Origin of the sequence: Streptomyces sp. NBC_01410, from assembly GCF_045040195.1 — a bacterium.
GTDB lineage: Bacteria > Actinomycetota > Actinomycetes > Streptomycetales > Streptomycetaceae > Streptomyces.
Genome location: NZ_CP109530.1, coordinates 6,590,199 through 6,646,632, shown reverse-complemented (window position 1 = coordinate 6,646,632; position 56,434 = coordinate 6,590,199). Strand labels below are relative to the sequence as shown.

At 70.5% G+C, this 56,434-nt stretch carries 53 protein-coding genes (1 of these 53 running past the window's edge); 27 read left to right on the top strand and 26 right to left on the bottom strand.

Annotated features, from left to right (window positions below):
- Positions 1-370: the 3' portion of a hypothetical protein gene (locus OG741_RS30485; protein ID WP_405603171.1), read on the top strand. Its footprint begins 74 nt before the window's first position; only the last 370 of its 444 coding nucleotides appear in the window; its start codon lies beyond the left edge, outside the window; its stop codon occupies positions 368-370.
- 1,307 nt (positions 371-1,677) lie between these two features.
- Here OG741_RS30485 and OG741_RS30480 read toward each other — a convergent pair.
- Positions 1,678-2,646: a LysR substrate-binding domain-containing protein gene (locus OG741_RS30480; RefSeq protein WP_266482305.1), complete on the bottom strand. Its 969-nt coding sequence runs from the start codon at positions 2,644-2,646 to the stop codon at positions 1,678-1,680.
- A gap of 455 nt (positions 2,647-3,101) precedes the next feature.
- Between OG741_RS30480 and OG741_RS30475 the strand changes: the two genes are divergently transcribed.
- The gene (locus tag OG741_RS30475; RefSeq protein WP_405603170.1) at positions 3,102-4,064 is read left to right on the top strand and encodes an asparaginase; all 963 of its coding nucleotides are present in this window, start codon (positions 3,102-3,104) and stop codon (positions 4,062-4,064) included.
- A 92-nt stretch (positions 4,065-4,156) separates the two neighbouring features.
- Complete coding sequence (locus OG741_RS30470) at positions 4,157-4,696, top strand: pyridoxamine 5'-phosphate oxidase family protein (protein WP_405603169.1); 540 nt, start codon at positions 4,157-4,159, stop codon at positions 4,694-4,696.
- A gap of 337 nt (positions 4,697-5,033) precedes the next feature.
- Here the strand turns inward: OG741_RS30470 and OG741_RS30465 are convergent, their stop codons facing one another.
- Positions 5,034-5,756: a 3'-5' exonuclease gene (locus tag OG741_RS30465; protein ID WP_405603168.1), complete on the bottom strand. Its 723-nt coding sequence runs from the start codon at positions 5,754-5,756 to the stop codon at positions 5,034-5,036.
- Between the two features lie 100 nt (positions 5,757-5,856).
- Positions 5,857-7,089: an SAV2148 family HEPN domain-containing protein gene (locus tag OG741_RS30460; RefSeq protein WP_405603166.1), complete on the bottom strand. Its 1,233-nt coding sequence runs from the start codon at positions 7,087-7,089 to the stop codon at positions 5,857-5,859.
- Between the two features lie 298 nt (positions 7,090-7,387).
- On the opposite strand from OG741_RS30460, the gene glgX reads away from it, so the two are divergent.
- Positions 7,388-9,508, top strand: a complete 2,121-nt coding sequence (glgX, locus tag OG741_RS30455; RefSeq protein ID WP_405603165.1) for a glycogen debranching protein GlgX — start codon at positions 7,388-7,390, stop codon at positions 9,506-9,508.
- An 85-nt stretch (positions 9,509-9,593) separates the two neighbouring features.
- On the top strand, positions 9,594-11,951 hold the full coding sequence (gene treY, locus OG741_RS30450; protein ID WP_405603164.1) for a malto-oligosyltrehalose synthase: 2,358 nt from the start codon (positions 9,594-9,596) through the stop codon (positions 11,949-11,951).
- Here treY and OG741_RS30445 read toward each other — a convergent pair.
- Both OG741_RS30445 and OG741_RS30440 read right to left on the bottom strand, forming a co-directional pair.
- On the bottom strand, positions 11,908-12,873 hold the full coding sequence (locus tag OG741_RS30445) for a cytochrome P450 (RefSeq protein WP_405603163.1): 966 nt from the start codon (positions 12,871-12,873) through the stop codon (positions 11,908-11,910). The genes treY and OG741_RS30445 overlap by 44 nt on opposite strands.
- Before the next feature lie 124 nt (positions 12,874-12,997).
- Positions 12,998-13,546: an FHA domain-containing protein gene (locus OG741_RS30440; RefSeq protein WP_405603162.1), complete on the bottom strand. Its 549-nt coding sequence runs from the start codon at positions 13,544-13,546 to the stop codon at positions 12,998-13,000.
- Positions 13,547-13,873: 327 nt separating this feature from the next.
- Here OG741_RS30440 and OG741_RS30435 point away from each other — a divergent pair, with 327 nt between their 5' ends.
- Positions 13,874-14,770, top strand: a complete 897-nt coding sequence (locus OG741_RS30435) for a GNAT family N-acetyltransferase (protein WP_405603161.1) — start codon at positions 13,874-13,876, stop codon at positions 14,768-14,770.
- A gap of 57 nt (positions 14,771-14,827) precedes the next feature.
- The gene (locus OG741_RS30430) at positions 14,828-16,054 is read left to right on the top strand and encodes an MFS transporter (RefSeq protein ID WP_405603159.1); all 1,227 of its coding nucleotides are present in this window, start codon (positions 14,828-14,830) and stop codon (positions 16,052-16,054) included.
- A 48-nt stretch (positions 16,055-16,102) separates the two neighbouring features.
- On the opposite strand, the gene OG741_RS30425 is transcribed toward OG741_RS30430, so the two are convergent.
- Positions 16,103-17,464 carry a GH1 family beta-glucosidase gene (locus OG741_RS30425; protein ID WP_405603157.1) on the bottom strand — a complete coding sequence of 454 codons (1,362 nt, stop codon included), beginning with the start codon at positions 17,462-17,464 and terminating at the stop codon, positions 16,103-16,105.
- A 101-nt stretch (positions 17,465-17,565) separates the two neighbouring features.
- Between OG741_RS30425 and treZ the strand changes: the two genes are divergently transcribed.
- Positions 17,566-19,311 carry a malto-oligosyltrehalose trehalohydrolase gene (treZ, locus tag OG741_RS30420; protein WP_405603156.1) on the top strand — a complete coding sequence of 582 codons (1,746 nt, stop codon included), beginning with the start codon at positions 17,566-17,568 and terminating at the stop codon, positions 19,309-19,311.
- Positions 19,312-19,497: 186 nt separating this feature from the next.
- Here treZ and OG741_RS30415 read toward each other — a convergent pair whose 3' ends face one another.
- The 3 genes from OG741_RS30415 to OG741_RS30405 all read right to left on the bottom strand — a co-directional run bounded on the left by OG741_RS30415 (position 19,498) and on the right by OG741_RS30405 (position 22,474).
- Positions 19,498-20,619: an aminopeptidase P family protein gene (locus OG741_RS30415; RefSeq protein ID WP_405603154.1), complete on the bottom strand. Its 1,122-nt coding sequence runs from the start codon at positions 20,617-20,619 to the stop codon at positions 19,498-19,500.
- A gap of 37 nt (positions 20,620-20,656) precedes the next feature.
- Positions 20,657-21,610 carry a hypothetical protein gene (locus tag OG741_RS30410; protein ID WP_405603153.1) on the bottom strand — a complete coding sequence of 318 codons (954 nt, stop codon included), beginning with the start codon at positions 21,608-21,610 and terminating at the stop codon, positions 20,657-20,659.
- 216 nt (positions 21,611-21,826) lie between these two features.
- Positions 21,827-22,474, bottom strand: a complete 648-nt coding sequence (locus tag OG741_RS30405; RefSeq protein ID WP_405603151.1) for a nucleoside/nucleotide kinase family protein — start codon at positions 22,472-22,474, stop codon at positions 21,827-21,829.
- A gap of 58 nt (positions 22,475-22,532) precedes the next feature.
- Between OG741_RS30405 and OG741_RS30400 the strand changes: the two genes are divergently transcribed.
- Together OG741_RS30400 and OG741_RS30395 are read left to right on the top strand one after the other, a co-directional pair.
- Positions 22,533-22,922, top strand: coding sequence for a VOC family protein (locus tag OG741_RS30400; RefSeq protein WP_405603150.1), 390 nt, complete (start codon positions 22,533-22,535; stop codon positions 22,920-22,922).
- A 292-nt stretch (positions 22,923-23,214) separates the two neighbouring features.
- Positions 23,215-24,462, top strand: a complete 1,248-nt coding sequence (locus OG741_RS30395) for an ABC transporter substrate-binding protein (protein WP_405603149.1) — start codon at positions 23,215-23,217, stop codon at positions 24,460-24,462.
- A 16-nt stretch (positions 24,463-24,478) separates the two neighbouring features.
- Here OG741_RS30395 and OG741_RS30390 read toward each other — a convergent pair whose 3' ends face one another.
- The 8 genes from OG741_RS30390 to OG741_RS30355 all read right to left on the bottom strand — a co-directional run bounded on the left by OG741_RS30390 (position 24,479) and on the right by OG741_RS30355 (position 31,459).
- Positions 24,479-25,231 carry an ABC transporter ATP-binding protein gene (locus OG741_RS30390; protein ID WP_405603148.1) on the bottom strand — a complete coding sequence of 251 codons (753 nt, stop codon included), beginning with the start codon at positions 25,229-25,231 and terminating at the stop codon, positions 24,479-24,481.
- A gap of 4 nt (positions 25,232-25,235) precedes the next feature.
- Entirely contained in the window at positions 25,236-26,114 is an 879-nt protein-coding gene (locus OG741_RS30385) for an ABC transporter ATP-binding protein (RefSeq protein WP_405603147.1), read from the bottom strand.
- Positions 26,104-27,096, bottom strand: a complete 993-nt coding sequence (locus OG741_RS30380; protein ID WP_405603146.1) for a branched-chain amino acid ABC transporter permease — start codon at positions 27,094-27,096, stop codon at positions 26,104-26,106. The genes OG741_RS30385 and OG741_RS30380 overlap by 11 nt, the downstream gene beginning before the upstream one ends.
- Before the next feature lie 13 nt (positions 27,097-27,109).
- Positions 27,110-28,093, bottom strand: coding sequence for a branched-chain amino acid ABC transporter permease (locus OG741_RS30375; protein ID WP_405603145.1), 984 nt, complete (start codon positions 28,091-28,093; stop codon positions 27,110-27,112).
- 153 nt (positions 28,094-28,246) lie between these two features.
- Positions 28,247-28,654 (bottom strand): peptide-methionine (R)-S-oxide reductase MsrB, encoded by a 408-nt coding sequence (msrB, locus tag OG741_RS30370; RefSeq protein WP_405603144.1) that lies wholly within the window; start codon positions 28,652-28,654, stop codon positions 28,247-28,249.
- A gap of 21 nt (positions 28,655-28,675) precedes the next feature.
- Positions 28,676-30,073, bottom strand: a complete 1,398-nt coding sequence (gene murC, locus OG741_RS30365) for a UDP-N-acetylmuramate--L-alanine ligase (protein ID WP_405603143.1) — start codon at positions 30,071-30,073, stop codon at positions 28,676-28,678.
- A 44-nt stretch (positions 30,074-30,117) separates the two neighbouring features.
- Complete coding sequence (locus tag OG741_RS30360) at positions 30,118-30,588, bottom strand: indole-3-glycerol phosphate synthase (RefSeq protein WP_405603141.1); 471 nt, start codon at positions 30,586-30,588, stop codon at positions 30,118-30,120.
- 106 nt (positions 30,589-30,694) lie between these two features.
- Positions 30,695-31,459, bottom strand: coding sequence for a pyrimidine reductase family protein (locus OG741_RS30355; RefSeq protein ID WP_405603139.1), 765 nt, complete (start codon positions 31,457-31,459; stop codon positions 30,695-30,697).
- Between the two features lie 37 nt (positions 31,460-31,496).
- Between OG741_RS30355 and zapE the strand changes: the two genes are divergently transcribed.
- The 3 genes from zapE (at position 31,497) to OG741_RS30340 (ending at position 34,237) form a co-directional block, all read left to right on the top strand.
- Entirely contained in the window at positions 31,497-32,567 is a 1,071-nt protein-coding gene (gene zapE / locus OG741_RS30350; RefSeq protein WP_405603138.1) for a cell division protein ZapE, read from the top strand.
- Between the two features lie 35 nt (positions 32,568-32,602).
- Positions 32,603-33,028, top strand: coding sequence for an OsmC family protein (locus OG741_RS30345; RefSeq protein WP_266482248.1), 426 nt, complete (start codon positions 32,603-32,605; stop codon positions 33,026-33,028).
- Positions 33,029-33,343: 315 nt separating this feature from the next.
- Positions 33,344-34,237, top strand: coding sequence for a PPK2 family polyphosphate kinase (locus OG741_RS30340; RefSeq protein ID WP_405605847.1), 894 nt, complete (start codon positions 33,344-33,346; stop codon positions 34,235-34,237).
- An 80-nt stretch (positions 34,238-34,317) separates the two neighbouring features.
- Here OG741_RS30340 and OG741_RS30335 read toward each other — a convergent pair whose 3' ends face one another.
- A complete protein-coding gene (locus OG741_RS30335) occupies positions 34,318-34,731 on the bottom strand; it encodes an organic hydroperoxide resistance protein (protein WP_266482246.1) in 414 nt (137 codons plus the stop codon).
- 97 nt (positions 34,732-34,828) lie between these two features.
- Between OG741_RS30335 and OG741_RS30330 the strand changes: the two genes are divergently transcribed.
- Complete coding sequence (locus OG741_RS30330) at positions 34,829-35,326, top strand: MarR family winged helix-turn-helix transcriptional regulator (protein WP_405603136.1); 498 nt, start codon at positions 34,829-34,831, stop codon at positions 35,324-35,326.
- 66 nt (positions 35,327-35,392) lie between these two features.
- On the opposite strand, the gene OG741_RS30325 is transcribed toward OG741_RS30330, so the two are convergent.
- Positions 35,393-36,637, bottom strand: coding sequence for a S1 family peptidase (locus tag OG741_RS30325; protein WP_405603135.1), 1,245 nt, complete (start codon positions 36,635-36,637; stop codon positions 35,393-35,395).
- A gap of 142 nt (positions 36,638-36,779) precedes the next feature.
- Complete coding sequence (locus OG741_RS30320) at positions 36,780-37,265, bottom strand: cupin domain-containing protein (protein WP_405603134.1); 486 nt, start codon at positions 37,263-37,265, stop codon at positions 36,780-36,782.
- Between the two features lie 114 nt (positions 37,266-37,379).
- Between OG741_RS30320 and OG741_RS30315 the strand changes: the two genes are divergently transcribed.
- Positions 37,380-37,892 (top strand): MarR family winged helix-turn-helix transcriptional regulator, encoded by a 513-nt coding sequence (locus tag OG741_RS30315; protein ID WP_405603133.1) that lies wholly within the window; start codon positions 37,380-37,382, stop codon positions 37,890-37,892.
- 127 nt (positions 37,893-38,019) lie between these two features.
- Positions 38,020-38,850 carry a polysaccharide deacetylase family protein gene (locus OG741_RS30310; protein WP_405603132.1) on the top strand — a complete coding sequence of 277 codons (831 nt, stop codon included), beginning with the start codon at positions 38,020-38,022 and terminating at the stop codon, positions 38,848-38,850.
- A gap of 15 nt (positions 38,851-38,865) precedes the next feature.
- Here the strand turns inward: OG741_RS30310 and OG741_RS30305 are convergent, their stop codons facing one another.
- Both OG741_RS30305 and OG741_RS30300 read right to left on the bottom strand, forming a co-directional pair.
- Positions 38,866-39,042 carry a hypothetical protein gene (locus tag OG741_RS30305; protein WP_405603131.1) on the bottom strand — a complete coding sequence of 59 codons (177 nt, stop codon included), beginning with the start codon at positions 39,040-39,042 and terminating at the stop codon, positions 38,866-38,868.
- Between the two features lie 282 nt (positions 39,043-39,324).
- Positions 39,325-39,999 (bottom strand): AIM24 family protein, encoded by a 675-nt coding sequence (locus OG741_RS30300; protein WP_405603129.1) that lies wholly within the window; start codon positions 39,997-39,999, stop codon positions 39,325-39,327.
- Positions 40,000-40,080: 81 nt separating this feature from the next.
- On the opposite strand from OG741_RS30300, the gene OG741_RS30295 reads away from it, so the two are divergent.
- The 7 genes from OG741_RS30295 to OG741_RS30265 all read left to right on the top strand — a co-directional run bounded on the left by OG741_RS30295 (position 40,081) and on the right by OG741_RS30265 (position 47,652).
- Complete coding sequence (locus OG741_RS30295; RefSeq protein ID WP_405603128.1) at positions 40,081-40,800, top strand: peptidyl-tRNA hydrolase; 720 nt, start codon at positions 40,081-40,083, stop codon at positions 40,798-40,800.
- Positions 40,801-40,907: 107 nt separating this feature from the next.
- Positions 40,908-41,669, top strand: a complete 762-nt coding sequence (locus OG741_RS30290; protein WP_405603127.1) for a DUF4142 domain-containing protein — start codon at positions 40,908-40,910, stop codon at positions 41,667-41,669.
- A 156-nt stretch (positions 41,670-41,825) separates the two neighbouring features.
- Positions 41,826-43,130 carry a DUF692 domain-containing protein gene (locus tag OG741_RS30285; RefSeq protein ID WP_405603126.1) on the top strand — a complete coding sequence of 435 codons (1,305 nt, stop codon included), beginning with the start codon at positions 41,826-41,828 and terminating at the stop codon, positions 43,128-43,130.
- 5 nt (positions 43,131-43,135) lie between these two features.
- On the top strand, positions 43,136-44,125 hold the full coding sequence (locus OG741_RS30280) for a TIGR04222 domain-containing membrane protein (RefSeq protein WP_405603125.1): 990 nt from the start codon (positions 43,136-43,138) through the stop codon (positions 44,123-44,125).
- A gap of 255 nt (positions 44,126-44,380) precedes the next feature.
- A complete protein-coding gene (locus OG741_RS30275) occupies positions 44,381-45,136 on the top strand; it encodes a DUF4142 domain-containing protein (protein WP_405603123.1) in 756 nt (251 codons plus the stop codon).
- Between the two features lie 64 nt (positions 45,137-45,200).
- Positions 45,201-45,962 carry a TIGR04222 domain-containing membrane protein gene (locus tag OG741_RS30270; protein WP_405603122.1) on the top strand — a complete coding sequence of 254 codons (762 nt, stop codon included), beginning with the start codon at positions 45,201-45,203 and terminating at the stop codon, positions 45,960-45,962.
- A gap of 88 nt (positions 45,963-46,050) precedes the next feature.
- Entirely contained in the window at positions 46,051-47,652 is a 1,602-nt protein-coding gene (locus OG741_RS30265) for an alpha/beta hydrolase (protein ID WP_405603121.1), read from the top strand.
- A gap of 33 nt (positions 47,653-47,685) precedes the next feature.
- Here OG741_RS30265 and hemQ read toward each other — a convergent pair whose 3' ends face one another.
- Together hemQ and hemG are read right to left on the bottom strand one after the other, a co-directional pair.
- Complete coding sequence (gene hemQ / locus OG741_RS30260) at positions 47,686-48,399, bottom strand: hydrogen peroxide-dependent heme synthase (RefSeq protein ID WP_405603120.1); 714 nt, start codon at positions 48,397-48,399, stop codon at positions 47,686-47,688.
- A gap of 4 nt (positions 48,400-48,403) precedes the next feature.
- Positions 48,404-49,843 (bottom strand): protoporphyrinogen oxidase, encoded by a 1,440-nt coding sequence (hemG, locus tag OG741_RS30255; protein WP_405603118.1) that lies wholly within the window; start codon positions 49,841-49,843, stop codon positions 48,404-48,406.
- A 127-nt stretch (positions 49,844-49,970) separates the two neighbouring features.
- Between hemG and OG741_RS30250 the strand changes: the two genes are divergently transcribed.
- On the top strand, positions 49,971-50,924 hold the full coding sequence (locus OG741_RS30250) for a DUF4349 domain-containing protein (RefSeq protein WP_405603116.1): 954 nt from the start codon (positions 49,971-49,973) through the stop codon (positions 50,922-50,924).
- Positions 50,925-50,951: 27 nt separating this feature from the next.
- Positions 50,952-52,331: an FAD-dependent oxidoreductase gene (locus OG741_RS30245; RefSeq protein WP_405603115.1), complete on the top strand. Its 1,380-nt coding sequence runs from the start codon at positions 50,952-50,954 to the stop codon at positions 52,329-52,331.
- Between the two features lie 21 nt (positions 52,332-52,352).
- Here OG741_RS30245 and OG741_RS30240 read toward each other — a convergent pair whose 3' ends face one another.
- Together OG741_RS30240 and hemE are read right to left on the bottom strand one after the other, a co-directional pair.
- Positions 52,353-53,480, bottom strand: a complete 1,128-nt coding sequence (locus tag OG741_RS30240; protein WP_405603114.1) for an acyltransferase family protein — start codon at positions 53,478-53,480, stop codon at positions 52,353-52,355.
- A 19-nt stretch (positions 53,481-53,499) separates the two neighbouring features.
- Complete coding sequence (gene hemE, locus OG741_RS30235) at positions 53,500-54,564, bottom strand: uroporphyrinogen decarboxylase (protein WP_405603113.1); 1,065 nt, start codon at positions 54,562-54,564, stop codon at positions 53,500-53,502.
- Between the two features lie 92 nt (positions 54,565-54,656).
- On the opposite strand from hemE, the gene OG741_RS30230 reads away from it, so the two are divergent.
- Together OG741_RS30230 and OG741_RS30225 are read left to right on the top strand one after the other, a co-directional pair.
- Positions 54,657-55,337, top strand: coding sequence for a DUF3000 domain-containing protein (locus tag OG741_RS30230; protein ID WP_405603112.1), 681 nt, complete (start codon positions 54,657-54,659; stop codon positions 55,335-55,337).
- A 363-nt stretch (positions 55,338-55,700) separates the two neighbouring features.
- The gene (locus tag OG741_RS30225; RefSeq protein ID WP_108153209.1) at positions 55,701-56,363 is read left to right on the top strand and encodes a response regulator transcription factor; all 663 of its coding nucleotides are present in this window, start codon (positions 55,701-55,703) and stop codon (positions 56,361-56,363) included.
- The last annotated feature ends 71 nt before the right edge of the window (positions 56,364-56,434 follow it).

Here is a 56,434-nt window from a genome sequence, read left to right as displayed (position 1 = left end):
CTCGAAGCGGCGCCGGATCGAAGAGATCGCCCACGCGCTCGGCTACCGGCTGCTCGCCGTCCACAACCTCGGCCTCGCCGGAATCCGGCTCGACTACGAACGCGACGACACCCCGCAAGCACGCCGCCGCAACGAGCTGACCATTGCCCGGCTGCGCGCGGGTGGTCCGCTGCTGCCGGCGATCGAGCCGCCTCCGCCCCCGCCACCAACTCCGCCGCCCCCGGCCCCATCACGGCTCCGGCCCCGGCAGCCCAGCCGTCCTCCGTCGGCGCCCCCGCCACCACCCCCCACGGCGGCTCCACCCCGACCCCGGCTTCCACCCCCGCCACCATGCCCGCCGCCCCCGCCGCGCATCACCCCAACCTCCTAAGGGCGTTCGCCCGTGCCCGGAGGGTCTGCGCTGCGGGTCTGGTAGGTCACCAGTCCCCACTGTCCATCCACGTCAAGTGCCAGTCCGTGGTCAGCGAAGTGGGGCAACAGCCGTTGGATCCGGGCCCTGAGTGCCCGCAGTGTCAGCGGAAGGCTGGGAGTTCCCAGGAGCAGTCTCAGATAGTGACAGCAGACGGGCGCTTGGGCCTGGGCGATCACGTGAAACAGCAGTCGCTGGCTTGCGGTGCGCTGGGGGTACGCAGGGGGCGGCGGTACTGGCGGGCAGCGTCTCAGGTCGGCACGGATGCGCCAGGCCAGTTCAGCAGCCGGTGCCTGCCGGTCGAGAACATTGACTGCCCCGGCAGAGAACGCGGCGAGCGCATCCCGCCCTTCGTGCCGCAGGATGGCAACGGGGGCGATAAGGGACGCCGCCCGAACGAGTCCGACCAGCCCGTCAGCCTCCGTCGAGTGCGCGTCGAGCAGGATCATCGCCGGTCTTCGTTCCAGCATGGAGGCGCAGGCTGATTCGCTTCCCCAGCGCACAGCGGCGCCGAGACTGAGACCGGCTGTGCCCAGCCTCGTAGCCAATACCGAACTTGGGGTTTCATCCACCGACACCAAGGCTGGAACGTGTGGGCGGGCCGACGGGTCCGGATAAATGCGCCACGTCGTCTGTGTGTACATTGCTCATTCCCTTTGTCCTGCTGCTTTCGGCACTCGTCACCGCGGCCGGGAGAGACATGGTGCGTGCCGTGACGAACCGCCGAAACGAAAAGCAGCTAGCGAGCTGCTCCTCGAGAGCGCCTGTCAGATCCGGCTGGGCACGGTGAGCCCGGACGTGCATGCCTCACCGCCGTCGGGGCATCGAAGACTGCTGATTTTGGGTACAGGGACGGAGCGGCGATCTCTCAAGAACGCGAACACGGCGGCAGCGGACCGAGCCACGGATGGAGAGCGGCATCCCAGGCTTCGAAGCACGTGCCCACTGTGCCGAAGCTTCTGTCATTGTTCCAGCGAACGTTTTCGATCGTCGATCATTAGAAAAACCGATGATTACAGGCGGCCCGGAACGAGCCGAGTTCGCCGGGGAGATCCCGCCAGGGCAGGCATGTGCGACAGCTCCACGCCGGCGCGGGCCCCGGGCTAGGGCCCGTCAGATCCGCGAGATCGCCGACCGTGACATGCCCGCCGACGCGACACCTCCATGATCGAGGGGCTTGGCGCAATCGAGGACGATCCGGGACCGCGAGGCAGAGCCTGCGCGGTCGATCGCCGACGCACTCACCCTCAAGTACCGCTCGGCGAATATCAGTTCTCGACAGCGGCGGGATCTTCGGCCCCGGGGAACGATGGCGAGGTGTCGTCTGCCGCGCGGCTGAAATGTTTGTCAACCGCCCTGAGGAGCGCTCGGCGTCCGGCCTGGATGGCTGGGTGTTGGCTGCTGCCGCGGCGTACGGCGGTAACAAGTGTGCGCGTCCGCGGACCGAAGGGATCCGGCCGCAAGGGGATGGTCGGCCGCCGACCCAGCCATACGAGGTCTGGGAGCAGTGCGGCGGCATGCCCCTGTTCCGCGAGCCGCAGATGGAGAAGAAGGTCGGCCGACTCGTAGCGCACGTCGGGTTCGAATCCGGCGCCACGACACACGGTCATCGCCCAGCTACGGGCGGCCGTTCCCTCAGGTTCCATGACCCATGGGCGATCAGCCAGTATGCGCAGCATCTCCTGTGGCTTGGTCGCCTTGGTTACGCCCGGGTCGACTACGTGCAGGGCTTCTTGGCCGAGCACCTCCTGCTCGAGTTCGGCGGGGCGCGGGCTGGGATCACCCGGGTATTCGACGTCGATGACCAGGTCGACATCGCGGACGAGCAGGGCCGACAGCGCGCCTTCACGCTCCATCTGGGTGACCTGTATGCGCAGGCGAGGGTGGGCATCGCGCAGCAGCGTCAGTGCCGTCGGGACGAGAGTCAGCGCAGCAGTTTGAAAAGACGCTATGCGCAGGGTGCCGGTCAGCTCGCGCAGTGAGCCGGCAATGTCGACTTCGGCCTGTTCCAGCCGCTCCAGTACGGCTTCGGTGTGAGCGACCAGGATCTCAGCCTGAGGGGTCAGACGCACCCGTCGGCCCACGGGCTCAAGGAGCGGGACCCCGACCTCCGACTCCAGCAACGAGAGCTGCTGCGAGACCGAAGAAGGGCTGTATGACAACGCGGAGGCGACTGCAGCGAGCGTGCCCCGGTGCTTGAGCTCCCGCAGAAGGCGGAGTCGGTGGAGATCGAACATGAAGCCAGCCAAAGAATCGTCGCTTTCTCTAACGATTGTCACTCGAAAACATCCACTGGAGCAATGAGACGAGTGACGGCACAGTGGTCGCGTGGCTACGAAACCCTACGCACCTGACCGGGACCAGCCAGGGCCGGTGCGGTGCGGCGGTGCTATGCAAGCGGCCTCGCCGACCCGCACATCCTGCAGGTGGCGACCCGTGTGGAGACAACCCGCCCCCATCGTGCGGCCCGACCGCACGAGACCTCAACAGAATGCGGAGACGAGACGTGAGTGAGCAATCCGCGGACCACTTAAGTTCCGCGCCCCGTTTCCGGCCGGATGAACAAGGCAGACGCGGACAGCGAGATCGAGGGCTGACGGTGACTCAGCCCGTAGAGGAGACCCGCTCCCGAGAACGTAGGCCGCGAAAGGCGGCTGTCATTCGTGAGCCCCGCCATGTCCCGCTCGCCCATGTGGTGCGCGGGGACATCGTCGAGGGCGTGCATTACGGCTCGGTCGTCGTGCTGTCCGCCGACGGTGGCGTTGCTTTCCAGGCCGGCGACATCGAGGCGGCGTTCTATCCGTGCTCCGCGCTCAAGCCGGTCCAGGTCGTGGGCATGCTGCGCGCCGGGCTGTCGCTGGACGGCGAATTGCTGGCGCTGGCTGTGGCAAGTCACTCGGGCGAGGAGCGCCATCTCGTCGGCGTCCAGGGCATGTTGGCCGTTGCGGGGCTGGCCGAAGCCGACCTGGGCAATGCGCCTGACTGGCCTTGCGATCCCGCGGTGCGCGAGGCGTGGGTCCGTTGTGGTCGCGGCTTGTCCCGGCTGGCGCAGAACGGATCCGGCACGCATGCAGCCATGTTGGTGACTGCCCACGCCAGGGGCTGGCCGCTCGACGATTACCTCCATTCCGAGCATCCGCTGCAGCAGTCGATCGCCGAGGCAGTGGAGGATCTGACGGGCGAGCGCATCGCGCGGGTGACGGTCGACGAGTGTGGAGCACCGCTCTTCTCTGTTTCGCTGCGAGGCCTCACTCGAGCGGTGTCCCAGATTGCCTCTGCGGACCCGGGAACTGAAGAGGCGGGGGTCTCCAACGCCATTCGCAACTATCCGGAGATGGCTTCCGGCAGTTGGCGGGATGTGGCGCGGCTGATGAGAGCCGTCCCAGGCCTGTTGGCCAAGGACGGATTCGAAGGGATCCAGGTAGCGGCACTGCCCGATGGCCGGGCGGTCGGAGTGAAGATCTCTGACGGTGGCGATCGCGCGATGATGCCGGTGATCGCGGCTGCTCTCGCACTGTGTGGAGTTGACCGCGGTGTCCTTACCGAGTTCGCGAGCAGGCCCGTACTGAGCGGCATGACCATGGTCGGCAGTCTGAGAGCTGCCGGTGCACTGACCTCAGACTTTTCCGCCGTACCGCCGGCTTCTGAGGCATAGGGGCAGCCGTGCGTACAGCGCCCGCATGCACACCGCACTGAACGGACAGGACGACAACGCCGGTGACGCCGGCAATGGAGAGGACCGCTTCGATGACCAAAGCGCAGCAGCCTGAGATTCAGCAGCCCACCGATCTGCTCGCGCTCGCGGTGGGCACGGCCAGGAGAAACCCCTACGGCTTTCTCGCCAGCGCCGACGACGCGGGGCGCCCGAACGTGCGCCTGATGCAGCACCTCGTCGTCGACGACGACGCGACGGTGTGCTTCGGCGCCAGCCGGCGCTCACGCAAGGTCGCCGATATCGCGGGCGCTCCCGAGGTCGGCTACGCGATCGAGGACCGCGCCGCGTTCTCGTACGTCACGCTCTACGGGCGGCTGGTCGATGACCAGGCGAGATGCCTCGAACTGTGGGACGACGAACCCGGCCTCCGGTTCTTCCCGGGGGGGCCGACCGGCGGCGACTTCGCCCTGCTGGAATTGGTTCCGCACCGCATCGAGCTGGTGGACTTCACCGCGCGGGTCAATCCCGAGCCCCATGGGCTGGTCCCCGCGGTGATCGAGAACACGGGGACCGGGTGGGAGCCGAGGATCGCGCAACGCGCCACGGGCCACGGCACCGGAAGCCGCGCATGAGGGCCGCGACGGCCCGTACGCCACCCTCGGCCAGGGATACAGCACGCGGTGCAGAGCCGATCCGCGGATCACGCGCCTGATCGACGAGGCCCCGGCTCGTACGACTTCAGCGCTCAATCACGGTCGCCGAACTCGGCATCGCAGTCTGATGCTGGAGAAAGTACGGCCCCCCGTGCCGAGCGGCGACCTATGCCGACGCGGCCCCCCGCTGCCGGCTCGTCAGCTCGGGCGGTCCTGCTCCCGCATCACGCTCCCCTGACTTCGCGGGGGACCCTCACGAGGCTGGACATGCGGCCCGGCCGCACATCCAGCCCGTCCGGCGATTGAGGACCCCGGCTCAGCCCACCACGCTCGCCGGCTCCCGCAGCGGCCACGCGCCGTCCACCACCGCGTCCGGCTCGCCCTTCCCCCGCAGGAAGCGCTGGAAGTCCGCCGCCCATTGCGCGTACCACTGGATCTGACGCTCATGCAGCTCCGCCGGTGTCAGTGCTGCCACCGCCTCATGGCGGGTCGCTATCGCGCAGGCCACCCGGACCGCCGCCAGCGCGTCCGCCGCGGCGTCGTGGGCCGTGTCCAGCCGTACGCCGTACTCGGCGCAGACCGCCTCCAGCGTGCGCTTGCCCTTGCGGTAGCGGTCGACCGCACGGTCGATGGTGTACGGGTCGATCACGGGGCCGATCGGGCGGCCGTCCAGCCGGGCGCTCAGTGAGGGCAGGCCGTGGCGCCGCAACTCGGCCGTCAGCAGCGTCAGATCGAATGCCGCGTTGTACGCGACGACCGGCACCCCCTGCGTCCAGTACCCCGTCAGCATCTGAGCGACCTCGTCCGCGACGTCCCGCGCCGGGCGGCCCTCGGCCGTCGCGTGCTCGTTGCTGATGCCGTGGATCGCCGACGCCTGTGCCGGGATGCGGATCCCCGGGTCCGCCAGCCAGCCCCGCTGCCGTACCGGCTCCGCCGCCCGGACCTCGACGACCGCCGCCGTCACGATCCGCGCCTCCTGCGGCTCCGTCCCTGTCGTCTCCAGGTCGAAGCCGACCAGCGGTTCCCCGTGCCAAGCCATCGTGGCCCCCTCCTCAGTGGTGCGGTGGTGCTTCCCCCGTGGGCATCCCCCCGTGGGTCTCCCCCATCGGGTATTCACCCTCCCACGCGCCACTGACAACTCAGGAAACGGGCCGCGAGTCCGCCCACACGGACTCGAACTCCTCGCGGTACGTCTCGAAGAGACCGTGCTCGCTGTCCTGTCCCGCCCGTACCACCGCCCGTCCCCCGCCCCGCAGCACCAGGACCGGCGCCTCCATGCCCCGCGCCTTGCGCAGATACGACTGAACGACCGCCAGGCCGTCCGGGCCGTCGCCGTCGACGAGGTAGGCCGTGAAGCGGGGGGTCTCGTCGAAGACCTGGATCTCGAAGGCACCCGGGTCGCGCAGCCGCGAGCGCACCCGCCGCATATGGAGGATGTTCATTTCCACCGTACGGCTCAACTCGCCCTTCTTGAGGCCGAGTTCACGCTCTCGTCGTTTGACAGCACTGCTCGCCGGGTTCAGGAACAGCAGCCGCACCCGGCAGCCCGACTCGGCCAGCCGGACCAGCCGGCGGCCGGAGAAGTTCTGGACGAGCAGGTTCAGGCCTATGCCGATCGCGTCGAGGCGGCGCGCCCCGCCGAAGAGGTCTTCGGCCGGGATCTGGCGCTGCAGGCGCACCCGGTCCGGGTGGACGGAGACCACGTCCGCGTAGCGGTCGCCGACGAGCTCCTCGACCGCGTCGACGGGGAGCCGGTCGGCGGAGGGGACACCGGCGCCGCTGCCGAGTATCTCCAGGAGGCGGGCGGAGGCCCGCTCCGCCTGAGCGAGGACCGCTTCGTTCAGCGCCCTGTTGCGCGAGACGACGTTGCGCGCCACCTCCAGCTCGTCCAGCGCCAGCTCCACATCGCGCCGGTCGTCGAAGTACGGCTCGAAGCAGGGCCAGTGCTGGACCATCAGCTCCCGCAGCTGAGGGAGCGTGAGAAAGGACAGGACATTGTCGTCCGCGGGGTCCAGCAGATAGCCCTTGCGGCGCGAGACCTCCCGGACCGCGACAGCGCGCTGCACCCACTCCTGCCCGGCGGGGCCCGCCGCGGCCACCACCCACTCGTCGCCGTGCACCGGCTCGTAGATCGGGCGCAGCACCGCGGCCACGACCGCCCGCAGCCGCTGTTCCACGAGGTTCAGCCAGATGTAGGCGCGCCCGGCGCGCTGGGCGCGCGTACGGACCTCGCTCCAGGCGTCCGCGCCCCAGTCCAGTTCCGCCCCGATCTCCACAGGTCTGGCGAGGGAGACCGCTCCTGGCGGGACGTCGGCGGCTTCCCCCTCGTGACCTGCGTCACCGGGGGGAAGCTCCAGCCCTCCCGAGCTCACCCAACTACCGCCTTCTCTGGCCCTTCAACGATCAAGGAAGACTACTCCGCCCGCGGTACGCACTGCAGCCGGATCGGCACTGTACTTTCCCAACTCCCTTGTCAAGTGCGGCCGTTTCCGCCAGGCGAGATCTGCCGGAGTGAGCTGATTCATAGCGGTTGCTTCCTGGGGCGAAACACGGAACCCGATGTTGACCGCGTCGTCCACCGCTGCGAGTGCCTCTTACGGGCAATACTTTCGGGGAGGATCTGGGCCAAGCGCCCCCCAGCACCCGGATCAGAAGTGGAAGAGTCTATCTATGCAGGTCTGGCCGGGACAGGCGTATCCCCTCGGTGCCACGTACGACGGCGCCGGCACCAACTTCGCGGTGTACTCCGAAGCCGCACGGCGCATCGAGCTGTGCCTGCTGCACGACGACGGCTCGGAGACCGCGGTGGAACTGCGCGAGGCCGACGCTTTCGTACGGCATGCCTATCTGCCGGGCGTGATGCCGGGTCAGCGGTACGGATTTCGCGTGCACGGCCCGTACGCGCCCGAGCGCGGGCAGCGCTGCAACTCCGCGAAGCTGCTCCTCGACCCGTACGCGCGTGCGATAAGCGGTGCGATTGACTGGGGCGAGTCGGTCTACGGCTACCACTTCGGCAAGCCGGACTCGCGCAACGACCTGGACTCGGCGCCGCACACGATGACGTCGGTCGTGGTCAACCCGTACTTCGACTGGGGCGACGACCGGCCGCCGCGTACCGACTACCACCGGACAGTGATCTACGAGGCTCATGTGAAGGGCATGACGATGCTGCACCCGGAACTGCCGCCGGAGCTGCGCGGCACCTATGCCGGGCTCGCGCATCCGTCGGTCGTCTCGCATTTGACCGAACTGGGCGTCACGACGCTCGAATTGATGCCGGTGCACCAGTTCGTCAACGACCACCGGCTGGTGGACGCGAGCCTGAACAACTACTGGGGCTACAACACCATCGGGTTCTTCGCGCCGCACAACGCCTACGCCTCCTGGGGCGACCGCGGCGAGCAGGTTCTGGAGTTCAAACAGGCGGTACGGGCGCTGCACCAGGCGGGCATCGAGGTCATCCTCGACGTGGTCTACAACCACACCGCGGAGGGCAACCATCTGGGCCCGACCCTCTCCTTCCGGGGCCTCGACAACGCCTCGTACTACCGGCTGTCCGAGGATCCCCGGTACTACACGGACACGACGGGCACCGGGAACTCCCTGCTGATGCGCAGCCCCCATGTGCTGCAGCTGATCATGGACTCGCTGCGGTACTGGGTGACCGAGATGCATGTCGACGGCTTCCGCTTCGACCTCGCGGCCACGCTGGCGCGGCAGTTCCACGAGGTGGACCGGCTGTCGTCGTTCTTCGACCTGGTACAGCAGGACCCGGTGGTCAGCCAGGTGAAACTGATCGCCGAGCCGTGGGACGTGGGTGAGGGCGGCTACCAGGTGGGGAACTTCCCGCCGCTGTGGACCGAATGGAACGGCAAGTACCGCGACACCGTACGGGACCTGTGGCGGGGTGAGCCGCGCACGCTCGCGGAGTTCGCTTCGCGGCTGACCGGCTCGTCCGATCTCTACCAGGACGACGGCCGGCGGCCTCTGGCCTCGATCAATTTCACCACCTGCCACGACGGCTTCACGCTGCACGATCTGGTCTCGTACAACGACAAGCACAACGACGCCAACGGCGAGGGCAACCGCGACGGCGAGAGCCACAACCGGTCCTGGAACTGCGGGGTCGAGGGCGAGAGCGACGACCCCGAGGTGCTGGAGCTGCGCGAGCGGCAGATGCGCAACTTCATCGCCACGCTGATGCTGTCGCAGGGTGTGCCGATGCTCAGCCACGGCGACGAGTTCGCGCGTACGCAGGGCGGCAACAACAACGCCTACTGCCAGGACAACGAGGTGTCCTGGGTGCGCTGGCCGGAGCCGGGCGAGGACAAGGAGGGCACGCTGCTCGCCTTCACCCGGGCCATGGTGTGGCTGCGGCGCGACCATCCGGTCTTCCGGCGGCGGCGGTTCTTCCACGGGCGGCCGGTGGAGGGGACGCACGACGAGCTGACCGACATCGCCTGGTTCACACCGGAGGGCGAGGAGATGGTCCAGCGGGACTGGCAGGCGGCGCACGCGAAGGCGCTGTCGGTGTTCCTGAACGGTCACGCGATCTCCGAGCCGGGCCCGCGGGGCGAGCGCATCGGCGACGACTCCTTTCTGCTGATGTTCAACGCGAGCGCGGATGACCTGGATTTCGCGGTGCCGGTGAACCACGGACGCCAGTGGCAGGTCGTCGTGGACACGGGCCGCAAGGAGGGTGTCCCGCCGGGCGAGGGCCCGAAGGTGGCGGCGGGCGAGCGGGTGCGGCTGGTGGGACGGAGCCTCGCGGTGCTGCGGCGCCCGGCGTGACAGGTCCTGTGGCGTAGTCCGAACGGCCGACACGGACGCATGAGCGGGTGACAGAGAAGCCCGCAAGGTGGGTACGTATGTTCGCATGACGCCCATCGCCACCTACCGGCTTCAGCTCCAGCCGGACTTCCCGTTCTCGGCGGCCGCCCGAGCCGTGCCCTATCTCGCCGGGCTCGGTGTCTCGCATCTGCATCTGTCGCCCGTGCTGGAGGCGGTGCCCGGGTCCACGCACGGCTATGACGTCGTCGACCCCACACGGGTGCGCGAGGAGCTCGGCGGCGAGGCGGGGCTGCGCGAGCTGTCGCGTACGGCACGGGCGCACGGGCTCGGGCTCGTCCTGGACATCGTGCCGAACCATATGGCCGCCGTGCCGGGACACAACCGCGCCCTGTGGGAGGTGCTGCGCGAGGGCCCCGCGTCGCCGTACGCCCCCTGGTTCGACATCGACTGGGAGGCGGGCGGCGGGAGGGTGCTGCTGCCGGTGCTCGCGGGCCGGATCGGGGACGAGCTGGGGGCGATGCGCGTCAAGGGCGGCGTCCTGCACTACGGGGAGCAGCGCTTCCCGCTGCGCGAGTCCACCGCGAAGCTGCCGCTGCCGGAGCTGCTCGACGCGCAGTGGTACCGGCTCGGCTGGTGGCGGCTGGCCCGTACCGAGCTCAACTACCGGCGCTTCTTCACCATTTCGGAGCTGATCGGGGTGCGGGTGGAGGACCCGGAGGTCTTCGACGCCACCCACGCCAAGATCCTCGAGCTGGTACGGGACGGGGTCGTCGACGGTCTGCGGATCGACCACCCGGACGGGCTCGCCGATCCCGAGGCGTATCTGCGGCGGCTGGACGAGGCGGCGGGCGGGGCGTGCTGGACGGTCGTCGAGAAGATCCTCACCGGGGACGAGCGGCTGCCGGCCGGCTGGCCGGTGGCGGGGACGACGGGGTACGACGCGCTGCGGCAGATCGACGGCCTGTTCACCGATCCGGCGGGAGAGGCCGAACTGGTCGGCCAGTACCGGGAGTTCGCCGCTCCCGCCGATGACCGGGGCGGCCACTGGGAGGCCACCGTGCGCCGCGCCGCGTACAAGGTGGTCACGCACGAGCTGGCCGCCGAGACCGCGGCGCTGACCCGCCTGGCCGGGCGCGTGTGCGCCGCGGATCCCGCGCTGCGCGACCACGCCCCGTGGGCGCTGCGGGCGGCACTGCGCGAGCTGCTGGTGCGCATGCCCGTCTACCGCCCCTACCGCATCGGCGGCGAGGACGTGCTGACCGATGAGGCGGCTCAGGGGGCGAGGGCCGCCTTCGCGGTGGCCGAGGAGGCCGGGACCGTCGACGTCGTGCGTGACCTCGCGCTCGGCCGGCTCGGCGAAGGGCCCGACCACGACGCCTTCCGTGCCCGCTTCGCACAGACCTCGTCCGCGCTGCGCGCCAAATCCGTCGAGGACACGGCCTTCTACCGCTATGTGCCGCTGATCTCGGCGAACGAGGTGGGCGGGGACCCGGGGAGCCCGGCGGTGAGCCCGGAGCGGTTCCACGCCTACTGCGAACGGCTCGCGCGCGACTGGCCGGCCACCGGGATCGTCCTGACCACGCACGACACCAAGCGCAGCGCGGATGTCCGGGCCAGGATCGCCGTGCTGTCCGAGTGCCCCGCCACCTGGGCGGACTTCCTCGCGCGGATCACCGAGCAGGCGGGCCGTCTGGAGGGCGGACGGGCGCCCGATCCCCATCTGGCGTGGGTGGCCTGGCAGACGGCGGTGGGCTTCGGGTTCCCGTACGAGGAGAGACTGCAGACCGCGCTGCTGAAGGCCGTACGGGAGGCGGCGCTGCACACGAGCTGGACGGAGCAGGACCCGGCGTACGAGCAGGCTGTCGCCGCCTTCGTGGACGCGGGTCCGGCCGGGCCGCCGATGTACTCGGTCGCGCTCTTCGCCAGGGGGCTGGATCCCTATGTCCGGGCCAACGCCCTCGGCGCGGCGATGCTCCAGCTCACGATGCCGGGGGTGCCGGACCTGTATCAGGGCACGGAGCACGAGTATCTGGCGCTGGTGGACCCGGACAACCGGCAGCCGTTCCGTGAGGGCCCGGCCGACGAGAAGACGGCGGTGACGAAGGCGGCCCTGCGGCTGCGGCGGGACAAGCCAGAGGTCTTCGGCGAGTCGGGGACGTACGCACCGCTGAGCGCGAGCGGACCCGCGGCGGAGCACTGTGTGGCCTTCTGCCGCACCGGCGAGGTGGTCACGGCCGTCACCCGTCTTTCGCTGCGCCTGGCGGAGGCGGGTGGCTGGGCGGAGACGGAGCTCACTCTTCCGCAGGGGCGCTGGGAGGATCTGCTCGCTCCGGAACGGGAGTTCACGGGCGGGTCCGTGCCGCTGGCGAAGCTGTTCGCCGAGCGTCCGGTGGCGCTCCTCAGCCGCAGGGCCGTACGAGAAGAGTCCCCGGGGCGCGGGTGAGCAGCCCGGTCGCGGCGGGCCTCAGTCCGTCCGCGCGGCGCAGACCCGGCATGGCGTCGAGCAGCGCGCGCAGTCCGTACTGCGCCTCCAGGGCCGCGAGCTGTACGGCGGGGCACTCGCCGGGCCCGAAGGTCAGCTGACCGGGGTCCTCCCGCAGCACGTCGAACCGGTCCGGGCCCCGGAACCGTTCGGGGTCGCGTCCGGCGGCCCCGATGAGGAGGGCGACGTCCGCGCCCGCCGGAATCGTGCCGCCGCTCACCGCGACCTCGACGGAGGCCCGGCGCAGTACGACGAGGACGGGCGGATCGCGCCGCAGCGACTCGGCCCAGGCACGCCCGATGAGCTCGGGATGCTCGCGCAGGGTGGCGAGCTGGTCGGGGTGGTCCAGGACGTTGGCGAGAAAGGAGGCAAGAGCTCTCTCGCGCAGGGACAGCTGAGCGACGCATGTCCCCGCGACGACGAGCCCGCGCGAGCCCCGGCCCCGCAGGCCGACGGCGCCGGTGGGCAGCCAGCGGCAGAACTCCTCGACCAGGTCGGCCTGTTGCCGCCGCGCGATGCGCCGGGCCAGGACGTACGCGGTCCGCTCGACGACATCCCGCACGGCCTGCGGCAGGTTTCCGCGGTGGGCCTCGCACGGCGGGTCACCGGGCCGGTGGCCGTGGGTGAAGCGGGGGTCGGTGAGCGCGGCGGCGACATCGGCGTGGCGGCTCAGCAGCCAGGCACCTATGGAGTGGTCGTGGACGAGGGGATGCGCCTCGCGCAGGAGCCGGTAGTGGTGGTACGGGTCCTGCTCGCTCGCGTGGATGAGGAGGAGGGGTACGTGGTCGCTCCGGGGTGCCGCCCCGGCCGTCGCGGCACCCACCGGACCGCCTCCCGCAGGCGCAGGGTTTCGCGCCGTGCCGCGCGGTACCGCGTTGTTCATGTCGTCTCGTTCCCCTGTCACAGCCGCGCCCGCTCGCGCGCGTCTGTATCAGGCGAACACCGTGTCGTCCTGTGCGCAGTCCGCGTGCGCCCGTACGGGTGATGAAGACGTCTGCGGGTGACAATCAGCGTGCGGTGAGGCGGAAACTCATCCGGCCGAAGCCCACCATGTCCCCGTCGTGCACGACGACCGAGCCGGTCACCCGCCGTCCGTTCACCGTGGTGCCGTTGGTCGAGCCGAGGTCGCGCAGGATCCACAGGCTGCCCTGCCGGCTCAACTCGGCGTGCAGGCGCGAGACCGTGTCATGGCTCAGCCGCAGGCCGTTGCCCGGGTCACGGCCGATCCGCAGGGGGTACGGTCCCGGTTCGGGCAGCAGCAGCGGCGGCAGCTTCTCGGCCTGCCAGGCCCTGCGCAGCCGTACGGAGAAGGCGGAGACGCGGCCGACCGCGCTGTACAGCTGCCGTGACCAGCGGCTCTCGGTGTTGAGGTCGGCGGTGAGCGCCCGCAGTTCGTCGGGCCGGCGGGCGGCCAGGGCGAGTTCCATACGCCGGATGAAGGTGTCGTGCGACAGCTTGCCCTGCGCCGCGCCCTCTCTGAGCACACCGAGGACACGGTCGCGCTCGGCATCGGAGGGCCGAGCGGGATACGTGTGGAACTCGAAGGACGACGTCACATACGAGATTGTCGGGCCGAAGGGCTACAAGTGTCCAGAAGAACCGTCGTTCCCATCCGTGCCCGAGCGGCTGCTGACCTGCACGGAAGCACTTCCTCCGCCGCATCGGCCGCGTTTCTGGAGCGCAGTTGAAACAAAGGCCGCCGACACAAAAGCGCTGGACGGATCCCCGCGAGGCCCTCTAGCGTGATCGCGACGCCACGGACCGACGGAAGGAGGCGAGAGCAGTGCAGACCACAGGATTCCCGCGCTCCCGCCCCGTCCACCGCGCGTTCGCAGTCTGACCGGGAGCGCTCACCGCACCACTCTTCCCGGAGGACAACTCTCATGACCGATCTGGTCATTCGCGCGCTCAGCGAGAGCGACGCGCATCTCTTCGACACCCTGCCCGACCCTCTCGGTGTGGGCCGCGCACTGGCCCGGGCCACCCACCGGCCGGACTGGAAGCGGGTCGCGCTGCGCGACGGCAAGGTCGTCGCGCGGGCCGCCTGGTGGGGCGGACCCGACGACGAAACCCCCGTCAACATCAACTGGTTCGACGTCGCCGAGGGCGAGGAGGAAGCGGGCGCCGAACTGCTGCGGACCTCTCCGTTCCAGGTCGAGTACGAACTGATCCTGCCCGCCGGCTGGCGCGAGGACCCCGCGCTCCTGGCGGCCGGTGAGGCCAGGATCCGGGCCGCGGAGGCGGCCGGGATGAAGGTCCTGGTGGAGCGCTACCAGTACCGCTGGACGCCCGAGTGCGGGCTGCCGGAGCGGCCGGGACGGCTGGAGTTCCGGACGGAACCCGACGACGAGGTCATTCTCGACGTACTGCGCCGCGTCCACTCCGTGACGCTCGACGCGCACGCGCTGCGCGCCATCGCCGCATCGGGCGTGGACCGGGCGGCGCAGGAGGAACTGGACTTCTTCCACTGGTGCCCGTCGCCGCGCGAGTGGTGGCAGCTGGCGCACACGCCTCAGGGCGAGCTGATCGGTCTGCACATCCCGGCGCACAACCCGTCGGGGCCGTGCGTCGGCTTCATCGGGGTCGTGCCGGAGCAGCGCGGCCACGGCTACGCGTACGACCTGCTGGTGGAGTGCACGCACTTCCTGGCCGAGCGGGGCGCGGAGTTCATCGCGGGCGCCACCGATCAGGGCAACTTCCCCATGGCGGCGAACTTCGCGAAGGCCGGACATCCCGTCGTGCAGGAGCGCGTCCACTTCCTGCCCGGTTCCCCGCATTGATCGTGCTCGGGGGTGTCCGTAAGCTCCGGACACCCCCGAGCTGATGGCGAGCCGCCCATGACGACGCAAGAGCTGCACTCCGAGCCACGGGTCCGCGTGGGCGGCGGCTGGATATCGGCTCTCGTACTGGCCAACCTGGGCCTGTTCATGGCCTTTCTCACGCCGATACAGGTGCTGCTCGCCGAGCAGATCGACGAGCTGTCCCCGTCGGGCAAGGAGGCCGCGCTGGGCTGGGCCACGGGTGTCGGGGCGCTGGTCGCCGTCGTGGCCAATCCGCTGGCGGGCGCGCTCTCGGACCGTACGAGCGGGCGCTTCGGCCGACGCCGGCCATGGATCCTCGGAGGGGCGGTACTGGGCGCCGTGGGACTCGCCGTCACCGCCGCGCAGACGACCGTCGTCGGGGTCGCGCTCGGCTGGTGTCTGGCCCAGCTCGGTCTGAACGCCATGCTCGCCGGGACGAACGCCGTCGTGCCCGACCAGGTGCCGGTGCGTCAGCGGGCCGCGGTCTCCGGATTCCTCGGGATACCGATGACACTGGGTCTGGTGGTCGGCGCGCTTCTGGTCACCATGGTGGTGACGGGGACCGCCACGGGCTATCTGCTGCTGGCCGTGCTGACGGTGCTCTGCGCGCTGCCGTTCGTCCTGTTCATGCCGGACCCTCAGGTACCGGTGTCCGCACGCGAGCCGGTGCGGGTGAAGGACTTCTGGGTGAGTCCGCGGGCGTATCCGGACTTCGGCTGGGCCTGGCTCACCCGCTTCCTGGTCATGCTCGGCAATGCGCTGGGCACGCTCTTTCTGCTGTATTTCCTCAAGGACGCGGTGCACTACCCCGATCCGGACGAGGGTGTGCTGATCCTGACGCTGCTGTACACGGCGGGCGTGGTGGTGACGGCGGTGGTCGGCGGGGTGGTCTCGGACCGGCTGGGGCGGCGCAAGGCGCTGGTGGCGGCCGGTTCGGCGGTGATGGCGGCGGCCTCGCTGCTGCTGGCGCTGTGGCACACGTGGCCGATGGCGATGGGCGCGGCCGCACTGCTGGGGCTCGGCTTCGGGATGTACATCGCGGTCGACCAGGCGCTGATCACTCAGGTGCTGCCGCAGGCCGGCGACCGTGCCAAGGATCTGGGTGTCATCAATATCGCCAACTCGGCCCCGCAGGTTCTCGGCCCGGCGCTGGCCGCACCGGTCGTGACGTACGCGGGCGGGTACGCCGGGCTGTATCTGTCCGCGGCCGTGGTGACGGCCCTCGGTGGCGTGCTGGTGTGGAAGATCCGCTCGGTGCCGTGAAGTTCGATGCCGGGAAGTTCGATGCCGTGAGGTTCAGTGCCGTGAGGTTCAGTGGCCCGACTTCTGGGCGGCGATGGCGTCCCGGTACCAGGCGTACGAGGCCTTCGGCGTGCGCTCCAGCGTCTCGTAGTCGATGTGGACGAGACCGAAGCGCTGCGCCGCGCCCTCGACCCACTCGATGTTGTCGGTGAGCGACCAGGTGAAGTAGCCGCGTACGTCGACCCCCGCCTCGATCGCCTGGTGCAGCGAGCGCAGATGGCCGTCGAGGAAGTCGATACGGCGGCGGTCGTCGAGCCCGTCGTACGAGCAGCCGTTCTCGGTTATGTACACCGGCGGCAGCCGGTCGCCGTACCGGTCCTTCAGCAGGACGAGTTGCTCGCGCAGCCCGTCGGGCACGACCGCCCAGCCGAAGTCGGTGCGCTGCTCGCTCTCGATCTCCCGCACCCCGAAAGGCAGTTCGGCGGGCAGGCCGACGCCGGCGAAGTCGCCGAGTGCGTCGTTCGACGGCGCGCCGACGAGCATCGGCTGGTAGTAGTTCACGCCGTACCAGTCGAGCGGGGAGGAGATGACCTCCAGGTCCTCGGCAACCGGTCCCGGCATCAGGGCGGCGAAGTTCTCGTCCGGGTAGCGGCCGGTCAGAATCGGGTCGGCGAACATCCAGTTGGTGATCGTGTCGTACAGCTCGGCGCCGAACCGGTCCTCCTCGCTCGTCCCGGCGGCCCGCACGGGTGAGTGGGAGACGGCTGTCCCGATGTTCGCGGCGCCCGCGGCGCGCAGGGCCTGGACGGCGAGGCCGTGGGCGAGCAGCTGATGGTGGGCGGCGGGCAGCGCGTCGAAGAGCAGCTGCCTGCCGGGCGCGTGCTCGCCCAGTGCGTAGCCCAGCAGCGTGACCTCGGCCGGTTCGTTGATGGTGATCCACATCGGTACGCGGTCGGCGAGCCGCCCGGCGACGGCCGAGGCGTACTCGGCGAAGCGCGCCGCCGTGTCCCGGTTCAGCCAGCCGCCCGCCTCGTCCAGCGGGAGCGGGGTGTCCCAGTGGTAGAGGGTCGGCGCCGGCGTGATGCCGTGGGCGCACAGCTCGTCGACGAGCCGGTCGTAGAAGTCGAGCCCGGCGGTGTTGACCGGGCCGCTGCCGCCGGGGACGACACGCGGCCAGCTGACGGAGAAACGGAAGGCGTCCGCGCCGAGGCCGGCGAGCAGAGCGACGTCCTCGCGGTAGCGAGCGTGGAAGCCGGTGGCGCGCGAGGCGTCGGCTCCGTCCTTGATACGGCCCTGGGCGGCGAAGGCGTCCCAGCCGGACGGCCCCTTACCGTCGGTGTCGGCGGCTCCCTCGGTCTGGAAGGCGGAGGCGGACGCTCCCCAGAGGAAGCCGGGCGGGAAGGCGGGCAGCGGCGGCAGCGGCGTCGACATGGCCGTGACCTTAATGGCCCCAAGGACACCGCTTCTAGACCCCGATCTTGCCAGGATGGAACCGGCATCGACGACGCGCATCGACGATTGAGGGGACGCCAGTGCTGTTCGAGGTGTGGGCACCGCAGGCCGAGGACCGGGTCTCGCTGTGGCTGGAGGGCGCCGAGCGCCCCATGGAGCGCGCCGAGGGGCGACCGGGCTGGTGGATGACGGAGGCGGACGCGGGCGACGGCGCGCGGTACGGCTTCGCGCTGGACGGCGGGCAGGTGCTGCCCGATCCGCGCTCGCGCCGCCAGCCGGACGGACCCGACGGGACCAGCGCGATCGTCGACCAGGACGCGTACGAGTGGCGGCATGCGTGGGCGGGGCGGGGGCTCGGCGGTGCGGTGCTGTACGAACTCCACATCGGCACGTACACCCGCGAGGGCACGCTGGACGCGGCTGCCGAACACCTCGGGGAACTGGCCGAGTTGGGGATCACCCATGTCGAGCTGATGCCGCTGTGCCCCTTCCCGGGGGTGCACGGCTGGGGGTACGAGGGCGTGTCGCCGTGGGCGGTCCACGAGCCGTACGGCGGGCCCGAGGCGCTCAAACGCCTTGTCGACACGGCGCACGGTCAGGGCCTCGGGGTGGTCCTGGACGTGGTCCACAACCACCTCGGCCCGTCCGGAAACCATCTGCCCGCCTTCGGCCCGTACTTCACCGACACCCACCACACGCCCTGGGGCGCCGCCGTCAACCTCGACGCCCCGGGCTCCGACGAGGTGCGCGCGTATCTGCTGGGCAGCGCGCTGGCTTGGCTGCGCGACCACCGACTCGACGGGCTGCGCCTCGACGCGGTGCACGCCCTCGCCGACACCCGCGCGCTCACGTTCCTGGAGGAGCTGTCCGCGGCCGTCGACGCACTCTCCGGCGACCTCGGACGGCCCCTGTTCCTCATCGCCGAGTCGGACCTCGGCGACCCGCGGACGACGACGCCGCGCGAGGCGGGCGGTCTCGGCCTGCACGCGCAGTGGAACGACGACCACCACCACGCCCTGCACACCACGCTGACCGGCGAATCCCAGGGCTATTACGCCGACTTCGCGGCAGCACCGCTCGCGGCCGTCGCCAAGACCCTCACGCACGCCTTCTTCCACGACGGAACGTATTCGAGCTTCCGCGGGCGTACGCACGGCCGCCCGCTCGATGTGACCATCACCCCCGCGCACCGCTTCCTCGGCTACGCCCAGACCCACGACCAGATCGGCAACCGGGCACAGGGCGACCGCCTCTCCGCCACCCTCTCCCCCGGGCTGCTGGCCTGCGCGGCCGCGCTGGTGCTCACCGGGCCCTTCGTCCCCATGCTGTTCATGGGCGAGGAGTGGGGCGCCCGTACGCCCTGGCAGTTCTTCACCGACCACACCGACCCGGAGCTGGCTGAGGCGGTACGCAGCGGCCGGCGGCGGGAGTTCGCGGCACACGGCTGGGCGGCGGACCAGATCCCCGACCCGCAGGACCCCGCGACCCGGGCCCGCTCCTGCCTGGACCGCACCGAACGCTCCCGCGAGCCGCACGCCCGTCTGCTGGCCTGGCACCGCGAACTGATCGCCCTGCGCCACACCCAGCCCGACCTGACCGATCCCGACCTGGAGGCGGTGAAGGTGGCGTACGACGAATCGGCACGCTGGCTGGCCTACCGCCGGGGCGACACGCTGGTGGCGATCAACCTCGCGAAGGAGGCGACGGGGATTCCGCTGGGGGCGGGGGCGCGGGTGCTGGCGTCCTGGGACCCGGTCGAACCGCCGGGGGCGGACGGGGTGTTGCGTCTCCCGCCGGAGTCGTGCGTGGTCCTGGCGGAGGGCTGAGTGTTCCGGGGGCGCTGCCCCCGGACCCCCGCGCCTCAAACGCCGGCGGGGCTGGATGTGCGGCTGGGCCGCACATCCAGCCCCGCCGGCGTTTGAGGACATGCGGCCGAAGGTCGCATACGGGTCCGGGCGGAGCCCGGTTCGGGAAGGGGCGGGGTGGGGAACAGGCCCGCCGCAGGCGCCCCCCTACTCCACGATCGCCATCTCGCGCGACGTCACATTGAGCCGCCGCCCACCCTCCCCGGTAACCGTCACGATGTCCTCGATCCGCACCCCGAACCGCCCCGGCAGATAAATCCCCGGCTCCACCGAGAAGCACATCCCCGGGACCAGCTCTCGCTCCTCCCCCTCGATCATGTACGGCGGCTCGTGCGTCGTGACGCCGATCCCGTGGCCCGTGCGGTGGATGAACAGGTCCCCGTAGCCCGCCTCGTCGATGATTTCGCGGGCCGCCCGGTCGATCTCCTGGCAGGCCACTCCCGGCTTCACCGCGTCGACCCCGGCCCGCTGGGCCTCCTGCACCACGTCGTGGATGTGCTGCTCGGCGGGGGACGGCTCGCCGACGTGGACCGTACGGGAGGTGTCCGAGCCGTAGCCGTGCTTGAGGCCGCCGAAGTCGAGGACGACCATGTCGCCCTGCTCGATGGTCCGTGTCCCCGCCTCGTGGTGGGGATTCGCGCCGTTCGGGCCGGAGCCGACAACCGTGAAGTCCACCTGGGAGTGGCCGAAATGCTTGAGCAGCGCGGCGAGATCGGCCGCGACGTCCAGCTCGCTGCGCCCCGAGAAGCGGACCTTCAGGATCTCCTCGTACGTCGCGTCCGCCGCCGCGCCCGCGGCCGCCAGCCGTTCCAGCTCGTGCGCGTCCTTCACCGCCCGCAGCATGGGCAGCGCCTCGGTCAGCGATACGTACGAGGTCTCCGGCAGCGTGTTCTGCAGGCCGAGCAGATGCATCGCCCAGGCGTTGTCGCTGACGCCGAACCGCCCGGCCGCGTCGAGGAGCGGCGCGGTGACGGCGTAGGGGTCCTTGCCGTCGGTCCAGTCCCGCAGGGTGAGCGCGGGCGCGCCCGGGGCCTCCGCGGCGTCCGGGGCCTCCAGGGTCGGGACGACGAGGACGGGGTCCTGGCCGGCCGCGAGGACGAGGAGGGTGAGCCGTTCGGTTTCCGCGGGCCGGTAGCCGGTGAGGTGGACCAGGTCGGGGCCGGGGGCGACGAGGAGACCCGCGAGCCCGGCGTCGGCGGCGGACTCGGCGGCGCGGGCCATCCTGGCTCGGTAGTCGTCGGCGGTGAAGGGCGCGGGTGTGGTCGGCATGGGGCCATCCTGCCCGCCGGACATGGGGCCCGCGAGTTCATTCCTCGCCCTTGGCCACCAGCCGTTCCAGCAACTCCTGGAATTCCTCGCCGACCACGATCCGCAGTCCCTCGCCGTCCTCGTCACGGTCGCTGAGCTGGGTGAGCGTGCCCTCGCGCCACCAGTAGACGTAGGGGCTGATGGCGCCGGGGGTGTCGGCGTAGCCGGAGGCCGCGAAGGAGGCCATGGCGTTGAGCGCGGGGATCATGCCGGTGTCGTGGATGGCGTGGAAGGCCAGCTGGTGCCGGAAGGGCATGGCGACCAGCGCGCCGTCGGCGGACAGCTGCTCCCCGGTGACCTGCCGTACGACGCTGTCCAGCGCCAGGACCCGGCTCGCGGTGTAGAAGGAGTCGCCGAGGACCACCTCGAAGCGCATGCCGTCGGCGTCCTCGACGGTCTCGTGGCCTTCGACGGGCAGTCCCCGGAGGTTGTACAGCGCCTGCTCCCGCAGGTACTGGAGGTCGCCGAGGGGTTCCAGGGCCTCGTCGGTGAGCATCATGACGCTCTCGGGGAGGTCGAGCGCGATGATCTCGTACAGGCCGGGGGCGAGGGGGCGGGCGTAGCCGAAGTTCTCCGGGTTGAAGCCGTCGCGGCCGACGACTCGGGGGTAGAGCTGCGCGCGGATCTGCTCGGTCGGCAGGGTGTCGAGCGCGGAGGGTGCGTCCATGGTGCGCAGGACCATCCCCACGTGCTGGCGGACCAGTTCGGGCCAGGCACGGGACCCGCGATCATCGTTGTGGCAGACGGCGGCGAGATTGGCGAGCCCGAACTGGCGGCCCGAACTGTCGGACACCACGTCCGCGTAGACGGTCACCTCCAGGCCGTGTTCGGCGAAGGCTTCGCGCATCTGGGCGCGGAAGCGGGTGCCCTCATCGGCCGAGAAGAAGGAGAACTCGGGGTCCCGGGGTGCATCGCGTCGGTCGCGCTTCGGCCCTCGCCGGAACAGCCCCACGTCAACCCGCCTTCCGTCGGCATGCCAGAACCCCGAGCGTACAGACCGCGACCTGCACGACCAGAGCCTGCTCCGCATATGCTCGGCCAACCCCTCGGCGGTGCCCAGCAGCACGTTCGTGTGCAACAACTCGGTCCGGTGGACGAGCCGGGGCTCGGTGCGGAGCTGTACGGGGACGGGAGGCGGCCAGGGCGCCGCACGCCGCCGTCGCGGCGGCTACGGCGACTGAGTGACCACGAAGTCGGCGCGGTTGCGGCCGCGGGCGACCAGCCGGGCGTTGGGCTCGTCGGAGTCGTGGACCCATCGCTCGGCGAACGCCCGCTGCTTGCCGAACCGCACATGCCGGTCGACCAGCCGGCTGACGCGGACGGCGTCGTCGAGCTCCAGGTACCAGACCTCGTCGATGAGGGGGCGGACCTGCGCCCAGGGGCCCTCGTCGTGGAGCAGGTAGTTGCCCTCGGTGACGACGAGGGGGACGTCGGGCGCGACCGCGATGCTTCCGGCCACCGGCTCCTCCAGGGCGCGGTCGAAGGCGGGGGCGTAGACCGTGACGCCCGGGACGGGTGCGCGCAGCCGCGCGAGCAGGGCGGCGTACCCGGCGGCGTCGAAGGTGTCGGGCGCACCCTTGCGGCCGGCCCGGCCGAGGCGTTCGAGCTCCGCCTGCGCGAAGTGGAAGCCGTCCATGGGGACGAGGACGGCGAGGCCGCCGAGGACGTCGACGATGTGGGCGGCGAGGGTCGACTTGCCGGCACCCGGGGCTCCGGCGATGCCCAGGACGACGCGGCGGCCGGAGACGGCGAGGGCGCGGGCGCGGTACAGGACGTGCGGTGGGTACTGCGGGGGCGGGGGCGGCGGCGCGTGCATGGCGGGCATTCTTCCATTGCGTTGAACCCGTCACCGTCATACGTATAACCTTTGGCTCATGTCGCACATCGCCCTGGTCACCCTCGTCGTCCGTGACTACGACGAGGCCATCGCCTTCTACACCGACACGCTCGGCTTCGAACTGGTCGAGGACACCGACCGCGGGGACGGCAGCCGCTGGGTCGTGGTCCGCCCGCGCGGCTCGGGGCACGGCACCGCGCTGCTGCTTGCCCGCGCCGGCGACGAGGCCCAGGGCGCGAGCGTGGGCGCCCAGACCGGCGGCCGCGTCGGCTTCTTCCTGCACACCGCGGACTTCGCGGCCGACCACGCCAGGATGACCGCGGCGGGCGTCCGCTTCCTGGAGGAGCCGCGGCACGAGCCGTACGGATCGGTCGCGGTCTTCGAGGACCTGTACGGCAACCGCTGGGACCTGCTGCAGCCCAGGTAACCTTCGGCCGCACGACAGACCGCACGTGCGACGGCGCGTACGGCCGGCAACTCGTAGGCACTCAGCCGCAGTTGAGCCGCCCCCGGTGAGCGACCGGCGGCGCCGGCGCCCAGGCTGGGCCGTCACGCCGACGTGAGGCCGAGCGGGCCCGAACGTTGACGATTCATCGTTCTCGACCTCACCTCCCGCCTCGACTGCCCCAATTGCGCCTGATCGTTCTACTCTTTTTACAGAAGGCAGGCGGAAGGCAACCTGTCGACCTGCCGCCGGCCTCCACCAAGAGGAGGCGGACATGAGAACGTCGATACGACGGTCCACGATCTTCACCAGCGCGGCCGTGCTGCTTCTGGCGGCCTGCGGCACGAGCGGCAACGCTGAATCGTCGGACGACGACGGCGAGCTCAAGCTCGGTTACGTTCTCCCGGAGACTGGGCAGCTGGCCTTTCTGGGCCCACCCATGATCCAGTCGACGAACTTCGCGATCAAGACCATCAACGACGCGGGTGGTGTGCTCGGCAAGCCGATTCCGAAAGTGGTCGGTGGTGACGAGGCGGGTCAGGAGGCCGTGGCGGCACAGTCGGCGGACCGCGAGCTGAACGCTGGTGTCGATGCGATCATCGGTGCCGCGGCTTCCGGGATGTCGCTGGCGATCATCGACCGGGTCACCGGTGAAGGTGTCGTCCAGTGCTCCGGGTCCAATACCGCACCCACGTTCACCGACTACGACGACGGCGGGTTCTACTTCCGTACCGCGCCGAGTGACGCCCTCCAGGGGCCGATCCTGGCGAAGACCATCCAGGGCGACGGCCACAAGCGGGTGGCCCTGATCGCGCGTGCCGACGACTACGGAAAGGGGCTGCTGGACTCCACCAAGAAGGCGCTGGAGGACGGCGGCGCCACCGTGACGCTCGCCGAGACGTACGACCCGAAGGCCACCAACTACGACCAGATCGTCCAGAAGGTCAAGAACTCGAAGCCGGATGCCGCCGTGGTGATCGCCTTCGAGGAGGGCACGCAGATCCTCCAGGGCATGATCGAGGCAGGAGTCGGGCCCCAGCAGATCGGTGTGTACGGAACCGACGGGCTGCGGAGTGAGGAGCTGCCCAAGCTCGTCGCCCCGGCCAATCCCGCCGCGCTTGCCGGGATGAAGGGGACGGCTCCGGCATCGGCGGCCAATCCGGCGTACGTGAAGGCGCTGAAGGCGTTCGCGCCGAGTCTGAAGGTGCTGCAGTTCGCACCGCAGACATTTGACTGCGTGACGACCATCGCGCTCGCCGCGGAGCAGGCCAAGTCGGACGACCCGGGCAAGATCGCCGACGAGATGGACGCGGTCACCAAGGACGGCGAGAAGTGCAACACCTTCGCCGCCTGCAAGAAGCTGATCGCCGACGGCAAGGACATCGACTACGACGGCGTGAGCGGTCCGCTCGACTTCACCGACGCCGGTGAGCCCGGCCAGGCGACGATCGAGGTGTACACGTACAACGCGAAGGGCCAGCTGCAGACCGTGAGCACACAGGTGAGCAAGGGTCAGGAGTGAGGGAGGAAACCGGAGTTCAGCGGACGCGGGCGAGGGTGCCGAGGTACAACTCGATCACCTTCGGGTCGTGCAGCAGACCCATACCGGTGCCGGTGTGGGCGTTGCGGCCCTGGTCGAGGACGTAGCCGCGGTCGCAGATCTGCAGGCACCTGCGGGCGTTCTGCTCGACCATGAGCACGGCGACGCCCGCGCCGTTGATCTCCTTCACCCGCTCGAACACCTGGTCCTGGAAGATCGGGGACAGTCCTGCCGACGGCTCGTCGAGCAGCAGCACCTGCGGCTCCATCATCAGTGCCCGGGCCATGGCGAGCATCTGCCGCTCGCCGCCGGACATCGATCCGGCCTTCTGTTTCCGGCGGGTGCCCAGCAGGGGGAAGATTTCCTCCACCGCCGCGGTCCGCCGTACGAATGCCTTGGGCCGCAGATAGATGCCCATCCGCAGGTTCTCCTCGACGGTCAGCGCCGGGAAGACGTTCTGCAGCTGCGGCACGTACCCCACGCCCTGGCGGACCAGCTCGTGCGCGGGGCGGTTGGTGACGTTCTCGTCGTGCAGGCGCACGGTTCCGCCGCGCACGCGCAGCAGGCCGAAGACCGCCTTGATCAGTGTCGACTTTCCGGCGCCGTTGGGGCCGATCACTCCGACCAGCTCGCCGGTCCGCACCTCGACGCTGCAGCCGCGCAGCACATCGACGCCCGGCACATATCCGGCGACGACCGCGTCGGCCACCAGCACGGGCTCGTCCACGGGCCCGTTTCCGTATCCGGCCATGGGCTCACTCCTCCTCGCCGGTCGCTTCGGGTTCGTCGTGCCGCTTGCCGAGGTAGGCGTCCACGACGGCGCGGTTCCGGCCGATCGTGTACGGCGGTCCCTCGGCCACGAGGCGGCCGCCCGCCATGACGGCCACCCAGTCGCTGATGCCCATCACCACATCCATGTCGTGCTCGACGAAGCACACGGTCATCCCCTCGTCGCGCAGCGCGGTGATGTGCCCGAGCAGGGACTGGGTCAGCGCGGGGTTCACCCCGGCCATCGGCTCGTCCAGCAGGATCATGACGGGTTGGACCATCAGCGCGCGGGCCAGTTCGAGCAGTTTGCGCTGGCCGCCGGAGAGGGTGCCCGCGTACTCGTCACGCAGTTTGGTGAGCCGGAAGCGGTTGAGCAGCTCGTCGGCGCGGACCACGATCTCCCGCTCCTGCCCGCGCCACAGCGGCCGCAGCAGCGCCGGCAACACCCGCTCGCCGCGCTGCCCGGTCGCCGCGAGCAGCATGTTCTCCAGCACGGTGAGCCGGGCGGGGGTCCGGGTGAGCTGGAACGTACGGACCAGTCCGCGCTGGGCGATCCGGTACGGCGGGCGCCCGCTGAGCGGCTGCCCGTCGAACGACCACTCCCCGCCGTCGGCCCGGTCGAACCCGCTCACCACGTTGAACAGCGTCGTCTTGCCGGCGCCGTTGGGCCCGATGAGGGCCGTGATGGTCCCGCGCTGCACCTCCAGGTGATCGACCTGTACGGCGACGAGGCCGCCGAAGGTGCGGGTCACACCGTCCAGAACGAGCAGCGGGTCGGGCTTGCGCACGCCGGGCACGGGCTCGAGTCCCGCCCCGGACCTGGGCCCCGGCTCGGGCGCGGACGAGGGTTGCGTATCACCGGCCACTGAGCAGCATCTCCTTCCGGCTGCCGAGGATCCCCTGCGGTCTGAACGCCATGAGCAGAATCAGGGCGAGCCCGACCAGGGCGAAGCGGACGGCGCCGATCTCCGACGTACTGATCACGTCGGACGAGATGTAGCCGGCGTCGATCGCCTGCCGCAGTGCGCTGTCGATGAAGGAGAGCACGAACCAGAAGAGGATCGAGCCGACGACGGGGCCGAGCATCGTCCCGGCGCCGCCCAGCACGAGCAGGGTGTAGAGGAAGAAGGTGACGGCCGGATCGAAGCTGTCCGCGCTCACCGACTGCACCTGGATGGCCTGCAGCATTCCGGCGACCCCGCCGAGCACACCGCCCAGCACAAGGCTCGTCATCTTGTACGCGTACACGTTCTTGCCGAGGCTGCGTCCGGCGGTCTCGTCGTCGCGGATGGACCGGATGACACGGCCCCACGGGCTGTGGATGAGCAGGGCGAGCAGCACCCCGAAGATCACCACCAGGGACCAGGCGATGATCATCACCCACAGGTCACGGGCGCTGAACTCGACCGTCCAGAAGCCGTATGTGCCCCGTGGGATGGGGTTGAGGTCGTAGAAGTCATTGGCGAACCGCTGCAGTCCGAACACTCCGCCGGTGGTCGGCTCGGCCCAGCTGGACCGGTAGAACAGCCGCAGCGTCTCCCCCGCGGCAATTGTGGTGATCGCGAGATAGTCGGCGCGCAGCCGCAGGGTGGGCAGGCCGAGCAGCAGGGCCAGCACGACCGCTGAGGCAAGTCCCACCAGGATGCCGAGCCACATCGAGCCGCCCCAGGTCGCGACGGTGATCGCCAGCCCGTATCCGCCGACGAGCATGAAGCCGACCTGGCCGAAGTTCAGCAGCCCGGTGTAGCCGAAGTGCAGGTTCAGGCCCATCGCGGCAATCACGTAGATGGCGGCGATGGGGCCGATGCCCGACCGGATGGCGTCAGAGAGGATCGTGTCGAACTCCATGGCACACCGCCCCTCAACCGATCCGTTCCCGGTGGCCGAGGATGCCCTGCGGCCGGATGAGCAGAACGATGATGAGCGTGAGCAGCGCCCACGCGTACTGCAGGTCGACCGGGAACCACAGCGTGGACACCTGGGCGACGATGCCGATCACGAGGCTGCCCACCATCGCGCCGTAGGCGGAGCCGAGACCGCCGAGGATGACTCCGGCGAACATGAGCAGCAGCAGCTTGAAGCCCATGTCCCAGGTGACGATCTCGACCAGTCCGAAGAACACCCCGCCGAGGGCGGCGAGCGCACCGCCGAGCATCCAGACCACCGAGACAACCCGCTTCACATCGATGCCCGAGGCTTCGGCGAGGTCGCGGTTTTCGGAGACGGCGCGGATGGCTGTGCCGATCCGGGTCTTCTGGAGCAGCGCGGCGACACCGAGCAGGGTCGCCACCGAGAGCAGGGTGACGGTGAGATCCCGTGGAGTGATGCCCACCGGGCCGAGGTCGTACGCCTTCTGGATGTCGTACTGGGCGAAGGAGCCTGGCCGGGTTCCGTACAGCACGAGCACGATGTGCCGCAGCAGCAGCGACAGGCCGATCGTGACGATGAACATGTTGATCAGACCCGTGCCGCGGGCCCGCAACGGCCGCCAGAGGCCGCGGTCGATGCCCAGGCCCAGCAGGGCGCCGAAGGCCACGGAGACGATCGCGGCGGGAATCAGATGCCAGCCGGGACCGGCCGGCGAGACATTCAGGAAGAACGCGAATGTGGCGCCGATCGTCACGAGCTCGCCGTGCGCGAAGTTGATCAGGTGGATGGTCCCGAAGATCAGGGAGAGGCCCACCGCGCAGATCGCGATGATGACGCCGAACTGAATCCCGTCGAGGAGCGCCTGCAGGGCACGGGCACCGAAGCCCGGGCCATGCGGTACCTCCTCCTCACCCTGCGCCGCCGCGGTGGCCGCGGGCAGCATCACAATCAGCAGGGCGAGTGCCGGTGTCAACACACGCTTATGGCGCACGGTACGTCCGGTCTGTGCTTAAGGATCTGAGAACTTCCGGTCTGTGACAACCACGCTCTGTTACCCAGTGTTAGCACAGGAAATTTGCAGGCGCACGTCGGGCGGGGCCGGGGCGCGGACGCCGACGGCCCCGCGCCGTCAGCCCTCGTCCGGCGTCAGCCGCAGCGAAATGCTGTTGATGCAGTACCGCTGATCGGTGGGGGTCGCGTACCCCTCCCCCTCGAAAACGTGGCCAAGGTGCGAGCCGCACCGCGCGCACCGGACCTCCGTGCGGCGCATCCCGTGCGAGCGGTCCTCGATCAGCTCGACGGCGTCCGTGTCCTTCGGGTCGTAGAAGGACGGCCAGCCGCAGTGCGACTCGAACTTCGTGTCGGAGCGGAAGAGTTCGGCGCCGCACGCCCGGCAGGAGTAGACGCCCTCCGTCTTGGTGTCGGTGTACTCACCGACGAACGCGGGCTCGGTGCCGGCCTGGCGCAGGACCTTGTACTCGGCGGGGGACAGCTCCGCGCGCCACTGCTCGTCCGGCTTTTCGACGTCGTACGACATGTAACTCGGCTCCCTCAGGTTCTACCGACCGGTCAGGCGGGCCAGGATGTCGGGACCGAGGTCCGTGACGTCGCCCGCGCCCATCGTGAGAACCAGATCACCGGGCTTCGCCATTCCCGCGACGACGTCGGGGACGCTCGCCTTGTCGTGGACCGGGGTGACGTCCGCGCCCGCCGCCCGGGCCGCGTCGATGATCAGGGCGCTGGTGATGCCCGGGATCGGGTCCTCGCGGGCCGGGTAGATGTCCAGGACCACGGACGCGTCGGCCAGGGCGAGGGCCTGGCCCATCTCGGTGCCCAGTTCCTGGGTGCGGGAGAAGAGGTGGGGCTGGAAGACCACCAGCAGCCGTGCGGCCGCGGCGGCGCCACGCATCGCTTCGAGGTCGGCGGTCATCTCGGTCGGGTGGTGGGCGTAGGAGTCGATGACCTGGACGCCCGCGGCCTCGCCCTTGAGCTGGAGGCGGCGCTTGACGCCGGTGTACTTGCCGATCGCCGACGCCAGGTTGTGCGCCGGGATGCCGAGCGCGACTCCGGCGGCGAGCGCGGCCACGGCGTTGTGCGCGTAGTGGCGGCCGGGGACCGAGACTGTGAAGGTCAGGAAGCGGCCGTCCAGCAGGACCGTGACCTCGCTGGTGAGACCGCGCGGGGTGACCTTGTGGACGCGCACGTCGGCGGAGGGGGACTCGCCGTAGGTGACGACCTTGAGCGTCGACAGGTCGCGGACGCGGGAGGTGAGCTCGACGGCGCCGGGCTGGTCCGCGGAGATCACCAGGGTGCCGCCCGGGACGACCTTGCCGACGAAGGTCTCGAAGGAGTCGTAGATCTCGTCCATCGAGGCGTAGTTGGCGTGGTGGTCGAGTTCCACGTTGAGGACGATCGCGACCTCGGGGTCGTACTTCTGGAAGCTGCGGTCACTCTCGTCGGCCTCGGCGACGAAGATGTCGCCCTCGCCGTGGCGGGCGTTCGTCCCCGGTCCCGCGAGGTCGCCGCCGATCGCGTACGAGGGGTCGAGGCCCAGCTCGGTCAGGGCCACGGCCAGCATGGAGGTGGTGGTCGTCTTGCCGTGCGTGCCCGCGACGGCGATCGAGCGCAGGCCGGTCATCAGCGAGGCGAGCGCGTCGGAGCGGTGCACGACCGGGACGGACAGCTCGGCGGCGCGCGCCAGCTCCGGGTTGTCCGCGCGGATGGCGCTGGAGACGACGACACAACTGGCGTCGGACGCGAGGTGCTCGGCGGCGTGCCCGATGTGGACGGTGGCGCCGAGCTCGCGCAGGGACTGGGCGGTCGCCGTTTCCTTCGCGTCGCTGCCCGCGACCTTCGCACCGCGCTGGGCGAGGATCTTGGCGATGCCCGACATCCCGGCGCCACCGATGCCGATGAAGTGCGGGCGTTCCATGGCGCTAGGGATGGCGGGTGCCATGTGCGTGTCTCCCCAAGATGTACGAGTACGTGCGAGGGTCCAGCCTATTCGCTGTGCGCGAAGAGCTTGAGCACCGGTACTCCGACCTTGTGGCGGGCCCTGGAGGCCCAGTCGCGGTGGAAGAACTCCTCCACGTAGTGGGGTTCGGTCAGCACGATCACCTCGTCCGCGCCGGACTGGTCGACCACGGACGTCAGCTTGTCCAGCGGATGCTTCTCGACGACCTCGCCCACGGCCTCACTGCCCGCTGCCCGCAGGGCCGCCAGCGAGTGCTCCAGGGCCAGCCGGGCAGGTGCCTCGGCGTCCTTGCCCTCGGGCTCGTCGCCCTCGCGGACGGCTTCCTTCAGTTCGCCGAGTGCGACATCGTCGATGGCCCGCAGCAGGACATCGGCCTGATCACCGCGGGGCTGCATCAGCACGATGAAGGACACGCGCTCGTCCCCGTGCAGGCTCGTGACGAATTCCACGTCTTCCGACGTCAGGGGCTTCTCGATCATCAATACGCTTGTGAACACGTCAGGAGCCCTTCTGCGGAAACCATCCTTCCCCGTGCCCGCACGGGGTCTGCGAGAGTAACTGTGCCCGGCGGAAGCTAACCGGAATGGCAAGTTCCGCCCCTTGTCAGATGCGACGGTAGCGGGTGAAAAGGAACCCCGCCTCCTCCAGCACCGACGCCAGGGCGAACCGCTCCGGAACGGCCAGCGCCGGTCCGCCCGCGATGCGCTGCGCGTCCCCCGCCGTCAGCGTCGGCGACAGGGTCAGACACAGCTCGTCCAGCACTCCGGCCGCCACGAACTGACCGAGCAGCCGCGGGCCGCCCTCGGTCAGCAGCCGTGTCAGGCCGCGCTCCGCCAGTGCCCGTACCGCCCTGGCCGGCTCCACGCCGGACCCGTCCCCGGCGATCACCACCTCCGCGCCCGCCTTCTCCGCCTCACGCATACGGTCCGGGGGCGCCGCGGACCCCGTCAGCACCAGCGTCGGCACGAGCGGCTCGGCGAACAGCGGGAGCGAGAAGTCCAGGCCGAGCGAGGCGCTGACCACGGCGATCGCGGGTGCTGGACCCTGACCGGCGGCCGCCCGCCGGGCCGCGAAGGCCTCCCGGGCGCGAGCCGGCCGGTAGCCCTCGAGCCGTACCGTTTCGGCGCCGACCACCACCGCGTCGGCAACCCCCCGCAGCGTGCCGAAGATCCGCATGTCCGTGTCGGAGGAGATCGCCTGCGAGCGGCCTTCGTGCTGGGCCGCCCCGTCCAGCGAGCTGACCATGTTCGCCCGCAGCCAGGGGCCGTCCGCGCCGTCCGGGTACGCATAGGCGTCGGCCAGCTCGTCCAGGGACCACTCGTGGTCCTCGGTGGCTGTCGGGTCGGTCACAGGGAGCAGGCGTCGCATACCGTGCAGTCTTCCACGGCCCTTACAGTTAGGAACTGTGTCGACCAGTGCCATAACCGAAGCGGCCCCCCTGTCCCTCTGTGCCCGCGAGCCGCATGTCCCCGCCGACCGGCTGGTCGCCGAGATGGTGCCGCCGCCGCGCTTCGACTCGGTGCGCTTCGACACGTACGTCCCGGACCCGAACCAGCCCAGCCAGCGCGAGGCCGTCACGGTCCTCAGCTCCTTCGCCGCGGGCCTGGGCGGCGCGCACGCGAGCGGCTCCGGCCGGCGCAGGTGGTTCGCCAGGAAGCCCGAGGCTCCCGCCGCCCCGCGCGGTGTGTACCTCGACGGCGGTTACGGCGTCGGCAAGACGCATCTGCTGGCGTCCCTGTGGCACGCCACCCCCGCGGAAGCCTCCCTCAAGGCCTTCGGCACCTTCGTGGAGCTGACGAATCTGGTCGGCGCCCTCGGCTTCCAGCAGACCGTGCGCACCCTGAGCGGGCACCGGCTCCTCTGCATCGACGAGTTCGAGCTCGACGACCCGGGCGACACCGTCCTCGTGTCGACGCTTCTCGGAAAGCTGGTCGACGCGGGCGTTGCCCTGGCCGCCACCTCCAACACGCTGCCCGGCAAGCTCGGCGAGGGCCGGTTCGCCGCCGCCGACTTCCTGCGAGAGATCCAGGGTCTGTCGGCGCACTTCCGCCCCTTGCGGATCGACGGCGAGGACTACCGCCACCGCGGTCTGCCCGAGGCTCCTCCCCCGTACTCCGAGGAACAGGTCAACAAGGCCGCCTACGCCACCGAAGGCGCGTCCCTCGACGGCTTCCCGCAGCTGCTGGAACATCTCGCGAAGGTGCACCCCAGCCGGTACGGGGCGCTCACCGACGGTCTGCGCGCCGTCTGTCTCACCGATGTGCAGCCCATTGCCGACCAGTCGACGGCGCTGCGTCTGGTGGTACTCGCCGACCGGCTGTACGACCGCGAGGTACCGGTCCTCGCCTCCGGGATGCCCTTCGACCGGCTGTTCAGCGAAGAAATGCTGAACGGGGGCTACCGCAAGAAGTACTTCCGGGCGATCTCCCGCCTGACCGCCCTGGCCAGGGACGCGAAGGGGCTTGTGGCGCAGTAGGTTTGGGGCCGTCACCCCGACCGAAGGGAACCATCATGGCCGCTACGCGTACCGCCCACACCATCTGGGAGGGCGACCTCCTCAAAGGCTCGGGCGAGGTCACCCTCGACTCCTCCGGCAACGGCACCTTCGCCGTCTCGTGGCCGGCCCGCACCGAGCAGCCCGGCGGCAAGACCAGCCCGGAGGAACTGATCGCGGCCGCCCACTCCAGCTGCTACTCGATGGCGTTCTCCAACATCCTGGCCAAGGCCGGCCACGCGCCGACCCGCCTGGAGACCAAGGCCGACGTCACCTTCGTGCCCGGCGAGGGCATTACCGGCAGCCACATCACCGTCCGCGGTGAGGTCCCGGGCCTGGACAAGGACCGCTTTCTCGAGCTGGCCGAGGACGCCAAGAAGAACTGCCCCGTGAGCCAGGCGCTCGCCGGCACGACGATCACCCTGACCGCCGAACTCGCCTGACGCCTGATCCCCGCTCGGCCCAGCCACACCACGAGGCACCGTGACCCGCACGGTCAGGTGTGTCACGCATCTGAGTGATACACGCGTGCGGGTCACATCTCCTGTCGTCCGACAGGGAGTTGCACCACCACGATCGACGCCCCGGCGGGCACACACGGGCAGCGGGTTCACCGGCGCCGCGGCGACCGCCTCCACGCCGGACCTGCTCGTCCACCACACCACGCTCGCGGCAGCCGGTGTTCCGTCGGAGGATCGAGGGAACACCGGAGCCGGAAGGGGTGCACTGTGGCCACGAAGGACGAGCAGGAGCCGGCCATGGAGCCGCAGGACCACACGGGGAAGGACGGCACGAAGCAGGAGGAGCCTCCGGCACCGCTCCGTGAGCTGCTGCGCGTCCCCGGCGGCGAGCACGTCGACCTGTCCGCGTACGAGCCCGACGCCACCCCGGTCGGCCCCCAGGACAAAGCCGCCGGCCTGGCCGCGACCGCCCGGATGGCTGAACGTCTCGCCAGTCTCCAGGACCGGCTGTACGCGTCGAGCACGGCGGGCGACCGCCGTCGCATCCTGCTCGTGCTCCAGGGCATGGACACCAGCGGCAAGGGAGGCACGGTCAGGCACGTCGCCGGCCTCTTCAACCCGTCCGGCTGCCGGATCAAGGCCTTCAAGGCGCCGACCCCGGAGGACAAGTACCATCCGTTCCTCTGGCGGATCATCAACGCCCTGCCGCAGCCGGGCGAGATCGGGATCTTCGACCGCTCGCACTACGAGGACGTACTGATCGCCCGGGTCCGTGAACTGGTGCCGCGCAAGCAGCTCGGCCCCCGCTATGCCGAGATCAACCGCTTCGAGGAGGGCCTGGTCAAGGAGGGGGTCACGATGGTGAAGGTGTTCTTGCACATCAGTTACGAGCAGCAGCGCCGCCGTCTGCTGGCGCGCCTCGACAACCCCGACAAGCACTGGAAGTTCGACCCGGGCGACATCGAGGAGCGCGCCGTGTGGCCCGAATACCAGAAGGCGTACGCGATCGCTCTGGAGCGTTGCTCGACGGAGGCGGCGCCCTGGTATCTCGTACCGTCCGACCGCAAGTGGTACCGGAACTGGGCGGTCAGCAAGCTGCTTCTCGAACATCTCGAGGCGCTGGATCCCCAGTACCCGCCGGCCGACTTCGACGTCGACGAGTGCCGCAAACGGCTGGTGGAGATGCCTTAAGGTCCTGTCCGCCGGACACTCCTGAGCCCCGTCGCCGAATCGTGGCGACGGGGCTCAGTGCACTGAGGGGCTCCGGGTGACTACTCGATGACGAGCTCGACCGGCAGATTGCCGCGGGTCGCCTTGGAGTACGGGCAGTAGGCGTGGGTCTTTTCCAGCAGGTCACGGCCCGCCTCGCCCTGGAGGTGGTCGGGCAGCTCGACGCGCATGATCACGGAGAGGCCGAAGCCGCCGTCGGTGTCCTTGCCGATGCTGACCTCGGCGGTCACCGAGGCGTCCTTGACGTCGATCTTCTCCTGGCGGCCTATGGCCCCCATGGCGCTGGCGAAGCAGGCGGCGTACCCGGCGGCGAAGAGCTGCTCGGGGTTGGTGCCCTGTCCGTTGCCGCCCAGGGCCTGGGGGAAGGCCAGCGGCAGGTCGATGTGGCCGTCGGAGCTGACAGCGCGGCCATCACGGCCATTGGCGGTGGCGACAGCGGTGTAGAGCGCGTCCATGAGTTGCATCCCTCTTCGTCCGTGGGGAACCGATGGCGTAACTACAGCACACAATTCAGTTGTGCACAACTCAGTGATGCGCAGGTATGCTGTCTCCATGGAGAAGAAGACGCTGACGACCGTGCCGGACGAGGACTTCCTGCGCCTGGAACACCAGATCTGCTTCTCGCTGCACGCCGCGTCGCGCGCCTTCAACGGTGTCTACCGGGACGCGCTCAAGGATCTGAACCTCACCTATCCGCAGTACCTGGTGATGCTGGTCCTCTGGGAGCACGGCGAGCTGCCGGTGAAGCGGATCGGCGAGTATCTGCGTCTCGACTCGGGCACCCTGTCGCCGCTGCTCAAGCGACTGGAGGCGGCGGGTTACGTGGAGCGGCGGCGCAGCCCCGAGGACGAGCGCTCCGTGACCGCACGCCCCACCGCCGCGGGCGCGGGGCTCCGCGAGCAGGCGCTGGGCGTACCGCGCAGGATCGCCGCGGCCACGGGCCTGTCCCTGGAGCGGATCCGGCAGCTGCGCACCGATCTCGAAGCCCTGACCGCGAGTCTGGACGGCGGCGGCCCGGACCCTTCCGCCTGCGCGAGCGCCGACGACTGAGGCAGCAGGCACAAAGGCCCTGGGCATCCTTGGATGCCCAGGGCCCCTGTGTCTATCCGTAGAGGATCAGCCGTTCTGGCCCGCGCCGTCGTCGGCCGCGCCGCCGCCGTTCTCCTCGGCGCCGCCACCCTGGCCGTCACCCTGGCCGTCGTCCTGGCCGTCGTCCTGACCGCCACCGCCGCCGCCGTCGCCGATCTGCGCGCCCACCGCGGCCAGCGCCGTCGTCACCGGCTGGAAGAAGGTCTCGCCGCCCTGGGTGCAGTCTCCGCTGCCGCCCGAGGTGAGGCCGATCGCGCTCCCGTCCTTGGTGAACATCGCACCGCCGCTGTCACCCGGCTCCGCGCACACATCGGTCTGGATGAGCCCGCTGACGGTGCCCTCCGGGTAGTTGACCGTGGCGTTGAGCCCGGTGACCGCGCCGTCCTTGAGGCCGGTGGTGCTGCCCATACGGAACACCTGCTGGCCGACCGCGGCCTCGGCCGCCTGCGTGATCGGCAGCGTCTGCCCATTGCCCAGGTCGACCGCGCTCGCGGCCTGGGTCGCCGGGTCGTCGTACTTCACCAGCGCGAAGTCGCCGTCGCCCGGGAAGGTCGCCTCCTGGACCGTGCCGATGGGCTGACCATTCGCGGCCTCCGACCACTGCTCTGCCGCGACACCGCAGTGGCCTGCGGTAAGGAAGCCCGGGCTGCCGTCCTGGGTGGTCACATTGAAGCCGAGCGAACAGCGGGAGCCGCCACCGAAGATGGCGTCGCCGCCCTCCAGGAACGGTTTGAACTCACCCGTGGACTTCTGGATCCGGGCCACACCGTCACCGAGGGACTTCACTGCCGTCTCGAGTCTGTCCCAGCGCTCGCCGGAGACCGTACGGTCCGCAGTGACGAGGATCTGGTTGGTCTTCGGGTCGACGGCCCACGCGGTTCCCGGGATGGTGGCCTTCGCGGCCAGCGTGCTCGCGGCTGACTTCAGTTCGCCCGTGCTGTTCTCGACACTTCGCGCCACGGCGCCGGCCTTGTTGACCTCGAGGGCGACGTTGTTGTCATCGCCGACGACATTGACGACGAGCTGCTGCTTCTCGGCGTCGTAGTAGGCCCCGCCGTAGGCGGCCTCACCGAGCTTCTTGCCCAGCTGCGAGACGAGTTCGGCCGCCGATGCGGCGCTCATCGTCCTGGGGGCCGAACCGGCCCCCGACTGTGTGTCGGATCCGGACTGGGAAGCGTTCGCTTGGGGCAGCAGGATGGCCGCTGCGGCGATGCCCACCGCCCCGGCTCCCGCGAGAACGGCCTTCCGTTTGGGTATTCGCCTGTGACTCAACTCGTCGCCTCCTGATGGGGGTACGGAGTCCGGTTGCCGACGGAAACCGGGGGGACGCGTCCGCCCCTAGATACGGACGTGACGGGAGTTGTACTCACCCACAGCGCGAAAAAGGTCTTCTGACGGACCGTAAGGCAAAGCTCTACGCGGGCAGTTGGCTGCCGCAACGGCTGCAGTAGCGTGCACCGATCTCCGTGGCAGGGCGGTCGCAGCCAGGGCAGACCCGGTCGAGCAGACATGCCGCCTCGCCCCCTTCCGCCTGCGCGGCGCTGCGGATGGCGAGGCCCGGACGACGGCGGTGCGCCGTGACGTAGACCAGTCCGTCCTCGTCGGCGAAGAGCGCGCGTCGGGTGCCGCGCGGAAGCCACGCCACGCACCCGCTCTCCAGTGGCTGACGGCTGCCGTCGGCCTCCAGCAGGCCGCTGCCGCCCAGCACGCAGAGCAACACATCGAGATCCGGGTCGACATGCCCGGTGACCCGGGTGCCGGGCAGCATGCGGATGACATTCGCGTCCAGCTGCCGCCCTTCGGCGGAGAGCCGCCACAAGGCGCCGCCGCGGTCGGCGGGTTCCTCGTGCAGCAGCTCGGCTATCCGGGCGAGCACGCCCACCGCAGGGGCCATAGACATGTCATTCCTCCTGAGCACGGTGTCCCTCCGGGTCCGGCATTCTTGCACAGTGCAAAGGACTCGGTCGGGTGAACGGGGTGCGGGGGCCGGCATCCGCGCAGGATAGAAAGGGGCATGGCAGAGCAGAGGCGCGCCGTCGGCGCCATGGACGACGTGGAGGCGGTGACCCGCGCCGTACTGACCGCGTCCCGGCTGCTGGTCGCGGTGTCCGCGCGCTCCCTGACCTCCGTCGAGGACCGGGTGACGCTCCCCCAGTTCCGGCTGCTGGTCGTGCTGTCCACGCACGGTGCCGCCAAGCTCGTCGTGCTCGCGGAGCGGCTCGCGGTCAGCCCGTCGACGGCGATGCGCATGGTGGACCGGCTGATCGCCGTCGGCCTGGTGGACCGGCGGACCAATCAGGACGACCGGCGCGAGACCGTACTGCGGCTGACGCCGCAGGGCGTACGGATCGTCGAGGACGTCATGGCCAGGCGCCACAAGGAGATCGCGTCGATCGTGGAGCGGCTGGCACCCGGGCAGCGCGCCGCGCTGATCGCCGCGCTGACCGCGTTCACGGAGGCGGGCGGGGAGCCGGAGCTCCCGGTGCGCCCCGGCGGACTGCACCCGCTGGGCTGGACGGGAGCCTGAGCCGCAGCCCTGAGTCGGGGCCTGGGCCCGCGCCCTGACGGAACCTGACCCTGACGCACGTACGCCGCGCACTCCGATAGTCATACTGTTCGGATATTTTCCGTCAGTGATCACTTTTGTACGAAGAATGACGACCGCTGTCGTGATGGGCACCGTGCTCGTCGGCTGCTCCGGCGGCAACGGCGGCGGTCCGGCGAAGCCCGCCCCCGCCGCGCCCAAGCACGGTGAGCCGCTCACGGACACGGTGCGGAGGGCGTCGACCGTGGCACCCGGGCCCGGCGGACTGACGCCCGTCTTCGAGCGCGCGGCCGAGCCGGCCACGAGGGTCGAGAAGACGGTCGCGCTGACCTTCGACGCCGACATGACCGCCGGCCAGGGGCCCCGGGCCGCGCGTGGCGAACACTTCGACAACCCCGCCCTCATCGCCTCGCTGCGGAAACTGAACGTCTCCTCGACCATCTTCATGACGGGCCGCTGGGCCGATCAGTACCCGGACCAGGCGAAGGCGATCGGCAACGATCCGCTCTTCGAGATCGCCAACCACTCCTACAGCCACTACGCCTTCGCGTCCCCCTGCTACGGCCTGCCGGTGGTGGCGAAGACCGCAATGCGAGCCGATGTGGACCGGGCCTTCGCCGCGTTCCGGAAGGCCGGGGTGCGCAATGTGGTGCCGTACTTCCGCTTCCCCGGCGGCTGCTACAACGACGAGGCCCTGCGCGCCATCGCCCCCACGAAAGTAACCGCGGTCCAGTGGGACGTCGTCAGCGGCGACGCCTTCGCGACGGATGCCGACGCGGTCGCCGAGCAGGTGCTGGCGGGGGTCCGGCCGGGGTCGCTGGTGGTCATGCACTGCACGCGCAGCGCGGCGCCGGTCACGGAGCAGGCGGTCAGGAGGATCGTGCCCGAACTGCGCAGGCGGGGCTACCGCCTGGTGAAGGTCTCGGATCTGATGCGGTGATCGCCCGTGGTCAGGTCAGCCCGAGCACGCCGTCCGCTGGGCTTCGTGCCACTCGCAGACCGGGCACACCGTCACGCCCTTGACCGACTCCGGGTACTCCGTGGGCTTCCGGCACAGCACGCACTCGGCGAACGGCGGCCCGCTTGCCGCCACGGGGGCGGGGGCAGGCGTCTCGCAGTACGGCTCGTCCATGCGTACGAGGTTAACGCGGCGGCCGGGCGCCTCGGCCGCCACGCCTAGGGCGTGTTTGAGAAGTAGCGCCGTCCGCCCGAAGGGCGGGCCCCACGGCGTCTGGTGCGTGCAATCGCAAGGCGGTGGGGGCACCCCCGGACGAAGTCTGGGGGAGATCGCCCTCGTACTGGACGTACTTGGGCGACTCCGACAACACCGCGAGTGCACGTGCCAGGCGTCGCGGGGTGGGGGTACCTCCCAGGCGAAGCTCTGGGGGAGGGACTTCTCAAACACGCCCCAGCCTCAGCTTGCCGACGCCTGCGGGGTGAGCTCGCTGGGACGGACGATCACGAAACCCTCGCCCTGGAGCATCAGCTGCACGGCCTCGCCCGAACCGCCGCGGATCATCGAGCCGACCGACTGCGAGCGGTGCAGCGACGTGTTGAGCTGAGCGCTCCAGCCGACCACCGCGTCGGTGTCGACGTACACGGGCTGCTGGCCGGTCACCGGGATCACGATGGGGTTGCCGTCGCAGATGACGGCGAGCTTCCCGTAGCCGGTGAAGACACTGTTGAACAGGCCGCCGCCGGACATGCCGGCGCCCTTCACGGTCTTGATCTCGTACGAGAGTGTGGCGTCGAAACACAGGACGTTGCGGCCGTTGATGGTGAGCGCGTCGCCCTGGTCGATGTCGACGATGAAACAGTTCTGCGCCTCGTGCGCGAACCATGCCTCGCCCTGGCCGCGGACCGCCATCAGGGCCAGGCCCTCGCCCGTGACCGCGCGCTTGAGCATGCCGCCTATGCCCTGGCCCTTGCGCTCGAACTGGAGGTTGCCGCGGAAGGCGATCATCGATCCCTGCCGCGCGTGCATCTCGCCGTTGACGGCGTACTTGATCGACTTGGCGTTCTGCTGGCTCATACCGGGCACGGTGGCCTGCTGTGCCATGTTCTCGGAGGCGAAGAGATCACTTTTCATGGGGAGCATCGTCGCCCGGACGACTCCGTTCCGCCAACAGTCCTTCAAGGCGTGGCGCGGGCGGCTGGCAGACTGGCCGGTGTGAGCAGCGAAGAACCCGCAACAACCGACAGTCCCTTCCGGCACGAGAGCACCGCCCGTGACGCGGCCCCCCAGTTCGTACTGCCGCTCGTCGTGCGGATCGAGAAGGCCGAACCCCCGGCCCGTACCGACGCGCTGGAGGCCGCTGCCCGCGCCGTGCTCGACATCCTCGCCGACGAGCGTTCGCTGGGCGACGGAGAGTGGGCGCAGGCGATGCGGGACTGGCAGGACGCCCGTATCCGCAAGGTGGTGCGCAGGGCGCGCGGCGCGGAGTGGCGCAAGGCGGCGGCGCTGCCCGGCATCGCGGTGACGCAGGGAAGGGCCGAAGTGCGGGTCTTCCCGCCCGTCCCGCTGGACGGCTGGCCCAAGGAGCTGGCCAAACTCCAGGTCTCGGGCACCGACCTGGACGATCCCGAGCCGCCCGCCGCACCCGACGTCGCGGGCCCGGTGCTGTGGCTCAGCCCCGAGCTGGACATGTCGGCGGGCAAGGCGATGGCACAGGCCGGGCACGGCGCCCAACTCGCCTGGTGGGAGCTGTCGGAGGCGGACCGCAAGGCGTGGCGGGAGGCCGGTTTCCCGCTGGCGGTGCGCACCGCCGAGCCGGCGCACTGGCAAGACCTCACGGTCAGCGGCCTGCCGGTGGTCCGCGACGCGGGCTTCACGGAGATCGTTCCGGGGTCCTGCACGGTGGTCGCCGATCATCCGTCGCTGCGCGGCTGAACACCGGGGACCCCCCTTACGTACCTCTCAGTACCGCCCCTTATTTTGAACCGCGGTTCAACGGGCGGTTGGTTGCCGTGTAACGCATCGGCTCTGGAGGCACATTGTTGCGGCGCATCAACGGGACAGCACTCATCATCGCGGCTCTGGTCGCCACGGTAGGGGCTCTCGCGTTCCCCGTGTGGTCATACGCGGACCGTTCCGGCACCGGTCAGGACAACCTCAACGCCGCGAGTGTGGCGACCCAGTGGGGGCCGCTGTCGGCCACGGACCGCGATTTCCTGGTGAGGGTCCGACTGGCCGGGCTGTGGGAGCTGCCCGCGGGGCAGCAGGCGATCGAACGCGCTCCGTCCAAGGCGATCAAGGACGCGGGCGACCATCTCGTCGTCGGCCACACCGACCTCGACAAGAGGGCACGCGACGTTGCGGCGAAGCTCGCCGTCGAGCTGCCGAACCAGCCGAACGATCAGCAGCAGGGGTGGCTGCGCGAGCTGTCCGCGGCCAGCGGCCAGGAATACGAGCGCAAGTTCGCGAATCTGCTGCGCAATGCGCACGGCAAGGTCTTCGCACTGGTCGCCCAGGTCCGGCACACGACCCGGAACACCCTGATACGCCAGCTGGCGACTGACACGAACCAGACGGTGCTCGACCACATCACCATGCTGGAAGCGACCGGTTTCGTCGACTTCGACGCCCTGGCGAACGAAGCGGCGGGCGGGGCGACGGCCAGCCCGTCCGGTCCTCCGCCGCCGAACGGCAACCTGCCGCCGCAGCCGGCGCCCGCGTCGCCGTCCGGGGACCAGTCGTTCACCTCGCGGCCGTCGACAGGGCCGGGGGCGCCGACGGCGATCAACACGAACCGTCCGTAGCGCGGGGTTCCGCCGCCGGGCGACCAAGGGCGACATCGGGCGGCCACAGGCGGAACCTCAAATCAACCTCTGAACGTCCCCTCCTCTGGATTCACCGCCGTCCGGCGGGGCCATAGGCCCTGCACGCACCGTCACACGGCGCAGGGGAGGGGACCCATGGAACTCGGTATCGGTATCGGCTGGCGCCCGGAGATCGCGGACGCGGTGGAGGAACTGCCAGGCGTCGACTGGGTCGAGGTCGTCGCCGAGAACATCTGCCCGGGCCATCTGCCCGCCGCCCTGACCCGGCTGCGCTCGCGCGGCACACGGATCATCCCGCACGGCGTCTCCCTCGGCCTGGGCGGCGCGGACCGTCCGTCGGAGCAGCGGCTCGCGGACCTGGCGGAGCGCGCGACGGCGCTGGGGGCGCCGCTGGTCACCGAACACATCGCGTTCGTACGGGCCGGAGGCGTGCTCACCGCGTCCCCGCAGCTGGAGGCGGGCCACCTGCTGCCGGTGCCGCGCACCTGGGACGCGCTGAAGGTGCTCTGCGAGAACGTCCGCATCGCGCAGGACTCGCTCCCGGTGCCGCTGGCACTGGAGAACATCGCGGCCCTGATCTCCTGGCCTGACGAGGAGCTCACGGAGGGCCAGTTCCTGGCGGAGCTGGTGGACCGGACAGGCGTGGGCCTGCTGATAGACGTGGCCAACCTCCACACGAACCACGTCAACCGCGGCGAGCACCCGGTGAAAGCGCTGGACGAGCTTCCGGTGGAGGCGATCGCGTACGTCCACGTGGCGGGCGGCATCGAACGCGACGGCATCTGGCACGACACCCACGCCCACCCGGTCACCCAACCGGTCCTGGACATCCTGTCGGCGCTGCGGGACCGGGTGACACCGCCGGGAGTGCTGCTGGAACGGGACGACGACTTTCCCCCCGCCGAGGAACTGGCGGCGGAACTGACAGCGATCCGCACGACGGTGGGTGCGGGGACGGCGCCGGCAGGGCGGGGTGCGGGCGCGAACGAGCCCGGCGGGGCCCGCCCCCAGGAGCGGGGAGGCGCGGACCCCGGTGCGCGCGAGCGGCTCGCACTCGGTCAGGCCGCCCTCCTGTCCGCCCTCGTCGCCGGCACCCCCACCCCCGAAGGCTTCGACTCCCGGCGCCTGCGCGTCCAGAGCCGCGCTCTCGCCGCCAAGCGTGCCGATGTCGTCGCCAAGGTCGCTCCCGAGCTGCCCGAGATCCTCGGCCGCGGGTACCGTGATGCGTTCCTCGCGTACGCCAAGACCCGTCCCATGCGGGCCGGATACCGCCGTGATGCCCTCGACTTCGCCGAGCAGCTGCTCATCGCGGGGCGCCCCGAGGACGAGACCGCTCGCGGTCTGCTGACCCGCTGGTGGGAGGAGCGCGCCGCCCCGCATCCGCCGCGGCGTGCCACCCGGCTCGTACGCGCCGCCCGTGCGGCCCTCACCCGGAGGTGAACTCGATGGTTCTGCTCGCCGTTCTCGTCTGGCTCGTCGTCGGCGCGTCCTCCGCCGCGCTGATCGTCCGCTCGTCCTCCGCCCGGCGCGGCCACCCCGCGGCCGGACCCGTGCCGCATGTCTACGAGGCCGCCTTCCTCGGCGGCGGCCCGGCCAGGGTCGTCGACTCGGCGATCGCCGCGCTGCATGCGGACGGCCGGCTGGCGATCGGCGGCCCGGGCATCGTCTCCGTACGCCACCCGCTCGCCCATGACCCGGTCGAGCGCGCGGTGTTCGAGCAGCTGGCCGCCGCCCCGACCGGGGCGCTGCACACGCTGCGCATCGCGGTGATGCGGCACCCCGCCGTGCAGGAGATCGGTGACGGCCTCGCCGCCGGCGGTCTGATCGCACCGCCGGGGCAGAACCGCGGACTGACGGTGTGGGGTGTCACGCAGGGCGTTCTGAGCCTGCTCGCCCTGCCGGTCGCCTTCGTTCTCACCATCATCAGCTTCGTCAGCGACGACGACCCGGGCGTGCCGTTCATCGTCATGGTCCTCCCGGCTCTGATCGCCGGCAGCGTGACCGGGTTCGTCGTTGCGGGCCTCGCGCGGCGCCGGATCACCACTGCCGGGCAGCATGCCCTGCGCTCGTACGCGACCCAGCACGCACAGGGGTTCTCGGCGGCCCATCTCGTCGCGCTGCACGGTCTGCGCGGGGTGCCGGACCCCGCGCTCCAGGCGCAGCTGATCGCCGCGGCCCGTAACCCGGCGGCCCGCACCGGCAGCTACTCGCCGTCGTCGACGGACTATGTGGCCGTGTGGTGTGCCGGGTCGAGCCCGGGATCGGGCTGCGGCAGCTCCAGCTGCGGGGCAGGCAGCGGGTCATCGGGCGGCTCCGGTTCGGCCTGCAGCAGCGGGTCGAGCTGCGGCGGATCGTCCGGTGGCTCCAGCTGCGGCAGTTCGTCCGGGTCGAGCTGCGGATCATCCTCCGGCTCCAGCTGCAGCAGCAGCTCCTGACCCCGGCTCCACGCGCCCACCTCGAACTTCCGCCAACCGCCCACAGGATCATCACGCAGCCGACTAGGTTCTGTCCGGTCGATCAGGCCGGATCAGTGAGCGGGGTCTGGTGCGTGCGATCGCAAGGCGGAGGAAGGAGCCGACGCGGAGCGTCGGCGACTGACGACAACGCAGCGAGCGTGCGTGCCAGGGCACGCGAGCCCGGCAAGATCGGCCGGACAGAACCTAGCGTGCGGACCGCACGCAGGAGGCACTATGCGTTTCCTCACCGGCACCGGCCTGATCGTCGTCGCCCTGACGGCGACCGTCGCCGCGATCCTCTTCCCCGTGTGGTCGTACGACGACCGCTCAGGAACCGCCGAGGCCAACCTCCGGGCCGGTTCCGTCCCCACCCCCTGGGGCCCGCTGTCCGCCGCCGACCGTGATTTCGTCGTCCGGGTCAGACTCGCCGGCCTGTGGGAGCTGCCCGCAGGCCAGCAGGCCGTGGGCCGCGCCCCGAGCGTCGCGGTCAGGACGGCGGGCGAGCATCTCGTGCAGGGGCACACGTATCTCGACGCCCGCGTCCGCGAGGTCGCGTCCCGGCTGAACCTGGAGCTGCCCAACCAGCCGACCGCCCAGCAGCAGGGCTGGCTGGAGGAGTTCACCAAGGCGCGCGGTCAGGAGTACGAGACGAAGTTCGCCAATATCCTGCGCCGGGCGCACGGCAAGGTCTTCTCGCTCGTCGCGGACATACGCAACAGCACGCGCAACACCCTGGTGCGCGCACTCGCCGACGACGCCAACACCACCGTCCTCGACCACATCAAGATCCTTGAAGCAACCGGTCTCGTCGACTTCGACGCCATCGCGTCAGAGGCGGCGGGCGCCGGGACCGCGAGCCCGACCGGACCGCCGCCGCCCGTCCCGGGGGCGACACCGCCGCCGGCTCAGGCCGTCACACCCACCCCGACCCCCTCCTTCTCGCTGCCGCCTGCCGCCTCCCGGCCACGCTCCGACATCACGAACGGATAACGCCACGGTCCGCATGGTGAACAACCCATGGCGCACCCACGGACATCTCGCGTAGAAACCAGCCATGCTCTGGGTCCTGTTCGTGCTGGTGGCCTGGGTCGCGGCAGTCATCAGCTGCGCCCGGCTCTGCATCGTCACGGTCGAGGCCGCGCGCCCGCCGTCCCCCGAAGAAGGGGCAGGCAAGCGGGAGTTGAGCCTGTACGAGGCGGCTTTCCTGTCGGGGGGCCCGCACCGGGTCGCCGAGCTCACCCTGGTCTCGATGCACCGCCGCCGCATGCTGCTGCTCGCGCACACCGGCTGGGCCACCGTCGTCGACCCGGAGGGCGAGGACGACCTGGAGCGTTCGGTCATCGGCGCGATCGGGCCCGCGGGCCAGGCGCGGATAGCGGCGGTACGGGCCGCAGCCTCCGCGGCCGATGCCGTACGGGCCGTCGCCGACCGGCTCGTCAGCGCCGGGCTCGCCGTCCCGGACGGCGCCAGGTCGGGTGTCGCGGCGGCCGTGCGCGCGGTACAGGGCGCGAGCGTGCTCACGGTCGCGATGGCGGCGGCCGCCGCACTGCTCCTCCCTCAGGGACAGGGCACGACGGCACCGGTGCTCGGCTGGTTCGCGCTGCCGCTGCTGCTCACCCTCGGCTGCCTGGCCATCGCGCGCATCGAGGTGCATCCGTACACCCGCTGGGCCTCCCCCGACGGTCAGCGCCTGCTCCGCGCGCTGTCCACCGAGGACTCGCTCACGGCTCTCGCGGTGGGCGGCGTCCGCGCGCTCGACGATCCGAAGCTGCGGGCGGCGCTCACGAGTGGCCGTACGGCGCATCGGAGTCATTGAACCCGACACCGGACATCAGTCCTTTACAACGACAAATGCTCTGGCGTTCCCTTTGCCGCACGGCTCACCTCGGCACGAAGGGAACGCGATGAGAGCAGTGGCGATGTACGGGGCAGTGACAGGCCTCAGTTCCTTGGTCATCACCGCACTGGCCGTCGCCCCGGCCGGCGGCACGAGCACCGCGGACGCCGAGTCGTACGGCACCGGCGTCGCCGCCGGACGCGCCGATGCCGCGGGCATCTCCTTCGGGCACTGCCCCAAGTCCGAGATGCTCCCCTCCCCCGTCCAGTGCGGCACGGTGAAGGTCCCGCTCGACTACGCCGAGCCGTCGGGCCGTCAGATCTCCCTGACCGTCAGCCGCGTGAAGGCGAGCGGGAGCGCCGCCCAGCACCAGGGCGCCTTCGTCTACAACCCCGGTGGTCCCGGCGCGTCCAGCATGTACTTCCCGCTGGCCGCCCGCCTGCCCGAGTGGAAGCGGATCGCCGAGGCGTACGACATCGTGGGCTACTCCCCGCGCGGTGTGGGCCGCTCGGCCCCGCTGTCCTGCCAGGACCCGGCCGACTTCGGCAAGGCGCCGACGCCGGCCCCGGTGCATCCCTCTCCGTCGTACAAGCAGGAGCGGATCGCGCGGGCGCAGGCGTACGCGCAGGGCTGTGCCCTGGGCGCGGGCGAGGCACTGCGCCACTACACCTCGCTCAACAACGCCCGCGACCTCGATGTGCTGCGGGCGGCGCTCGGCCAGCCGCGGCTGACCTTCATGGGCGCCTCGTACGGAACCTACTTCGGCGCGCTGTACGCGACGCTCTTCCCCTCGCATGTGCGCCGGATGGTCTTCGACTCGGCGGTCAACCCGGAGCCCAAGCAGATCTGGTACCGCAGCAACCTCGACCAGTCGCTCGCCTTCGAGAGCCGCTGGGCGGACTTCCGTGCCTGGATCGCCAAGCACGACGGCACCTTCCACCTGGGCGCCACGCCCGAAGAGGTGGCGATCAGCTACGAGAAGGCGCGCGCCGGCCTCGCCCTGGAGCCGGCGGGCGGCGTCGTCGGCCCCGGCCAGCTGCACGCGGCGTTCCTGGGTGCCGGGTACACCGACGAGTACTGGATCCCGCGCGCCACCGCGCTCTCCGAGTATCTGAAGGGCAATGAGAAGCCGCTGATCAGCCAGGCCGCACCCCGGCCGGAGCAGGCGCGGGAAGCGGAGAACGCCACCGCCGTCTACACCGCCGTGGAGTGCAACGACGCGCCCTGGCCGACCGAGTGGGAGGTCTGGGACCACGACAACACCGCCCTCGCGCGCCGGGCGCCGTTCGAGACCTGGGACAACGCCTTCATGAACCTGCCGTGCGCGTACTGGCCGGCGCCGCGGCAGCAGCCGCTGGATGTGCGTACGAAGAGGGGCGCGCTGCCGCCGACGCTGATCCTGGCCGCGGAGCGGGACGCGGCGACACCGTACGAGGGGGCGCGCGAGCTGGCGCGGCGGCTGAAGGGTTCCGTGCTGATCACGGAGGAGGACGCCGGTACGCACGGCATCGGCGGCGGGAGCAACAAGTGTGTCAACGCCCACCTGGAGAACTACCTGCTGAGCGGTGAGACGCCGGTGCGGCGCGCTTCGTGCGCGCCGCACCCGGAGCCGGACCCGGTGTCGCTGGAGCGGCCCGCGGGCACCCCGAAGGTGCCGCACGCCGTCTGATCTTCCGGGTCGGGGTCCCTGGGGAGTCGCGGGTCAGGCGAGGCCCGACACCAGCTCCGCGAGGGACTTCCGCCGCCCGGTGTAGAACGGCACCTCCTCGCGGACGTGCATCCGCGCCTCGGACGCGCGCAGATGACGCATCAGGTCGACGATGCGGTGCAGCTCGTCCGCCTCGAAGGCCAGGAGCCACTCGTAGTCGCCGAGCGAGAACGACGCGACCGTGTTGGCGCGCACGTCCGGGTAGCCGCGGGCCATCTTGCCGTGGTCGGCGAGCATCCGGCGGCGATCCTCGTCGGGCAGCAGGTACCAGTCGTAGGAGCGCACGAAGGGGTAGACCGAGACGTAGTTGCGCGGCGTCTCGTCGGCCAGGAAGGCCGGGATGTGCGACTTGTTGAACTCCGCGGGGCGGTGCAGCGCCATGTTCGACCAGACCGGGTCCAGAGCGCGGCCGAGCCTTGTGCGGCGGAAGAGGTTGTACGCCTCCTGCAGCTCGTCCGCGGTCTCGGCGTGCCACCAGATCATGACGTCGGCGTCGGCCCGCAGCCCGGACAGGTCGTACGTGCCGCGCACGGTGACGTCCTTGGCGGCGAGCTGGTCGAACAGCTCCTGGACCTCGTCCGCGTAGCCGGACCGGTCCTCGGGAAGTACATCGCGCAGCTTGAAGACGGACCACAGCGTGTACCGGATGACCTCATTGAGGTCCTTGGCCTTCTTGCCTGCGTTCGGGATCTTTTCGGGCGCACTCATGGGGCTATTCTCCCGCGTCGTGATCCGTGCCCCGCGCCAGGGTCGGCGTGGCGAGGATCTCGTCGGCCGCGCGCCGGGCACTGGCGATGCAGGCGGGGATGCCGACGCCGTCGTAGGCCGCGCCGCAGACCCTGAGGCCCGGCAGCTTGGCGACCTCCTCACGGATCCGGGCGACGCGCGTCAGATGCCCCACGGGGTACTGGGGCAGTCCGCCGATCCACCGGGTCACCTCGGTGGCCACGGGCCGGGCGGCGAGTCCGGTGGCCTCGCCGAGATCGCTCAGGGACACGCCGACGAGCTCGGCGTCCTCGCGGTGCAGATGCTCCTCCTCGCCGTAGCGCCCGATCGAGGTGCGCAGGACGAAGAGGTCCGGGGACGCCTGGTCAACCCAGCCCCACTTGCGGGTCGAGAAGGTGGACGCCTTGATCGTGTGACCGTCGACTGGCGGCACCAGGAAACCGCTGCCGTCCGGCATGCCGGCCAGGTCCTTGCGCCGGAAGGCCATGGTGACCAGGGCCATCGAGGCGTACTCGACCTGGCCGAGCTCGGCCGCGGCGGCCGGGCATTCGGAGGCGAGCAGCGCGGAGGCGGACCAGGCGGGGGTCGCGAGCACGACCGCGTCGGCCGCGATCACGCTCTGGTCCGTGCGGATCTCCCAGCCCTGGGCGCCGCGCGTCATACCGAGTACGGGAGTCTCCAGGAGGATCTCGCCGCCCCGGGCGCGTACGGCGTCGACGACGGCGCCGGGCAGCATGCCGATGCCGCCTTCGATGCCCATGAAGACGGGCCCCGCGGCCTGCTGCGCGCTTGCCTTCGCCTGGATGTCCCGTACGCCGTCGAGCAACGAGCCATGCGTCTTCGCGGCCTCGAAGAGCTGGGGGACGGCGGCGCGCATGGAGATGCGGTACGCGTCGCCCGCGTAGACCCCGCCGAGCAGCGGCTCGACCAGCCGGTCGACGACCTCGCGGCCGAGGCGCTCGGCCACATACGCGCCGACCGCGACGTCGTCGCCGAGTTCGGCGGGCGCGAGGTCGCGCTCCCGGGCGATACGGGCGACGCCCTCGGGCGAGAGCAGTCCGGCGAGGGCCGCCGGGTCTCCCGGGACACCCATGACATGGCCCTTGGGCATCGGGCGCAGCGCGTCGCGGGTCCACACCGAGGCGGTGGCGGTGGCGGGCGGCTGGAGCCGGTCGGCGAGCCCGACGGCGCGGGCCAGTTCGACGGCTTCGGGGCGGCGGGCGAGCATCGACTCGGCACCGAGGTCGACGGGGGCGCCCTCGATCTCGCCCGTCTCGAGCTTGCCGCCGAGACGGTCGGTGGCTTCGAGGAGGGTGACGCGTACACCGGATTCGAGCAGCCGGTGGGCGGCCGCGAGACCGGCGATGCCGCCTCCGATGACGACGACATGACCGGTGCGTGTGTCCCGGTTGAGAGAGCGCTGCATGAGCCAACTCTCTCAAACGCCGTACCGAGTCCAGACCGTGACCGCTTCGGGATCGGAAGGGGGCAACCCGCACAGGTGCCTCGTACGTCGAACCGGCAACACTCACCATCTGTCCCGGGGGGCCTGCATGCGTGCACGTCGTACGGTCGCGGCACTGTTTCTCACCGCTTCACTCGCCCTCGCCGGGTGCAGCGGCGGGGCGGACGACATGTCCACTGCGGACGACAAGTCGGCTCCGAGGCCCGCGGCGGAGGGGGCGGCGGGCTCGGGGTACGCAGCCGACAAGGACTCCGGCGCCCGGCAGACCCAGCCGAACCAGCCGAACCAGCCGAAGCAGCCCTTGCTGCCGGCTCACGTCATCCGCACGGCCGTGCTCGACGTGGAGGTCAAGAACGCATCCAAGGCGCTCGCGGCCGCCCGCACGACGGCCGAGAACGCCGGAGGCCATGTCGCCAACGAGTCCACCGAGCGGATCGACGACACCCATGTGACCTCGCGCGTCGTCCTGCGCGTCCCGCAGGAGAAGTACGACGAGGTGCTCGCCGAGCTGGCCGGTGCCGGAAAGCTGCTCTCCCGCAAGGCCGACGCCAAGGACGTCACCGATCAGGTCGTCGACGTGGAGAGCCGGATAGCCACCCAGCGGGCGAGCGTGAACCGCGTACGGGCGCTGATGGACCGGGCGGTCAAGCTCAGCGATGTGGTCACGCTGGAGGGTCAACTGAGCAGCCGCCAGGCGGAGTTGGAGTCACTGCTCGCCCAGCAGGCCGCGCTGAAGGACCGTACGGCGCTGGCGACGATCACCCTCTCGCTCTCGGAGCCGGAGAAGCGGGAGCACAAGGAGGACGACGACCCCGGCTTCCTGGACGCGCTCGGCGGCGGCTGGCACGCCTTGGTGGCGACGGGCGAGTGGATCGCGGTGGTGGTCGGTGCGGTGGCTCCGTTCGCGGCGGTCCTCGCGGTGCTGTACGCGCTGTGGCGCTGGGTGCTGCGCCCGCGGCTGCCCAGGCGTCCGCACAACGAGGCCACGGCTCACGCGACCGCGACCGGCCCCGGCCCCGGCCCCGGCCCCGGCCAGGACTGAACCGCCGTTCCCCCGTAGCGTGTTCCCATGGCGATGGAGCGACTGGTGGTCATCGGGGGCGATGCGGCGGGCATGTCCGCCGCATCGCAGGCACGCAGGCTCAAGGGCCCGGACGAGCTGGAGATCGTCGCGTTCGAGCGCGGGCACTTCAGTTCGTACTCGGCATGCGGCATTCCGTACTGGGTCGGCGGTGATGTGCCCGAGCGCGACGACCTGATCGCCCGTACGCCGGCCGAGCACCGCGAGCGCGCGATCGATCTGCGGATGCGTACGGAAGTGACGGAGATCGACGTCCCGGGCGGGCGGGTGCGCTCCCGTGACCTGGAGACGGGCACCGAGACGTGGACCGGCTACGACAAGCTGGTCATCGCGACCGGCGCGCGACCCGTGCGCCCGTCACTGCCCGGCATCGACGCGCCCGGTGTGCACGGGGTGCAGACCCTCGACGACGGTCAGGACCTGCTGACCACCCTGGACAGCGTCGAGGGCCGCCGCGCGGTCGTCGTCGGCGCCGGCTACATCGGCGTCGAGATGGCGGAGGCGCTGCTGAAGCACGGCTTCGAGGTGACCGTCCTCAACCGCGGCGAACAGCCGATGGCCACACTCGACCCGGACATGGGCCGCCTGGTCCACCGGGCGATGGACCGCATGGGCATCACGACGGTGGCCGGAGCCGGGGTCACCAAGATCCTCACCGGCGAGAGGGGCCGGGTCCGCGCGGTGGCCACCGAGGACGACGAGTACCCGGCGGACGTCGTGGTCCTCGGCATCGGCGTCGAACCGGAGACCGCCCTCGCCCGCGCCGCGGGCCTGCCGCTCGGGGAGTACGGCGGACTGCTCACCGACCTGGCGATGCGGGTCCGCGGCCACGACAACATCTGGGCGGGCGGCGACTGCGTGGAGGTCCTCGATCTGGTCTCGGGCCGCGAGCGCCATATCGCGCTCGGCACCCACGCCAACAAGCACGGCCAGATCATCGGCTCGAACGTGGGCGGCGGCTACGGCACCTTCCCCGGCGTGGTGGGCACGGCCGTCAGCAAGGTCTGCGACCTGGAGATCGCCCGCACCGGCCTGCGCGAGAAGGACGCGCGCGCGGTGGGCCTGCGGTACGTCACGGCCACGATCGAGTCGACGAACAGCGCCGGTTACTACCCCGGCGCCGCGCCGATGACGGTGAAGATGCTCGCGGAACGCCGCACGGGCAGGCTGCTCGGCGTCCAGATCGTCGGCACCGACGGCGCGGCGAAGCGCGTCGACATCGCGGCGGTGGCGCTGACGGCGGGCATGACGGTGGAACAGATGACGACCCTGGACCTCGGCTACGCCCCACCGTTCTCCCCGGTCTGGGACCCGGTCCTGGTGGCGGCCCGCAAGGCGGTGACGGCGGTCCGCCGCGAGGGCATTTAGGACACCTTCCGGGCGGCAGCTCTACAGCCGCGCGTCGGCCAGCGCCTTGTCGAGGCGGCGGCGCAGCGGCCGGGCCAGCGGCCGCTCCACCAGCCGGTGCACCAGCCAGGCGGTCAGCAGCATTCCACCCACCAGCAGGCCGACCAGCGGATACGCCGGTACGCGGGACTCCAGCCGCCTGATCAGCTCCCAGCCGATGTTCTGGTGCAGCAGGTAGAGGGGGTACGTTGCCGCGCCCGCGTACGGCAGCCAGCGCCAGGTCATCCACGACAGCTTCCCGGTCGCCACGAGCCCCATCACGCCGAAGCACACCGCGAGGACCGCGACGACCGGCCAGAAGGGGACCGGGTGGTCGAAGTAGCCGAGCGTACGGCTGAAGGTGCTGCGCGCGGCCGGCACCGCCGCCCCGAAGCACACCAGCACGATGCCCGTGAGCAGCAGCGTCGGCCGGAACCGGTACATGAGATAGAACGCCATACCGGCGATGAAGTACCAGCAGTGGTTCGGCATGATCATCAGCCGGAAGGCGTCGTCGCCGAACTTGCTGAAGGCGATGCCCGCCACCGCCCACACGCAGCAGAAGACAACGACCCGCCGGTAGGTCAGGCCCCACCACGCCACGAGCGCGAAGAGCAGATAGAAGCGGAGCTCGGCGAAGAGGGTCCAGTACACGCCGTCGACCATGCGGACCCCGAGGGGCTCCTGAAGCATGGTCAGATTGGTCAGGACGTCCGGCCACGGCAGGGGCTTCTGGCCACTGGGTATGAGCAGCAGTACCGCCGTGGTGGCGAGAACGGCGAACCAGTAGGCCGGGTAGAGCCGGGTCACCCGGGAGGTGAAGAAGTCCCCCACCGACCGGCCCCAGCAGCTCATGCAGATGACGAAGCCGCTGATGAGGAAGAACAGCTCCACGCCCAGCCACCCGTAGGCGGCGAAGGGGAAAACGCTCGGGAACATGGCCTGTCCGGACGCCGACCACCCCTCGCCGCGCGCCAGGTAGTGGTAGGCCACCACCATCAGTGCGGCGAGCAGTCGCAGACCGTCCAGGGCCGGTATTCGCCCGCGCCGGGGCGCGGGCACGGTTATGTGCTCCGGCGCCGGCTCCTGCCTCATACGGGGCAGGGCCAGCGTCGGGGAGTCCTGTGTCACGTGAAGCCGTTCCCCGGGTCTAGCGCGCGGTGCGCGTGTGCACGTACTCCACCAGACGCGTCAGCGCGTCCGGGTCCGTCGTCGGCAGGACGCCGTGGCCCAGGTTGAAGACATGGCCCTCCAGGCCCGACGCCGCGTCCAGGACCTCGCGGGTCTTGGTCTCGACGGCCTCCCGGGTGGAGAACAGGACGGCCGGGTCGAGGTTGCCCTGCAGGGCCATGCCCGGGCCGACGCGGCGGGCGGCCTCGTCCAGGGGGACGCGCCAGTCGACGCCGACGACGTCCGCGCCCGCCTCGCCCATCAGGCCGAGCAGTTCGCCGGTGCCGACGCCGAAGTGGATGCGCGGCACTCCGTACGAGGCGACCGCGTCGAAGACCTTGGCCGAGGCGGGCATCACCGAGCGCCGGTAGTCGGCGGGGGCGAGTGCGCCCACCCATGAGTCGAAGAGCTGCACGGCGCTCGCGCCCGCCTCGATCTGCACCTTGAGGAAGGCGGAGGTGATCTCGGCCAGGCGGTCGAGCAGATCGGCCCACAGTTGCGGGTCGCCGTACATCAGCGCCTTGGTGTGCTCGTGGTTGCGCGAGGGGCCGCCCTCGACGAGGTAGCTGGCGAGGGTGAACGGCGCTCCGGCGAAGCCGATGAGCGGGGTGGATCCGAGCTCGCCGGTGAGCATCCCGATGGCCTCGGTGACGTACGAGACGTCCTCGGGCGTCAGGTCGCGCAGGCGGCCCAGGTCGGCGCGGGTGCGGATCGGCTCGGCGACGACCGGGCCGACGCCCGGCTTGATGTCGAGGTCGACGCCGATGGCCTTGAGGGGTACGACGATGTCGCTGAAGTAGATCGCCGCGTCAACCTTGTGACGGCGCACCGGCTGCAGCGTGATCTCGGTGACGAGCTCGGGCCGCATGCACGATTCCAGCATCCCGATGCCCTCGCGGACCTTCAGGTATTCGGGCAGTGAGCGCCCCGCCTGACGCATGAACCAGACCGGCGTGTGCGGCACCGGCTCACGCCTGCATGCCTTCAGGAACGCGGAGTCGTACGTCTTCGTCGGCTGGCCCGAGGGGCGGTCGTTGGCACTCACGCCCAGAATCTTCGCACGTAGTCCGGAAGTGGCCGCCCCGGCCCGGGTGTCCCTCCCTGCGCGAAGCTCCCGTTCCGCCTACTCTTCCCCGCATGGCTGCGGCTCAGGGACATTTTTCCGATCATTCCAACGGCACTGACGACACGGACAGTGCGGAGGGGAATGCCGTCCCGCGTGCGTTCCGGCAGGCGGTCGAGGCGCTGCGGGCGGCGCGGCTTCGGCCGGAGATCGAGCTGGACCCGACGCGCCCGCCCCAGCGGCTCGCCCCTCACGCGTACGCGCTCGAGGCGGCGGTCGTCGACGGCGAGGAGGATCTCGCCGACGGGCGCCTCGTGCTGCTGCACGATCCGGCCGGCCATGAAGCCTGGCAGGGCACCTTCCGGCTGGTGACGCTGGTGCGCGCCGAGCTGGAGCCGGAGATGGCGGCCGACCCGCTGCTTCCCGAGGTCTGCTGGTCGTGGCTGACGGGTGCGCTGGAGGCCCGCGGCCTCTCGTACGGGGAACCGAGCGGCACCGTCACCCGCGCGGGTTCTCACTATTTCGGTGGACTCTCCGAGCGGCGTCCGGCGACGCAGATCGAGATCCGGGCTTCGTGGACTCCGCGGGAGGGTCTGGGCGGGGTCCCGGACTCGGCGGCACACCTCACGGCCTGGTGCGATCTGCTCTGCCAGATCGCCGGGCTGCCGCCGTCGCAGGCAGGTCAAGCGGGTCAGGCGGACGGGGCGACGGGCGTCGTGTCGCTTCCGCAGCGGCGCGGTCCGCAGCAGCGCTGACACCGCACCCCGGCCCGCGCCCGGGACACTGGGTCGCGGTCGCGGTCGCGGTCGCGCAGGAACATCGCGGGACCCGACGACCGAACGCGGAGCCGGACCTCGAGGCCGAACTCGAATGCGGAGCCGCGGCCCGGGCCCCCCGCCCACGCCCGCGCTCGTGCGTACGCGCCCGCGCACGACGGTTCGTTCTTAGGATGATCGATCACTCGTCCGAATTGCCCCAATTGTTACTAACCAAATCGTGATCATTCTCTAAAGCCGGGCGGGTTCGCTGCCGAAGAGGTCTGTGACCCTAACTGCACGGTTCGCCCCGGCTTCAGCCCCGAGCCGGCTCCGCCCCGCACCTTCCCCCCAGGAGGCCTGGTGTCCGTTCTTCTCGAGCAGCCCGCAAGCCTGGTCGCCTACCGCCCGAACAAGCCGACGGCCATGGTCGTCGTGGCCGACCCGCGCGTCCGCTCCACCGTCACCCGCCACCTGTGGGCCCTCGGAGTGCGTGACGTCATCGAGGCGTCGTCCATCGCGGAGGCCCGTCCCCGCGTCGGCAACCCGCGCGACATCTGCGTTGCCGACGTCCACCTGCCCGACGGTTCCGGGCTGACCCTCCTGTCCGAGACCCGAGCCGCAGGCTGGCCCAACGGCCTCGCCCTCTCCGCAGCCGACGACATCGGCGCCGTACGCAACGCCCTCGCGGGCGGCGTCAAGGGATATGTCGTCACCGGTACGCGTACGAACATCGGCCACCCGACCCGTCCCGGCGCCGCCCCCATCGGCGCCGCGGCCGGCCGGATGCACCGCCGCCCCCCGGGTGCCCCGAGCCACCCGGGCGGCTACCGCGAGCTCTCCGGCCGTGAGGTCGAGGTGCTCCGCCTGGTCGCGGAAGGCCAGTCCAACAAGGCGATCGGCGTCTCGATGGGCCTGTCCGCGCTGACCGTCAAGAGCCACCTCGCCCGTATCGCACGCAAGCTCGGCACGGGCGACCGCGCCGGAATGGTGGCCGTCGCACTGCGCACGGGCATCATTCACTGACCGCTTTACACATCTTTCGCGCCCGTCGACGGAACGTTCCGTCGACGGGCGCCTTCCGTTCACGGATACCC

Excerpts from the sequence above, each read along its gene's own strand:
- OG741_RS30480 (WP_266482305.1), bottom strand. The coding sequence starts at position 2,646 with ATGTTCGATCTCCACCGACTCCGCCTTCTGCGGGAGCTCAAGCACCGG.
- OG741_RS30470 (WP_405603169.1), top strand. The coding sequence starts at position 4,157 with ATGACCAAAGCGCAGCAGCCTGAGATTCAGCAGCCCACCGATCTGCTC.
- OG741_RS30465 (WP_405603168.1), bottom strand. The coding sequence starts at position 5,756 with ATGGCTTGGCACGGGGAACCGCTGGTCGGCTTCGACCTGGAGACGACA.
- glgX (WP_405603165.1), top strand. The coding sequence starts at position 7,388 with ATGCAGGTCTGGCCGGGACAGGCGTATCCCCTCGGTGCCACGTACGAC.
- treY (WP_405603164.1), top strand. The coding sequence starts at position 9,594 with ATGACGCCCATCGCCACCTACCGGCTTCAGCTCCAGCCGGACTTCCCG.
- OG741_RS30445 (WP_405603163.1), bottom strand. The coding sequence starts at position 12,873 with ATGAACAACGCGGTACCGCGCGGCACGGCGCGAAACCCTGCGCCTGCG.
- OG741_RS30435 (WP_405603161.1), top strand. The coding sequence starts at position 13,874 with ATGACCGATCTGGTCATTCGCGCGCTCAGCGAGAGCGACGCGCATCTC.
- OG741_RS30430 (WP_405603159.1), top strand. The coding sequence starts at position 14,828 with ATGACGACGCAAGAGCTGCACTCCGAGCCACGGGTCCGCGTGGGCGGC.
- OG741_RS30425 (WP_405603157.1), bottom strand. The coding sequence starts at position 17,464 with ATGTCGACGCCGCTGCCGCCGCTGCCCGCCTTCCCGCCCGGCTTCCTC.
- OG741_RS30415 (WP_405603154.1), bottom strand. The coding sequence starts at position 20,619 with ATGCCGACCACACCCGCGCCCTTCACCGCCGACGACTACCGAGCCAGG.
- OG741_RS30405 (WP_405603151.1), bottom strand. The coding sequence starts at position 22,474 with ATGCACGCGCCGCCGCCCCCGCCCCCGCAGTACCCACCGCACGTCCTG.
- OG741_RS30400 (WP_405603150.1), top strand. The coding sequence starts at position 22,533 with ATGTCGCACATCGCCCTGGTCACCCTCGTCGTCCGTGACTACGACGAG.
- OG741_RS30395 (WP_405603149.1), top strand. The coding sequence starts at position 23,215 with ATGAGAACGTCGATACGACGGTCCACGATCTTCACCAGCGCGGCCGTG.
- OG741_RS30390 (WP_405603148.1), bottom strand. The coding sequence starts at position 25,231 with ATGGCCGGATACGGAAACGGGCCCGTGGACGAGCCCGTGCTGGTGGCC.
- OG741_RS30380 (WP_405603146.1), bottom strand. The coding sequence starts at position 27,096 with ATGGAGTTCGACACGATCCTCTCTGACGCCATCCGGTCGGGCATCGGC.
- msrB (WP_405603144.1), bottom strand. The coding sequence starts at position 28,654 with ATGTCGTACGACGTCGAAAAGCCGGACGAGCAGTGGCGCGCGGAGCTG.
- murC (WP_405603143.1), bottom strand. The coding sequence starts at position 30,073 with ATGGCACCCGCCATCCCTAGCGCCATGGAACGCCCGCACTTCATCGGC.
- OG741_RS30355 (WP_405603139.1), bottom strand. The coding sequence starts at position 31,459 with ATGCGACGCCTGCTCCCTGTGACCGACCCGACAGCCACCGAGGACCAC.
- OG741_RS30345 (WP_266482248.1), top strand. The coding sequence starts at position 32,603 with ATGGCCGCTACGCGTACCGCCCACACCATCTGGGAGGGCGACCTCCTC.
- OG741_RS30340 (WP_405605847.1), top strand. The coding sequence starts at position 33,344 with ATGGAGCCGCAGGACCACACGGGGAAGGACGGCACGAAGCAGGAGGAG.
- OG741_RS30335 (WP_266482246.1), bottom strand. The coding sequence starts at position 34,731 with ATGGACGCGCTCTACACCGCTGTCGCCACCGCCAATGGCCGTGATGGC.
- OG741_RS30330 (WP_405603136.1), top strand. The coding sequence starts at position 34,829 with ATGGAGAAGAAGACGCTGACGACCGTGCCGGACGAGGACTTCCTGCGC.
- OG741_RS30320 (WP_405603134.1), bottom strand. The coding sequence starts at position 37,265 with ATGTCTATGGCCCCTGCGGTGGGCGTGCTCGCCCGGATAGCCGAGCTG.
- OG741_RS30315 (WP_405603133.1), top strand. The coding sequence starts at position 37,380 with ATGGCAGAGCAGAGGCGCGCCGTCGGCGCCATGGACGACGTGGAGGCG.
- OG741_RS30310 (WP_405603132.1), top strand. The coding sequence starts at position 38,020 with ATGACGACCGCTGTCGTGATGGGCACCGTGCTCGTCGGCTGCTCCGGC.
- OG741_RS30305 (WP_405603131.1), bottom strand. The coding sequence starts at position 39,042 with ATGGACGAGCCGTACTGCGAGACGCCTGCCCCCGCCCCCGTGGCGGCA.
- OG741_RS30300 (WP_405603129.1), bottom strand. The coding sequence starts at position 39,999 with ATGAAAAGTGATCTCTTCGCCTCCGAGAACATGGCACAGCAGGCCACC.
- OG741_RS30285 (WP_405603126.1), top strand. The coding sequence starts at position 41,826 with ATGGAACTCGGTATCGGTATCGGCTGGCGCCCGGAGATCGCGGACGCG.
- OG741_RS30280 (WP_405603125.1), top strand. The coding sequence starts at position 43,136 with ATGGTTCTGCTCGCCGTTCTCGTCTGGCTCGTCGTCGGCGCGTCCTCC.
- OG741_RS30275 (WP_405603123.1), top strand. The coding sequence starts at position 44,381 with ATGCGTTTCCTCACCGGCACCGGCCTGATCGTCGTCGCCCTGACGGCG.
- OG741_RS30270 (WP_405603122.1), top strand. The coding sequence starts at position 45,201 with ATGCTCTGGGTCCTGTTCGTGCTGGTGGCCTGGGTCGCGGCAGTCATC.
- OG741_RS30265 (WP_405603121.1), top strand. The coding sequence starts at position 46,051 with ATGAGAGCAGTGGCGATGTACGGGGCAGTGACAGGCCTCAGTTCCTTG.
- hemQ (WP_405603120.1), bottom strand. The coding sequence starts at position 48,399 with ATGAGTGCGCCCGAAAAGATCCCGAACGCAGGCAAGAAGGCCAAGGAC.
- hemG (WP_405603118.1), bottom strand. The coding sequence starts at position 49,843 with ATGCAGCGCTCTCTCAACCGGGACACACGCACCGGTCATGTCGTCGTC.
- OG741_RS30250 (WP_405603116.1), top strand. The coding sequence starts at position 49,971 with ATGCGTGCACGTCGTACGGTCGCGGCACTGTTTCTCACCGCTTCACTC.
- OG741_RS30245 (WP_405603115.1), top strand. The coding sequence starts at position 50,952 with ATGGCGATGGAGCGACTGGTGGTCATCGGGGGCGATGCGGCGGGCATG.
- OG741_RS30230 (WP_405603112.1), top strand. The coding sequence starts at position 54,657 with ATGGCTGCGGCTCAGGGACATTTTTCCGATCATTCCAACGGCACTGAC.